General features: G+C 70.9%; 58 protein-coding genes and 1 riboswitch (2 of these 59 only partly in view). Of the genes, 30 read left to right on the top strand and 28 right to left on the bottom strand.

Annotation, left to right across the window (positions count from 1 at the left end):
* The 4 genes from ACGFYY_RS01780 to def all read left to right on the top strand — a co-directional run.
* A protein-coding gene (locus tag ACGFYY_RS01780; protein ID WP_393706575.1) for an HD-GYP domain-containing protein crosses the window boundary here: on the top strand, positions 1 to 476 show its 3' end. Its footprint begins 1,066 nt before the window's first position; 476 of the gene's 1,542 nt are visible here — the last part of the coding sequence; its start codon lies off the left edge, out of view; the stop codon is at positions 474 to 476.
* A complete protein-coding gene (locus ACGFYY_RS01775) occupies positions 473 to 1,723 on the top strand; it encodes an HD domain-containing protein (RefSeq protein WP_365266690.1) in 1,251 nt (416 codons plus the stop codon). The genes ACGFYY_RS01780 and ACGFYY_RS01775 overlap by 4 nt, the downstream gene beginning before the upstream one ends.
* Positions 1,724 to 1,854: 131 nt before the next feature.
* Positions 1,855 to 2,844, top strand: coding sequence for a hypothetical protein (locus ACGFYY_RS01770; protein ID WP_030011692.1), 990 nt, complete (start codon positions 1,855 to 1,857; stop codon positions 2,842 to 2,844).
* 82 nt (positions 2,845 to 2,926) lie between these two features.
* On the top strand, positions 2,927 to 3,562 hold the full coding sequence (gene def, locus ACGFYY_RS01765; RefSeq protein ID WP_030764526.1) for a peptide deformylase: 636 nt from the start codon (positions 2,927 to 2,929) through the stop codon (positions 3,560 to 3,562).
* A 4-nt stretch (positions 3,563 to 3,566) separates the two neighbouring features.
* On the opposite strand, the gene ACGFYY_RS01760 is transcribed toward def, so the two are convergent.
* Positions 3,567 to 4,532: a helix-turn-helix domain-containing protein gene (locus tag ACGFYY_RS01760; RefSeq protein ID WP_393706574.1), complete on the bottom strand. Its 966-nt coding sequence runs from the start codon at positions 4,530 to 4,532 to the stop codon at positions 3,567 to 3,569.
* 81 nt (positions 4,533 to 4,613) lie between these two features.
* On the opposite strand from ACGFYY_RS01760, the gene ACGFYY_RS01755 reads away from it, so the two are divergent.
* Positions 4,614 to 4,841: a hypothetical protein gene (locus tag ACGFYY_RS01755; RefSeq protein WP_365266686.1), complete on the top strand. Its 228-nt coding sequence runs from the start codon at positions 4,614 to 4,616 to the stop codon at positions 4,839 to 4,841.
* A gap of 92 nt (positions 4,842 to 4,933) precedes the next feature.
* Here the strand turns inward: ACGFYY_RS01755 and ACGFYY_RS01750 are convergent, their stop codons facing one another.
* The 3 genes from ACGFYY_RS01750 to ACGFYY_RS01740 form a co-directional block, all read right to left on the bottom strand.
* Entirely contained in the window at positions 4,934 to 5,953 is a 1,020-nt protein-coding gene (locus ACGFYY_RS01750; RefSeq protein WP_365266685.1) for a ribonucleotide-diphosphate reductase subunit beta, read from the bottom strand.
* Complete coding sequence (locus tag ACGFYY_RS01745) at positions 5,953 to 8,331, bottom strand: ribonucleoside-diphosphate reductase subunit alpha (RefSeq protein ID WP_365266683.1); 2,379 nt, start codon at positions 8,329 to 8,331, stop codon at positions 5,953 to 5,955. Before ACGFYY_RS01745 ends, ACGFYY_RS01750 begins: the two co-directional genes overlap by 1 nt.
* Before the next feature lie 142 nt (positions 8,332 to 8,473).
* Positions 8,474 to 8,603, bottom strand: a riboswitch (cobalamin riboswitch).
* A gap of 44 nt (positions 8,604 to 8,647) precedes the next feature.
* Positions 8,648 to 9,145, bottom strand: coding sequence for a GNAT family N-acetyltransferase (locus ACGFYY_RS01740; RefSeq protein ID WP_393706573.1), 498 nt, complete (start codon positions 9,143 to 9,145; stop codon positions 8,648 to 8,650).
* A 78-nt stretch (positions 9,146 to 9,223) separates the two neighbouring features.
* Here ACGFYY_RS01740 and ACGFYY_RS01735 point away from each other — a divergent pair, with 78 nt between their 5' ends.
* On the top strand, positions 9,224 to 9,808 hold the full coding sequence (locus ACGFYY_RS01735; RefSeq protein WP_393706572.1) for a Uma2 family endonuclease: 585 nt from the start codon (positions 9,224 to 9,226) through the stop codon (positions 9,806 to 9,808).
* A gap of 52 nt (positions 9,809 to 9,860) precedes the next feature.
* Here the strand turns inward: ACGFYY_RS01735 and ACGFYY_RS01730 are convergent, their stop codons facing one another.
* From ACGFYY_RS01730 to ACGFYY_RS01720, 3 genes are all read right to left on the bottom strand, one after another.
* On the bottom strand, positions 9,861 to 10,058 hold the full coding sequence (locus ACGFYY_RS01730) for a CstA-like transporter-associated (seleno)protein (protein WP_393706571.1): 198 nt from the start codon (positions 10,056 to 10,058) through the stop codon (positions 9,861 to 9,863).
* Positions 10,055 to 12,274, bottom strand: coding sequence for a carbon starvation CstA family protein (locus ACGFYY_RS01725; RefSeq protein ID WP_393706570.1), 2,220 nt, complete (start codon positions 12,272 to 12,274; stop codon positions 10,055 to 10,057). The genes ACGFYY_RS01730 and ACGFYY_RS01725 overlap by 4 nt, the downstream gene beginning before the upstream one ends.
* 152 nt (positions 12,275 to 12,426) lie before the next feature.
* Entirely contained in the window at positions 12,427 to 13,191 is a 765-nt protein-coding gene (locus tag ACGFYY_RS01720) for a GntR family transcriptional regulator (RefSeq protein ID WP_030709888.1), read from the bottom strand.
* Between the two features lie 289 nt (positions 13,192 to 13,480).
* Between ACGFYY_RS01720 and ACGFYY_RS01715 the strand changes: the two genes are divergently transcribed.
* From ACGFYY_RS01715 to ACGFYY_RS01700, 4 genes are all read left to right on the top strand, one after another.
* Positions 13,481 to 14,764, top strand: coding sequence for an extracellular solute-binding protein (locus ACGFYY_RS01715; protein WP_393706569.1), 1,284 nt, complete (start codon positions 13,481 to 13,483; stop codon positions 14,762 to 14,764).
* A 126-nt stretch (positions 14,765 to 14,890) separates the two neighbouring features.
* Complete coding sequence (locus ACGFYY_RS01710; protein WP_393706568.1) at positions 14,891 to 15,910, top strand: carbohydrate ABC transporter permease; 1,020 nt, start codon at positions 14,891 to 14,893, stop codon at positions 15,908 to 15,910.
* Positions 15,907 to 16,785, top strand: coding sequence for a carbohydrate ABC transporter permease (locus tag ACGFYY_RS01705; protein ID WP_266934342.1), 879 nt, complete (start codon positions 15,907 to 15,909; stop codon positions 16,783 to 16,785). Before ACGFYY_RS01710 ends, ACGFYY_RS01705 begins: the two co-directional genes overlap by 4 nt.
* Positions 16,786 to 16,793: 8 nt before the next feature.
* Complete coding sequence (locus ACGFYY_RS01700) at positions 16,794 to 18,275, top strand: glycoside hydrolase family 3 protein (RefSeq protein ID WP_393706567.1); 1,482 nt, start codon at positions 16,794 to 16,796, stop codon at positions 18,273 to 18,275.
* A gap of 166 nt (positions 18,276 to 18,441) precedes the next feature.
* On the opposite strand, the gene nagB is transcribed toward ACGFYY_RS01700, so the two are convergent.
* Together nagB and ACGFYY_RS01690 are read right to left on the bottom strand one after the other, a co-directional pair.
* Complete coding sequence (gene nagB, locus ACGFYY_RS01695; protein WP_109781301.1) at positions 18,442 to 19,227, bottom strand: glucosamine-6-phosphate deaminase; 786 nt, start codon at positions 19,225 to 19,227, stop codon at positions 18,442 to 18,444.
* A gap of 214 nt (positions 19,228 to 19,441) precedes the next feature.
* A complete protein-coding gene (locus ACGFYY_RS01690) occupies positions 19,442 to 20,203 on the bottom strand; it encodes an SDR family oxidoreductase (protein WP_393706566.1) in 762 nt (253 codons plus the stop codon).
* A gap of 83 nt (positions 20,204 to 20,286) precedes the next feature.
* Here ACGFYY_RS01690 and ACGFYY_RS01685 point away from each other — a divergent pair, with 83 nt between their 5' ends.
* Both ACGFYY_RS01685 and ACGFYY_RS01680 read left to right on the top strand, forming a co-directional pair.
* Entirely contained in the window at positions 20,287 to 20,883 is a 597-nt protein-coding gene (locus ACGFYY_RS01685; RefSeq protein WP_393706565.1) for a TetR/AcrR family transcriptional regulator, read from the top strand.
* A gap of 382 nt (positions 20,884 to 21,265) precedes the next feature.
* Positions 21,266 to 22,735, top strand: coding sequence for a PAS domain-containing sensor histidine kinase (locus ACGFYY_RS01680; protein WP_365266666.1), 1,470 nt, complete (start codon positions 21,266 to 21,268; stop codon positions 22,733 to 22,735).
* A 235-nt stretch (positions 22,736 to 22,970) separates the two neighbouring features.
* Here ACGFYY_RS01680 and ACGFYY_RS01675 read toward each other — a convergent pair whose 3' ends face one another.
* On the bottom strand, positions 22,971 to 23,228 hold the full coding sequence (locus ACGFYY_RS01675) for a WhiB family transcriptional regulator (protein WP_003953983.1): 258 nt from the start codon (positions 23,226 to 23,228) through the stop codon (positions 22,971 to 22,973).
* Positions 23,229 to 23,552: 324 nt separating this feature from the next.
* Positions 23,553 to 24,518, bottom strand: coding sequence for a diacylglycerol kinase family protein (locus ACGFYY_RS01670; RefSeq protein ID WP_365266664.1), 966 nt, complete (start codon positions 24,516 to 24,518; stop codon positions 23,553 to 23,555).
* Positions 24,519 to 24,602: 84 nt separating this feature from the next.
* Here ACGFYY_RS01670 and ACGFYY_RS01665 point away from each other — a divergent pair, with 84 nt between their 5' ends.
* Positions 24,603 to 25,061: a hypothetical protein gene (locus ACGFYY_RS01665; RefSeq protein WP_393706564.1), complete on the top strand. Its 459-nt coding sequence runs from the start codon at positions 24,603 to 24,605 to the stop codon at positions 25,059 to 25,061.
* Between the two features lie 28 nt (positions 25,062 to 25,089).
* On the opposite strand, the gene ACGFYY_RS01660 is transcribed toward ACGFYY_RS01665, so the two are convergent.
* From ACGFYY_RS01660 to ACGFYY_RS01650, 3 genes are all read right to left on the bottom strand, one after another.
* Positions 25,090 to 26,130, bottom strand: a complete 1,041-nt coding sequence (locus ACGFYY_RS01660; RefSeq protein ID WP_365266663.1) for an RNA polymerase sigma factor SigF — start codon at positions 26,128 to 26,130, stop codon at positions 25,090 to 25,092.
* Positions 26,127 to 26,540: an anti-sigma regulatory factor gene (locus ACGFYY_RS01655; RefSeq protein WP_033218654.1), complete on the bottom strand. Its 414-nt coding sequence runs from the start codon at positions 26,538 to 26,540 to the stop codon at positions 26,127 to 26,129. Before ACGFYY_RS01655 ends, ACGFYY_RS01660 begins: the two co-directional genes overlap by 4 nt.
* 205 nt (positions 26,541 to 26,745) lie before the next feature.
* A complete protein-coding gene (locus ACGFYY_RS01650) occupies positions 26,746 to 27,006 on the bottom strand; it encodes a UBP-type zinc finger domain-containing protein (RefSeq protein WP_030764468.1) in 261 nt (86 codons plus the stop codon).
* Between the two features lie 211 nt (positions 27,007 to 27,217).
* On the opposite strand from ACGFYY_RS01650, the gene ACGFYY_RS01645 reads away from it, so the two are divergent.
* The gene (locus ACGFYY_RS01645; protein WP_393706563.1) at positions 27,218 to 28,798 is read left to right on the top strand and encodes a Na+/H+ antiporter; all 1,581 of its coding nucleotides are present in this window, start codon (positions 27,218 to 27,220) and stop codon (positions 28,796 to 28,798) included.
* Between the two features lie 13 nt (positions 28,799 to 28,811).
* Here the strand turns inward: ACGFYY_RS01645 and ACGFYY_RS01640 are convergent, their stop codons facing one another.
* Positions 28,812 to 29,720: a 1-aminocyclopropane-1-carboxylate deaminase/D-cysteine desulfhydrase gene (locus ACGFYY_RS01640; protein ID WP_393706562.1), complete on the bottom strand. Its 909-nt coding sequence runs from the start codon at positions 29,718 to 29,720 to the stop codon at positions 28,812 to 28,814.
* Positions 29,721 to 29,878: 158 nt separating this feature from the next.
* On the opposite strand from ACGFYY_RS01640, the gene ACGFYY_RS01635 reads away from it, so the two are divergent.
* Positions 29,879 to 30,076 carry a superinfection immunity protein gene (locus tag ACGFYY_RS01635; RefSeq protein ID WP_365266653.1) on the top strand — a complete coding sequence of 66 codons (198 nt, stop codon included), beginning with the start codon at positions 29,879 to 29,881 and terminating at the stop codon, positions 30,074 to 30,076.
* 81 nt (positions 30,077 to 30,157) lie between these two features.
* On the opposite strand, the gene ACGFYY_RS01630 is transcribed toward ACGFYY_RS01635, so the two are convergent.
* The 3 genes from ACGFYY_RS01630 to ACGFYY_RS01620 form a co-directional block, all read right to left on the bottom strand.
* Positions 30,158 to 30,748, bottom strand: a complete 591-nt coding sequence (locus tag ACGFYY_RS01630) for an N-acetylmuramoyl-L-alanine amidase (RefSeq protein ID WP_393706561.1) — start codon at positions 30,746 to 30,748, stop codon at positions 30,158 to 30,160.
* 133 nt (positions 30,749 to 30,881) lie between these two features.
* Entirely contained in the window at positions 30,882 to 32,078 is a 1,197-nt protein-coding gene (locus tag ACGFYY_RS01625) for a globin domain-containing protein (protein ID WP_393706560.1), read from the bottom strand.
* A gap of 150 nt (positions 32,079 to 32,228) precedes the next feature.
* Entirely contained in the window at positions 32,229 to 32,699 is a 471-nt protein-coding gene (locus tag ACGFYY_RS01620) for an Rrf2 family transcriptional regulator (protein WP_365266647.1), read from the bottom strand.
* A gap of 242 nt (positions 32,700 to 32,941) precedes the next feature.
* Here ACGFYY_RS01620 and ACGFYY_RS01615 point away from each other — a divergent pair, with 242 nt between their 5' ends.
* The 5 genes from ACGFYY_RS01615 to ACGFYY_RS01595 all read left to right on the top strand — a co-directional run bounded on the left by ACGFYY_RS01615 (position 32,942) and on the right by ACGFYY_RS01595 (position 37,059).
* The gene (locus ACGFYY_RS01615) at positions 32,942 to 34,348 is read left to right on the top strand and encodes a family 2B encapsulin nanocompartment shell protein (RefSeq protein WP_365266645.1); all 1,407 of its coding nucleotides are present in this window, start codon (positions 32,942 to 32,944) and stop codon (positions 34,346 to 34,348) included.
* On the top strand, positions 34,345 to 35,397 hold the full coding sequence (locus tag ACGFYY_RS01610) for a family 2 encapsulin nanocompartment cargo protein polyprenyl transferase (protein WP_393706829.1): 1,053 nt from the start codon (positions 34,345 to 34,347) through the stop codon (positions 35,395 to 35,397). The genes ACGFYY_RS01615 and ACGFYY_RS01610 overlap by 4 nt, the downstream gene beginning before the upstream one ends.
* A 139-nt stretch (positions 35,398 to 35,536) precedes the next feature.
* Positions 35,537 to 36,139: a GNAT family N-acetyltransferase gene (locus tag ACGFYY_RS01605; protein WP_393706559.1), complete on the top strand. Its 603-nt coding sequence runs from the start codon at positions 35,537 to 35,539 to the stop codon at positions 36,137 to 36,139.
* 97 nt (positions 36,140 to 36,236) lie between these two features.
* Complete coding sequence (locus ACGFYY_RS01600; protein WP_393706558.1) at positions 36,237 to 36,818, top strand: dihydrofolate reductase family protein; 582 nt, start codon at positions 36,237 to 36,239, stop codon at positions 36,816 to 36,818.
* A gap of 37 nt (positions 36,819 to 36,855) precedes the next feature.
* Positions 36,856 to 37,059: a hypothetical protein gene (locus ACGFYY_RS01595; protein WP_352042968.1), complete on the top strand. Its 204-nt coding sequence runs from the start codon at positions 36,856 to 36,858 to the stop codon at positions 37,057 to 37,059.
* Position 37,060: 1 nt separating this feature from the next.
* Here ACGFYY_RS01595 and snpA read toward each other — a convergent pair whose 3' ends face one another.
* Positions 37,061 to 37,729, bottom strand: coding sequence for a snapalysin (gene snpA, locus ACGFYY_RS01590; protein ID WP_393706557.1), 669 nt, complete (start codon positions 37,727 to 37,729; stop codon positions 37,061 to 37,063).
* A gap of 209 nt (positions 37,730 to 37,938) precedes the next feature.
* Here snpA and ACGFYY_RS01585 point away from each other — a divergent pair, with 209 nt between their 5' ends.
* From ACGFYY_RS01585 to ACGFYY_RS01575, 3 genes are all read left to right on the top strand, one after another.
* Positions 37,939 to 38,874: a LysR family transcriptional regulator gene (locus ACGFYY_RS01585; protein ID WP_030711543.1), complete on the top strand. Its 936-nt coding sequence runs from the start codon at positions 37,939 to 37,941 to the stop codon at positions 38,872 to 38,874.
* A 103-nt stretch (positions 38,875 to 38,977) separates the two neighbouring features.
* Positions 38,978 to 39,619: an RNA polymerase sigma factor gene (locus ACGFYY_RS01580; RefSeq protein WP_393706556.1), complete on the top strand. Its 642-nt coding sequence runs from the start codon at positions 38,978 to 38,980 to the stop codon at positions 39,617 to 39,619.
* Positions 39,616 to 40,755 (top strand): CU044_5270 family protein, encoded by a 1,140-nt coding sequence (locus tag ACGFYY_RS01575; protein WP_393706555.1) that lies wholly within the window; start codon positions 39,616 to 39,618, stop codon positions 40,753 to 40,755. The genes ACGFYY_RS01580 and ACGFYY_RS01575 overlap by 4 nt, the downstream gene beginning before the upstream one ends.
* A gap of 16 nt (positions 40,756 to 40,771) precedes the next feature.
* On the opposite strand, the gene ACGFYY_RS01570 is transcribed toward ACGFYY_RS01575, so the two are convergent.
* Positions 40,772 to 41,545, bottom strand: a complete 774-nt coding sequence (locus ACGFYY_RS01570) for a nucleotidyltransferase domain-containing protein (protein ID WP_393706554.1) — start codon at positions 41,543 to 41,545, stop codon at positions 40,772 to 40,774.
* 316 nt (positions 41,546 to 41,861) lie between these two features.
* On the opposite strand from ACGFYY_RS01570, the gene ACGFYY_RS01565 reads away from it, so the two are divergent.
* Both ACGFYY_RS01565 and ACGFYY_RS01560 read left to right on the top strand, forming a co-directional pair.
* A complete protein-coding gene (locus ACGFYY_RS01565; protein ID WP_393706553.1) occupies positions 41,862 to 42,809 on the top strand; it encodes a DUF4097 domain-containing protein in 948 nt (315 codons plus the stop codon).
* Position 42,810: 1 nt separating this feature from the next.
* Complete coding sequence (locus ACGFYY_RS01560; RefSeq protein ID WP_393706552.1) at positions 42,811 to 43,728, top strand: helix-turn-helix transcriptional regulator; 918 nt, start codon at positions 42,811 to 42,813, stop codon at positions 43,726 to 43,728.
* Positions 43,729 to 43,827: 99 nt separating this feature from the next.
* Here the strand turns inward: ACGFYY_RS01560 and ACGFYY_RS01555 are convergent, their stop codons facing one another.
* The 4 genes from ACGFYY_RS01555 to ACGFYY_RS01540 all read right to left on the bottom strand — a co-directional run bounded on the left by ACGFYY_RS01555 (position 43,828) and on the right by ACGFYY_RS01540 (position 46,976).
* Complete coding sequence (locus ACGFYY_RS01555; protein ID WP_393706551.1) at positions 43,828 to 44,400, bottom strand: Clp protease N-terminal domain-containing protein; 573 nt, start codon at positions 44,398 to 44,400, stop codon at positions 43,828 to 43,830.
* Entirely contained in the window at positions 44,400 to 44,609 is a 210-nt protein-coding gene (locus tag ACGFYY_RS01550) for a helix-turn-helix domain-containing protein (RefSeq protein ID WP_030013034.1), read from the bottom strand. The genes ACGFYY_RS01555 and ACGFYY_RS01550 overlap by 1 nt, the downstream gene beginning before the upstream one ends.
* A gap of 48 nt (positions 44,610 to 44,657) precedes the next feature.
* Entirely contained in the window at positions 44,658 to 45,620 is a 963-nt protein-coding gene (locus ACGFYY_RS01545) for a zinc-binding dehydrogenase (protein ID WP_393706550.1), read from the bottom strand.
* Positions 45,621 to 45,773: 153 nt separating this feature from the next.
* Positions 45,774 to 46,976, bottom strand: coding sequence for an NADP-dependent malic enzyme (locus tag ACGFYY_RS01540; protein ID WP_030764414.1), 1,203 nt, complete (start codon positions 46,974 to 46,976; stop codon positions 45,774 to 45,776).
* A gap of 526 nt (positions 46,977 to 47,502) precedes the next feature.
* Here ACGFYY_RS01540 and ACGFYY_RS01535 point away from each other — a divergent pair.
* Genes ACGFYY_RS01535 through ACGFYY_RS01525 form a run of 3 tightly spaced genes read left to right on the top strand, consistent with a single transcriptional unit; the run spans position 47,503 to position 50,210 of the window.
* Complete coding sequence (locus ACGFYY_RS01535; protein WP_365266623.1) at positions 47,503 to 48,465, top strand: ABC transporter substrate-binding protein; 963 nt, start codon at positions 47,503 to 47,505, stop codon at positions 48,463 to 48,465.
* Positions 48,466 to 48,504: 39 nt separating this feature from the next.
* Positions 48,505 to 49,446, top strand: coding sequence for an amino acid ABC transporter permease (locus ACGFYY_RS01530; RefSeq protein ID WP_030764408.1), 942 nt, complete (start codon positions 48,505 to 48,507; stop codon positions 49,444 to 49,446).
* The gene (locus ACGFYY_RS01525) at positions 49,446 to 50,210 is read left to right on the top strand and encodes an amino acid ABC transporter ATP-binding protein (protein ID WP_030764406.1); all 765 of its coding nucleotides are present in this window, start codon (positions 49,446 to 49,448) and stop codon (positions 50,208 to 50,210) included. Before ACGFYY_RS01530 ends, ACGFYY_RS01525 begins: the two co-directional genes overlap by 1 nt.
* A 104-nt stretch (positions 50,211 to 50,314) precedes the next feature.
* On the opposite strand, the gene ACGFYY_RS01520 is transcribed toward ACGFYY_RS01525, so the two are convergent.
* The gene (locus tag ACGFYY_RS01520; protein ID WP_365266621.1) at positions 50,315 to 51,103 is read right to left on the bottom strand and encodes a class I SAM-dependent methyltransferase; all 789 of its coding nucleotides are present in this window, start codon (positions 51,101 to 51,103) and stop codon (positions 50,315 to 50,317) included.
* An 82-nt stretch (positions 51,104 to 51,185) separates the two neighbouring features.
* On the opposite strand from ACGFYY_RS01520, the gene ACGFYY_RS01515 reads away from it, so the two are divergent.
* Positions 51,186 to 51,815: an ABATE domain-containing protein gene (locus ACGFYY_RS01515; protein ID WP_033218713.1), complete on the top strand. Its 630-nt coding sequence runs from the start codon at positions 51,186 to 51,188 to the stop codon at positions 51,813 to 51,815.
* On the opposite strand, the gene sodX is transcribed toward ACGFYY_RS01515, so the two are convergent.
* A complete protein-coding gene (sodX, locus tag ACGFYY_RS01510; protein WP_365266618.1) occupies positions 51,719 to 52,141 on the bottom strand; it encodes a nickel-type superoxide dismutase maturation protease in 423 nt (140 codons plus the stop codon). The genes ACGFYY_RS01515 and sodX overlap by 97 nt on opposite strands.
* A 171-nt stretch (positions 52,142 to 52,312) precedes the next feature.
* On the opposite strand from sodX, the gene sodN reads away from it, so the two are divergent.
* Complete coding sequence (gene sodN / locus ACGFYY_RS01505; protein ID WP_030009413.1) at positions 52,313 to 52,708, top strand: superoxide dismutase, Ni; 396 nt, start codon at positions 52,313 to 52,315, stop codon at positions 52,706 to 52,708.
* Between the two features lie 98 nt (positions 52,709 to 52,806).
* On the opposite strand, the gene ACGFYY_RS01500 is transcribed toward sodN, so the two are convergent.
* Both ACGFYY_RS01500 and ACGFYY_RS01495 read right to left on the bottom strand, forming a co-directional pair.
* Positions 52,807 to 53,364, bottom strand: coding sequence for a flavoprotein (locus ACGFYY_RS01500; protein WP_393706549.1), 558 nt, complete (start codon positions 53,362 to 53,364; stop codon positions 52,807 to 52,809).
* A gap of 16 nt (positions 53,365 to 53,380) precedes the next feature.
* A protein-coding gene (locus ACGFYY_RS01495) for an HD family hydrolase (RefSeq protein ID WP_393706548.1) crosses the window boundary here: on the bottom strand, positions 53,381 to 53,554 show its 3' end. It continues 405 nt past the right edge of the window; 174 of the gene's 579 nt are visible here — the last part of the coding sequence; its start codon lies beyond the right edge, outside the window — the gene reads right to left on this strand; it ends in the stop codon at positions 53,381 to 53,383.

The raw sequence follows: 53,554 nt of genomic DNA, 5'->3' as shown, positions 1-53,554 counted from the left end.
ACGGCTCCGGCTATCCCTACGGACTCACCGGCGAGCAGATCCCGGTACTGGCCCGGGTGGTGGCGGTGGCCGACGCCTTCGACGCCATGACCTCGACCCGCTCGTACAGCCGGGCCCGGCCGGTGCCCGTCGCCCTCGCGGAGCTGGAACGGTGCGCGGGGGCGCAGTTCGACCCGTCGATGGTGCGGGCGCTGGTCGACGCGATCGGCCGGACCGGCTGGCACCCGGTGGTGACCTCGGACGAGGACCTCCAGGTGATCCCGGCCGGTGCCGCCACCCCGGGGATGCCGGGGCCCGCCGCGCGGCCGTCGGCCCTGGCCGGGATGCCGGAGCAGGGCTCCCGTCCGGCCGCACCGGCTCCGCCGCCCGGCAGGGTCCCCGCGGTTCCCGGGCCGGCCGGCGGGTCCGGTGGGTCCGGCGGGTCCGGCCCGGACGCGGACGGCACCGGGGCCGGCGGTATCGGGGCGGACGGATGAGGGCCCCGGCAGCCTGGACCGTGCGCGGGGCCGCCGGAGTGCTCACCGGCGCCGCGCTCGGCCACACCCTGTGGCACGGCGTCGCCGAGCCCGGCGCCGCCCTGGCCTTCGCCACCCTGATCACCGTCGGGGAGCTCGCCCGCAGGGACCTCCTCGGCCGTCACCCCGCACCGCTCGGCTCCGCCGGAGCCCTCGCCTACGCCCTGCTCGGCCAGAAGGCCGGCCTGCCCACCCACCACGGGGTGCTGCAGACCGTCGCGGTGGTCGTCGCCGCCGTCCTCGCCGGGATCGTCCCGCACATCGCCCGCGGCCGGGGTCCCGCCCTCGACCACCTGTCCCGTCGGGTGCTCACCGTCGCCTTCGCCGCCGCCTGTTTCCAGCCGCTCTACAACTCGGGCCGGCTGGAGCAGTGGGTGGGCCAGGGCCCGTACCTCGTCGGCTTCCTGCTCTTCCTGCTCGGCCTCACCGCCCTGTGCGACGCCGTGCTCGCCGCCGCGCTCACCGGAGCCCGGACCGGCCGGCCGTACGGGCCGGTGCTGCGCGACGAACTGCGCGCCCAGCTCGGCGTCGGCTCGGCGATCTGCGCCACCGGGGTCGTGATGGCGCTCGGCACGGCCGTCGCGGGCCTGTGGGCCCTACCCGTCTTCAGCGTGCCCCTGCTGCTGACCCAGCTGTCCTTCCACCGGATCACCGCGATCCGCACCACCTACCGCCAGACCATCACCTCCCTGGCCCGCGCCACCGAGATCGCCGGCTGCACCCGCCCGGGCCACTCCCGCCGGGTGGCCGCCCTGAGCTGCGCCGTCGGCCGGGAGCTGGGCCTGTCGGAGCGGGAGCTCACGGTGCTGGAGTACGCCGCCCTGATGCACGACATCGGGCAGCTCTCCCTCGTCGACCCGGTCCCGGACGGGGCCACGGCCGGGCTGCCGGGCGCCGAGGCCCGGCGCATCGCCGAGCTGGGCGGGGAGGTGGCCCGGCAGACCGGAGTGCCCGCCGAGGTCGCCGTGGTGGTGGAGCGGCAGGCGGATCCGTACCGGGATCAGCCCACGGCGGCCCGGATCGTGCGTACGGTGAATGCGTACGACGATCTGGTCGGCGGGAGCCGTCACCCGGGTGGCTCACTGGCCGCCCTGGAGCGGCTCCGCCTGGGCACCGGGCATGATTACCAGCCGGAGGTCGTGGAGTGCCTGGCAAGGGTTCTGGCCAGGGGCGGGCGTGGCAGAGTGGTGCCCGTCCCACCGGGGTAACCCATGGGTAATGAGCGGCCGTCCGAGTGGGCATGGTTGGATGCCAGTAAGAGGGACCGTAGGAGTGTCCGCAAGGCTGCACCGTTGTTCCCCAGCGACCGCTGGGAGGTGCCCCCAGGCAGGCGGGAATCGTGAGGATCTTCGGGAAGGTACGGCATCGGCCCTCCGCCTCGTGGCGGCAGGCCACCGACCGCGCGTTCACGCTGATCGGCGACGGGCGGTACGAGGACGCGGGCGCGCTCCTGACGAGAGCGGCGGACCTGGAGCCCTGGCTGTCCGAGTCCTGGTTCAACCTGGCCCTGCTGCACAAGTTCCGGCACGACTGGGAGCAGGCGCGGGCCGCCGGGTTGCGCGCCGTGGCCCTGCTGGACCGTGAGACCGGCGCCCCGGACTGGTGGAACGTCGGGATCGCCGCCACCGCGTTGCAGGACTGGCCGCTGGCCCGGCGGGCCTGGCAGGCGTACGGGCTGAAGGTGCCCGGGGACGCCGCCGGGGCGGGCGAGCCGGTCGGGATGGAGCTGGGCAGCGCCGCCGTGCGGCTGTCGCCCGAGGGCGAGGCCGAGGTGGTCTGGGGCCGTCGGCTGGACCCGGCCCGGCTGGAGGTCCTGTCGATCCCGCTGCCGTCCTCGGGGCGGCGCTGGGGCGAGGTCGTGCTCCACGACGGGGTCCCGCACGGAGAGCGGGTGACCGCGGCCGGCCCCTCGTACCCCGTGTTCGACGAGATCGAGCTGTGGGCGCCGTCCCCGGTGCCGACCTGGGTGGTGCTGCTGGAGGCGGCCACCGAGGCGGACCGCGACGCGCTGGAGCAGCTGGCCTCGGACGCCGGATTCGCCGCCGAGGACTGGTCCTCGTCGGTGCGGCTGCTGTGCCGGACCTGCTCGGAGAGCGAGATGCCGAGCGACGAGGGCGACGGCGAGCAGCACCTCGATCCGCACGACCACAGCGAGCCCGGACACCCCGGACCGCTCGGGCACCGTACGGCCGGCTCGGGCTCCCTGTGGGTCCCCGAGCGCGAGTGCGGGATCGCCGCGCCGGCCGGTCTGGTGCGCGGACTGCTCGACGGCTGGGTCGCGGACAGTCCGGGCACCCGCGAGTGGCGGGATCTCGAAGAAGTCTGCTGACCCGGGGCCGTAGGCTGTACGGGCACATCGGTGGCCACCACGACCATCGGTGACCGGGACTTACGGAAGGCGTACGGCGGACATGGCGCAGCAGGAGAACGAGGTTGTCGAGAGCGTGAACGACGGGTACGTCGTGGACACCGAGGACTGTGAGGCGCGCGAGCTCGCCCACCGTCAGCGCGGCACGGCCCGTCCGATCACCGTGGTCGGCAACCCGGTCCTGCACCGGGAGTGCAAGGACGTCACCGAGTTCGGCGACGAGCTGGCGCAGCTGATCGACGACATGTTCGCCAGCCAGAAGGCCGCCGAGGGCGTGGGCCTGGCCGCGAACCAGATCGGCGTGGACGCCAAGGTCTTCGTCTACGACTGCCCGGACGACGACGGCAAGCGCCACACCGGTGTCGTCGTCAACCCGAAGCTGGTGGAGCTGCCGGCCGCCGGGCGCGTGCTCGACGACTCCAACGAAGGCTGCCTGTCGGTCCCGACCGCGTACGCGTCGCTGGCCCGCCCGGACTACGCCGAGGTCACCGGCCAGGACGCGCAGGGCAACCCGATCAAGGTGCGCGGCACCGGTTACTTCGCCCGCTGCCTGCAGCACGAGACCGACCACCTGTACGGCTACCTGTACATCGACCGCCTCTCGAAGCGGGACCGCAAGGACGCCCTGCGTCAGATGGACGAGGGCACCCCGCGCTACGAGACCGTCCCGAACGCCTGATGGTCTAGGCGGCCTGTGGGCCCCGGAAGGCGCGCCGGAACGAGTTCGGCGTGGTGCCCAGGGTCCGCAGGAAGTGGTGGCGCAGGGCGGCCGCGTTGCCGAAGCCGCAGCGGCCGGCGATCGCGTCCACCGTCTCACCGGTCGACTCCAGCAGTTCCTGCGCCAGCAGCACCCGCTGGCGCAGCACCCACTTGTACGGGGTGGTGCCGGTCTCCTGGAGGAAGCGGCGGGCGAAGGTCCGCGGGGACATGTGCGCCCGCTCCGCGAGCTGCTCGACGGTGATCTCCTCGTCCAGGTGGCGGGCCATCCACTCGATCACCTCGCCCACCGTGTCGCAGGCCGTGCGCGGCAGCGGCCGCTGGATGAACTGGGCCTGGCCGCCGTCCCGGTGCGGGGGTACGACCATCCGGCGCGCGATGATGTTGGCCACCTCGGCCCCGTGCTCCTGGCGGACCACGTGCAGGCAGGCGTCGATGCCCGAGGCCGTGCCGGCGGCGGTGATCACCGGGCCCTCGTCCACGTAGAGCACGTCCGGGTCGACGACCGCCCGCGGGAAGCGCCGGGTCAGGGCCGCGGCGTGCATCCAGTGCGTGGTGCACCGGCGGCCGTCCAGCAGTCCGGCGGCGCCGAGGATGTAGGCCCCGCTGCACACGCTGAGGACACGCGCACCCCGTTCCACACCCCGGCGCAGGGCCGCGAGCAAGGGCTCGGGGTAGATGCGTACGCCCGCGTCGCCGGCGGCGGGCAGGCAGATCAGATCGGCCTCCTCCAGCCGCTCCAGCCCGTGCGCCGGGGTGATCCCGAAGGCGCCCCCGCCCACGGTCAGCGGCCCGTCCTCCGCCGCGCACACGGCGAAGTCGTACACCGGTACGCCCATGTCACTGCGATCGATTCCGAACACCTCGCAGAAGATCCCCAGCTCGAAGGGGGCGACTTTGTCGACGAGGGCCACGGCCACGTTGGTCAGCATGACCCCAGTGTGGCAGTAATTCGGTCTTCCATGACAGTACTGCCACTGTCGATCATGGGCGATCAGGCGGACAGTAGAGCTATGACCACCTTCGTGAGTTACCTCGTCGTCCTCGCCTTCGTCGCCCTCGTGCTCGGGCCCAGCCTCTACGGGATCCTCCGCGACCGGCGGATCGACCGGCAGATCCGGGCCGTCGCGACCCGGCTGGTGTGGCTGCCCCGCCAGCGTGCGGGCGGCCTCCCGCCCACCCCGCGCCGCCGCGGCTTCCGGCCCGCCGCCCGGCGGTACTGGGGCCCCATCGCCCACTGAACACCGGGGAACGCGAGAAGCCGGGACACGGAAACCTCCGCATCCCGGCTCCCCGGTACCTCACTCGCCCGGCATCACCGGACCTGGAACTCCTAGAAGTCCTCGTCCAGGTCGACCGTGCCCTCGACAGCGACCTGGTAGGCCGACGGACGACGCTCGAAGAAGTTCGTCAGCTCCTGCACACCCTGCAGCTCCATGAAGGAGAACGGGTTCTGCGAGCCGTACACCGGCGGGAACCCGAGGCGGACCAGACGCTGGTCCGCGACGCACTCCAGGTACTCGCGCATCGACTCGGTGTTCATGCCCGGCAGGCCGTCACCGCACAGGTCGCGGCCGAACTGCAGCTCCGCGTCCACGGCCTCCTTGAGCATGTCGGTGACCTGCTGCTGGAGCGCGTCGTCGAAGAGCTCGGGCTCTTCCTTGCGGACGGTGTCCACGACCTCGAACGCGAAGTTCATGTGCATGGTCTCGTCGCGGAACACCCAGTTGGTGCCGGTGGCCAGACCGTGCAGCAGACCGCGCGAGCGGAACCAGTACACGTAGGCGAAGGCGCCGTAGAAGAACAGGCCCTCGATGCACGCCGCGAAGCAGATCAGGTTCAGCAGGAAGCGGCGGCGGTCGGCCTGCGTCTCCAGCCGCTCCAGCTTCTCGACCTCGTTGATCCACTTGAAGCAGAACTGCGCCTTCTCGCGGATGGAGGGGATCTCCTCGACCGCGTCGAACGCGGCCGCGCGGTCGTCCGGGTCGGGCAGATAGGTGTCGAGCAGCGTCAGATAGAACTGGACGTGCACGGCCTCCTCGAACAGCTGGCGCGACAGGTACAGGCGCGCCTCCGGGGAGTTGATGTGCTTGTAGAGGGTCAGCACCAGGTTGTTCGAGACGATCGAGTCGCCCGTCGCGAAGAACGCGACCAGCCGGCCGATCATGTGCTGCTCACCGGGCGTCAGCTTCGCGAGGTCCGCGACGTCCGAGTGGAGGTCGACCTCCTCCACGGTCCAGGTGTTCTTGATCGCGTCCCGGTAGCGCTCGTAGAAGTCCGGGTAACGCATCGGGCGGAGCGTGAGTTCGAAGCCCGGGTCGAGCAGGTTCTTCTTCTTGTCGTCGGAGCTCATCACTGGCAGGCCTCGCAGGACTCGGGGTTCTCAAGGGAGCAGGCCAGCGCCTCGGCGTCGGCGACCGCCTGCGGCAGCTCGACGGGCGTGGCCGCCTGCGCGGCGCGGGCGATCTTCGTCGCCGGGCGCGAGCGCAGGTAGTAGGTGGTCTTCAGGCCCTGCTTCCAGGCGTACGCGTACATCGAGCTGAGCTTGCCGATGGTGGGCGTCTCCAGGAACAGGTTCAGCGACTGCGACTGGTCCAGGAACGGCGTACGGGCCGCCGCCATGTCGATCAGACCGCGCTGCGGGATCTCCCACGCCGTGCGGTACAGCTCGCGGACCTCGGCCGGGATCCAGCCGAATCCCTGGACCGAGCCGGAGGAGTCGCGCAGCGCCTCGCGGGTCTGGGCGTCCCACACGCCGAGCTGCTTCAGCTCCTCCACCAGGTAGCCGTTCACCTGGAGGAACTCACCGCTGAGCGTCTCGCGCTTGAACAGGTTGGAGACCTGCGGCTCGATGCACTCGTACACACCGGCGATCGAGGCGATCGTCGCCGTCGGCGCGATGGCCAGCAGCAGCGAGTTGCGCATGCCGGTCTCGGCGACGCGGGCGCGCAGGGCGTCCCAGCGCTCGGGCCAGTTCAGCTCGACGTCGTAGTGGTCCGGGTGCAGGACACCACGGGCGGTACGGGTCTGCTCCCAGGCCGGCAGCGGGCCGCTGCGCTCGGCGAGGTCGCACGAGGCCTCGTAGGCGGCCAGCATGATGCGCTCGGAGAGCTTGGTGGACAGGGCCTTCGCCTCGGGGGAGTCGAAGGGGAGCTTCAGCTTGAAGAAGACGTCCTGGAGGCCCATCGCGCCCAGACCCACCGGACGCCAGCGGGCGTTGGAGCGGCCGGCCTGCTCGGTCGGGTAGAAGTTGATGTCCACCACGCGGTCGAGGAAGGTCACGGCGGTGCGGACGGTCTCGTCGATCCGCTCCCAGTCGATCTCGCCGTCCACGACGAAGGCGCCCAGGTTGACCGAGCCGAGGTTGCAGACGGCCGTCTCGCCGTCGTTCGTGACCTCGATGATCTCGGTGCAGAGGTTCGAGGAGTGCACGACCGTGCCCGGCTCGGCGGTCTGGTTCGCCGTGCGGTTGGAGGCGTCCTTGAAGGTCATCCAGCCCTGGCCGGTCTGCGCGAGGGTACGCATCATCCGGCCGTACAGGTCGCGGGCGGGCATGGTCTTGCGGGCCAGGCCGTCCGCCTCGGCCTTGCGGTAGGCGGCGTCGAAGTCGTCGCCCCACAGGTCGACCAGCTCGGGCACGTCGGCCGGGGAGAACAGCGACCAGTCGGCGTCGGCGTTCACACGGCGCATGAACTCGTCCGGCACCCAGTGGGCCAGGTTCAGGTTGTGCGTACGGCGCTGGTCCTCACCGGTGTTGTCGCGGAGCTCCAGGAACTCCTCGATGTCCGCGTGCCAGGTCTCCAGGTAGACGGCGGCGGCGCCCTTGCGGCGGCCACCCTGGTTCACGGCGGCGACGGAGGCGTCGAGGGTCTTCAGGAACGGCACGATGCCGTTGGAGTGGCCGTTGGTGCCGCGGATCAGGGAACCGCGGGCACGGATACGGGAGTACGAGAGGCCGATGCCACCGGCGTGCTTGGAGAGCCGGGCCACCTGGTGGTAGCGGTCGTAGATCGAGTCGAGCTCGTCCAGCGGGGAGTCCAGCAGGTAGCAGGAGGACATCTGCGGGTGCCGGGTGCCGGAGTTGAAGAGCGTCGGGGAGGACGGCAGGTAGTCCAGACGGCTCATCAGCCGGTACAGCGAGGCCACTTCCTCGACGGCCTGGACGCTCTCGTCGGCGGCCAGACCGCAGGCCACGCGCAGCATGAAGTACTGCGGGGTCTCGATGACCTGACGGGTGATCGGGTGGCGCAGCAGGTAGCGGCTGTGCAGGGTGCGCAGGCCGAAGAAGCCGAAGCGGTCGTCGGCGCCCTCGGCGAGGGTCAGTTCGACGAGCGAGTCGAGCCGGCTCGCGTGCGTACGGACGAACTCGGCGGTGCGGTCGGCGATGAGGCCCTCGCGGTGGCCGACCTCGACGGAGGCCGAGAAGGAGGTGGAGCCCTGGCTCGCGGCCTCGTCGCGGACGGCCAGCGTCAGCAGGCGGGCGGCCAGCCGGGAGTAGGCCGGGTCCTCGGAGATCAGGCCGGCGGCGGCCTCGGTGGCCAGCCCGCGCAGTTCGGCGTCGTCGGCGGCGGCGCTACGGCCGCGCAGCGCGGAGGCCGCGACCCGGCCGGGGTCGGTGTCGGGGAGGTCCGCCGTCAGTTCGGTGAGGGTACGCAGCAGCGTGGCCCCCGGGCCCTCGGTGTTGTCGCCAGAAGTGGACTCGGCGCGCGGTGCGGAAGGCGCGATGGTCACGGCGGGAGCTCTCCCTCGCTCGGCCCGGTCATCGGCGGGGCGGGGCGCGAGCGGGCGCATGCGGGCGCGACGAGAACGCTTACCCCGCATGGCGTCCACCGGCCCAACCGCGAGGCCCGGACGAATCGGCACCCGGTTCGGTCGAGCCGGGCGCGCTGTCGGCAGGTCATCGGACTTGGCGTCCGGTAGCCGGACACTTCATACCGTTGCGGGACAGTTCCGGATTCGCACCGGATTCCCCTGCGGCGACAGCAGGCATGAGCATACATGTGGGGGCGGCCCTCTGCGGTAACCCCCACATGTAGTGTCGGCGCGGCTACAGCTTGAGCCGGTAAGTGAGGAGTGTCAGGCCTTCGATCGGCGCCCAGTCCCGCTCCGGAGTGCGTACGAAACCCAGTCGCGCGTAGATCCGATGGGCCTCGGCCATGCCGCCCTGGGTGGAGAGGACCAGGCCGGTCACGCCCTCCAGAGCCCTCGCCCGCTCGACGCAGGCACGCACCAGAGCCTCGCCCGCGCCCTGGCCGCGCGCCGCGCGGGCCACCGCGAGCATCCGGAACTCGGCCTCGTCCGGGGCCGCGATGTCGGCGAGCGCACTGCCCGGGGCGGCGAAGGTCACACCGCCCAGCAGCCGTTCGTCCCGTACGGCGACGAGCACCTCGCCCTGGACGGCCCGGCCGGCCACGTCGCGCAGCACGTTCAGGTAGCCGTCGTCCTCGTTGAAGTCCAGATGCCCGTCGGCGAGGTAGGCCCCCGCCGTGATCTCACCCAGCTCCGCGTACTCGGCGGGCAGCGCCGTTCTGATCACCATGTCCATGCGGTCGAGTGTGCAGGACGGGTGTCGGGGTGCGGCGCTATCGTCGAGGACAGCACCGTCGAGGAAGGTGAGCGAGGCATGACCGTGATGGCCGACCGCCCCCACATGCTGACCGAGGAGTTCGAGACCCTCGCGCGTATAGGCGCCAGAGAGGTCGAAGGGCTGCGGTTGGAATTCATCGACGGGGTCATCAGGAGCAAGGCAGTGCCGGACGGGGATCACGGGCGGATCATTGTGTGGCTGAGCCGGATCTGCATGCAGCATCACCCGGACCTATGGCTGCATGCCGGGCAGGGGATCAAGGTGGAGCAGTACCGGGAGGGCCGTGCCATCCCGGACGGCGTCCTGGCGCATGAGGACGCCTTCGTCGGCCAGGGCGACTGGGCGAATCCCGGGCCCGTCCTGATGGCTGTCGAGGTGACCTCGTGGGACTCCGACACCGAGCGGCGCGACCGGATCGAGAAGCCACGCGCGTACGCGTCGACGGGTATCCCTGTCTATCTGCTCGTCGACCGGCTCGAATGCCAGGTCCTCGTCCACAGCGACCCGGACGGCCACCGTTACGAGACCGTCCGCACCGTTCCCTTCGGCAAGGAGGTCCGCCTCCCCGATCCCGTCGGCATCACCCTCCCGACCGAGCCCCTCAAGGACTGGGTGCGCTGAGGAACGCCGAAGGGGCCCCACCGCGTCGTGCGGTGGGGCCCCTTCGCGAGGTTCAGCAGCAGCGGAAGCCCTCGCGGGGATCCGCCTCGCGGGCGTCCGTACGGGCGCGTTCGAAGGCGCGGCGGGTGAGGACCTCCGCGTGCGGGTCGTGGGAGCGGGCGTGGGCCACGTACCGGTCGTACGCGGCCTCCCCGGAGAACTCCCGTACGTAGAACCGAGCCCTGGCCAGCACGCTCCGTACGGTGCTCACGCCACCGGCTCCTTGACGTGTCCGCCGGTCGCGTCCGGCCCCGCCGCCGCGAGCTCCGCACGCTCCTCGGCGGTCGCGATCAGCCCGGCCGGGGCGACGATCTTCGACTCGGTCCACGGGGTCTCGGAGAGGGTCGCCGACCCCGGGTCGCGGACGGCCTTGAGGCAGGTCCGGGCCGCGTCCGCCAGGACCACGATGATCAGGAGGGCGAAGAGGGCGCACAGGACGCCGTCGACCGTGGCGTTGGTGACCACGGTGTGCATGTCGCCCATGTTCTTGGCGGGCGGCAGGACCTTGTCGGCGTCGATTCCGGCCTGGTACTTGTCGCGCTGGGCGAAGAAGCCGACCTTCACGTCCTCGGAGAAGATCTTCTGGTAGCTCGCGGTGAGGGTCACCGTGGCGTCCCAGACCAGCGGAACGCCCGTCACCCAGGCCCACTTGAGTCGACCGGACTTGATCAGCAGCGTGGTGCAGACGGCCAGCGCGACCGCCGCGAGCAACTGGTTGGCGATGCCGAAGAGCGGGAAGAGCTGGTTGATGCCGCCGAGCGGGTCCTTGATGCCGACCCACAGGAAGTAGCCCCAGCCGGCGACGACGATCGCGCTCGCGAACCATACGCCGGGCTTCCAGCTGACGTCCTTGAAGGACTTGTGCACGTTGCCGAGGGTGTCCTGGAGCATGAACCGGCCCACGCGGGTGCCCGCGTCGAGCGTCGTCAGGATGAAGAGCGCCTCGAACATGATGGCGAAGTGATACCAGAACGCCTTCATGCCGGCGCCGCCGGCCACGGCGGAGAAGATCTCCGACATTCCGAGTGCGAAGGTCGGAGCACCGCCGGTGCGGGAGAGCAACGTGGCTTCCTCGACGTCCTTGGCGGCTTGGGCGAGCGCCTCCGGGGGGATGGCGAAACCGAAGTTGCCCACCGCCTGGGAGGCGGATTCGACCGTGGTGCCGATGACCCCGCCGGGGGAGTTGACGGCGAAGAAGAGGCCGGGCTCGATGATGCAGGCCGCGATGATCGCCATGACGGCGACGAAGGACTCGGTCAGCATGGCGCCGTAGCCGATCATGCGGACCTGGGTCTCCTTCTGGATCATCTTCGGGGTGGTTCCCGAGGAGACCAGGGCGTGGAAGCCGGAGAGCGCGCCACAGGCGATGGTGATGAAGACGAAGGGGAACATCGACCCGGCGAAGACCGGTCCGTCCCCGCGGGCCGCGAATTCGGTGACCGAGGGCATCTTCAGGGTGGGCATCGCGACGACCACACCGATGGCGAGGAGCGCGATGGTGCCGACCTTCATGAAGGTGGAGAGGTAGTCGCGGGGTGCGAGCAGCATCCACACCGGCAGCACCGATGCCAGGAAGCCGTACACCACCATCCAGATGACCAGCGTCTCCTTCTCCAGGGTGAAGGTGTCCGCGAAGGAGGACTCGGCGACCCAGCCGCCCGCGACGATGGCGAGCAGCAGCAGCGCGACGCCGATGACGGAGACCTCGGTGACCCGGCCTGGCCGCAGGACGCGCAGGTAGAAGCCCATGAAGACGGCGATCGGGATGGTCATGCCGATGGAGAAGACGCCCCAGGGCGAGTGCGCCAGGGCGTTGACGATGACGAGGGCCAGCACCGCCAGCAGGATGATCATGATGGCGAACACGGCGATCAGGGCGGCGGCCCCGCCGACGGGCCCGATCTCGTCCCGGGCCATCTGGCCGAGCGAACGCCCGTCGCGGCGGGTGGAGAAGAACAGCGTGACCATGTCCTGGACGGCCCCGGCGAAGATGACGCCGGCGACGATCCAGATGGTGCCCGGCAGATAGCCCATCTGCGCGGCGAGTACGGGCCCGACGAGCGGGCCGGCGCCGGCGACGGCCGCGAAGTGGTGGCCGAAGAGCACCCGACGGTCGGTGGGGTGGAAGTCGACACCGTTGTCAAGGCGTTCGGCGGGGGTGGCCCGGGTGGCGTCCACCTTCAGTACGCGGTCCGCGATGAAGCGCGCGTAGAAGCGGTAGGCGATCGCGTACGAGCCCAGCGCCGCGGCGAGCAGCCAGGCGGCGGAGATCTCCTCGCCGCGCGAGAGCGCCAGCACGCCCCAGCCGATGGCGCCGACGAGTCCGACGAGCACCCACGCGGCGATGGACCGGGGAGAAGGCGAGCCCGACGTACTGCCCGGACTCGCCGCGTCCCGTTCTGTCCCTGTTGCTTCCGGTTCAGGCATGACCTCGTCCCCTCGTCGATCATCTGCGTAAGCGCAGGGAATCTACGGGGGATTGCCCGCTGAACGTAAGACCCCGTCCGCATTCCGGTATGTGAAGGAATTACGGATACGGGGTCCGGCGGACCGGGTCGGGCGGGGTCGGACGGTCCAGGTCAGACGGCGGGGCGCTTGAGCCTGGCGACGAACTTGTACCGGTCGCCGCGGTACACCGACCGCACCCACTCCACCGGTTCGCCGTCGGCGTCCAGGGAGTGCCGGGAGAGCATCAGCATCGGCAGGCCGACGTCGGTGCCGAGCAGGCCGGCCTCGCGCGGGGTGGCCAGCGAGGTCTCGATGGTCTCCTCGGCCTCGGCCAGGTGCACGTCGTAGACCTCGGCGAGGGCGGTGTAGAGGGAGGTGTACTTGGCGAGCGAACGGCGCAGCGCGGGGAAGCGCTTGGCCGACAGGTGCGTGGTCTCGATGGCCATCGGCTCACCGCTGGCCAGGCGCAGCCGCTCGATGCGCAGCACCCGTCCGCCGGTGGTGATCTTGAGCAGTCCGGCGAGGGTGTCGTCGGCCGTCACGTAGCCGATGTCGAGGAGCTGGGAGGTCGGTTCCAGTCCCTGGGCCCGCATGTCCTCCGTGTACGAGGTCAGTTGCAGTGCCTGGGAGACCTTGGGCTTGGCGACGAAGGTGCCTTTGCCCTGGATTCGCTCCAGTCGCCCCTCGACGACCAGTTCCTGGAGGGCCTGCCGGACGGTGGTCCGCGAGGTGTCGAATTCGGCCGCGAGCGTGCGCTCCGGCGGCACCGGCGTGCCGGGCGGCAGCGTTTCGGTCATGTCGAGCAAGTGCCGCTTGAGTCGGTAGTACTTGGGAACACGCGCCGTGCGGGTGGCTGCCCCGCCGTCCGGCTCCGTGGTCGCCCCTTCGGTGGCCATCGCCGCCCGCCTTCCCGACTCCAGTTTCGCTGCCGTCACCGGCTCCTCCGATATGTGCGGTCACATCGTGACACGAGTGGGGGGACAGGCCTTCTCTCTCCCCAGGTGTCGGTCCGATAACGGACCGAGCACCCGCTCATTAGACCCTTGACACCCCTAAAGGTCTAGGCCAAGCTCCAGCTACTGGTCTAAACCAATATGGATCAGATCCCGGCCCCACGGCAGTACTTCGCGTATGTCACCGCGGCGGGCGAGGGAAGTGCAGGCAGGCATCCCTGAGGAGGGTGGCGTGAAGCGCAAGCTCATCGCGGCGGTCAGTGTCGCGGGCATGATGGTCGGAGTCGCGGCGTGCGGCAACGGCAGCGACGACAAGGCCAAGACCGACGCGGGTGGCGCCAAGGAGATCACCGTCTGGGTGATGGACGGCTCCGCTCCCAAGGCCTGGATCGACGAGGTCAACAAGGAGTTCTCGGCCAAGCACCCCGGTGTCACGGTCAAGGTCGAAGAGCAGAAGTGGACCGGCATCCAGGAGAAGGTCACCACGGCCCTCTCCGAGAACAACCCGCCGGACGTCCTGGAGCTCGGCAACACGCAGACCGCCGGCTACGCGGTCACCGGCGGTCTCGCCGACCTGACCAAGGACAAGGCCACGCTCGGCGCCGACGCCTGGCAGAAGAGCATGCTCGCCTCGGCCGAGATCGACGGCAAGCTCTACTCCGCCCCGTGGTACGCCGCCAACCGCGTCGTCGTCTACGACAAGAAGGCCTACGAGAAGGCCGGCGTCACCCCGCCGAAGACCCGCGACGAGTGGATCGCCGGTCTGGAGAAGCTGAAGGCGGCCGACCCGGCCTCGCAGCCGATCTACCTGCCCGGCCAGAGCTGGTACGTCCTCGCCGGCTTCATCTGGGACGAGGGCGGCGACCTCGCCGTCAAGGACGGCGCCAAGTGGAAGGGCGGACTGGCCACCCCGCAGGCCGCCTCCGCCGTGGAGTTCTACAAGAAGCTCCAGTCCTTCTCCACCGCCCCCAAGGACAAGGACGAGGCCACCCCGCAGCAGTCCACCGACATCGTCCCCAAGGGCGGCGTCGCCTCCTGGATCGGTCTCGGCTGGGAGGCCGGCGGCGCGGAGAAGGCGCTGAAGGAGGCGGGCAAGGAGGCCGACTTCGGCTACTTCCCGATCCCGGGCAAGACCGCGGACAAGACCGGCACCGTCTTCCTCGGTGGCTCGAACCTCGCCGTCGCCGAGCGCTCCAAGAACAAGGAGCTCGCCAAGGAGTGGCTGGCCCTCGCCGCCGGCAAGGACCAGATGACCAAGTACGCCGCCGAGACCAAGGGCGCCCTGCTGCCCAACCAGGTCGGCGCCAACTTCACCCCGGCGGCCGGCTCCTTCGCCGAGGCCATGGGCAAGGCCGGCCTCAACGGCAAGATCACCCCGGTCACCGCGGGCTGGGCGAACGTCGAGACCGAGCCGAACCCCATCAAGGAGTTCATGACCAAGGTCCTGAACGGTGAGGACGCCGCCAAGGCGGGCGCGGACGCGGACAAGGAAATCGCGAACCGCATCAACAAGTAGTCCCACCCCGTAGTTCCCGCACCACCCAGCAGTGTGATCGCACCGGGGGCACGGCAGGCGCCATGCCGCACGCCGTGCCCCCGGTCGCGTCTTTGACTCCACAGTCAACCGCGAGGAAGCCACGCCATGACCGTGCACTCCCAGGGAGCGACGACCACCGCTCCACAGGACGCACCACACCAGCCCGCCGGACGGCCCGAGAAGACCGCGTCCCCGACCGGTCCCGGCCCCACGTCTCCTCGCGGGGGCAGAAAGTCGCTCCCCTCGGGGTGGCTGCCCTATCTGCTGGTCGCGCCGGCGGTGCTCGCCCTCGCGACACTGCTGCTGTACCCGCTGCTCAAGAACGTGATCCTGTCCTTCCAGGACATCAACAAGATCGAGTTCATCCAGCGGAAGTACCCCTTCGCGGGGTTCTCCAACTACACCGACCTGATCGGTGACGCGGACTTCTGGACCGTGGTCGCCCGCAGCTTCGCCTTCACCGCGGCCAACGTCGTGCTGATCATGGTGCTCGGCAGCCTCATCGGCATCCTGCTGAACCGGCTCGGCAAGAAGATGCGACTGGTCCTGTCGATGGCGCTGGTGATGGCCTGGGCCATGCCGATCGTCGCCTCCGTACAGGTCTTCAAGTGGCTGTTCGACGAGCAGTTCGGCGTCATGAACTGGGTGATGCGCAGCGCCGGCTTCGCCGGATACGAACAGCACAACTGGATGCAGACGGGCCTGTCCACCCTGACGATCGTCACCGTCCTCGTGGTCTGGGGCTCCATCCCCTTCGTCGCCCTCAACATGTACGCCGGACTGACCACGGTCGGCGCCGAGCTGTACGAGGCCGCCCGGATGGACGGCGCCAACGGCTGGCAGACGTTCTGGAAGATCGTCTTCCCGAACCTCCGACCGTTCTTCCTCATCACCACGTTTCTCGAGGTGATCTGGGTGTTCAAGGCCTTCACCCAGGTCTACGCGATGAACAAGGGCGGCCCCGACCGCGCCTCCGAGATCCTCCCGGTCTTCGCCTACGTCGAAGGCCAGAGCCAGGCCCACTACGGCCTCGCCGCCGCGATCTCCGTCCTGACGATCCTGATCCTCGTGGTCGTCATGTCCTTCTACTTCCGCCTGATCCTGAAGCAGGAGGAGGAGCAGTGAGCAGCACCACCACCACCGCGCCGAAGCCCGCGCAGCAACTCCGCAAGCGACGGCCGGTCCGCCCCGCCGCCGTGGCCAAGAACCTCGGCGCGCTCCTCCTCGCCCTGGTCTTCGTCTTCCCCGTGTACTGGATGTTCTCCTCGGCCCTCAAGCCGTCGAGCCAGATGCTCACCAAGGACCCGGTCTTCGTCTTCACCCCGACGCTCGACAACTTCACCAAGGCCACCGGGGTCTCCAACTTCTGGACCTACGTCACCAACAGCGTCCTGGTCACCGTCGGCGCCGTCGCGCTGGCCCTGCTCGTCGCCCTCGCCGCGAGCTTCGCCATCGCCCGGATGAGGTTCAAGGGCCGCAAGGGCCTCGTCCTCACCGTGATGATGGCCCAGATGGCCCCCTGGGAGGTCATGGTCATCGCGATGTACATGATCGCCCGCGACGGCGAGATGCTGAACAGCCTCCCGCTGCTCACCGCGATCTACTTCGTGATGATCCTCCCCTTCACCATCTGGACCCTGCGCGGCTTCATCGCCGCCGTCCCGGTGACCCTGGAGGAGGCGGCCCAGATCGACGGCTGCACCCGCGGCCAGGCCTTCCGCAAGGTGATCTTCCCGCTGCTGGCCCCCGGCCTGATGTCCACCTCGCTCTTCGGCTTCATCACGGCCTGGAACGAGTTCGCCATGGTCCTGATCCTGAACAAGGACAAGAGCGCGCAGACCCTGCCGCTGTGGCTGACCGAGTTCATGTCGGCCTTCGGCAACGACTGGGGCGCCACCATGGCCGCGTCCTCGCTCTTCGCGGTCCCGGTCCTGCTCATCTTCATCTTCCTCCAGCGCAAGGCCGTCGGCGGGATGACCGCCGGCGCCGTGAAGGGATAACGGCCGCCATGACTGTCCTTGCGCACCGCACCGATACGGTCACCCGCGACGCCCTCGCCGTCCTCCAGCCCGGCTTCGAGGGCACCACCGCCCCCGACTGGCTGCTCCGCCAGGTCGGCGAAGGCCTCACCGCCGTCGGCCTGTTCGGCCGCAACATCACCTCGCCCGCGCAGCTCGCCGCGCTGACCGCGCAGCTCCGTACCGAGCGCGACGACGTCCTGGTCGCCATCGACGAGGAAGGCGGCGACGTCACCCGCCTGGAGGTCCGGGGCGGTTCCTCCTTCCCCGGCAACCTGGCCCTCGGCGCCGTCGACGACACCGACCTCACCCGGAGCGTCGCCCGCGAGCTGGGCCGCCGACTCGCCGAGTGCGGGGTCAATCTCAACTGGGCCCCGTCCGCCGACGTCAACTCCAACCCGGACAACCCGGTGATCGGCGTACGGTCCTTCGGCGCCGACACCCACCTCGCCGCCCGGCACACCGCCGCCTACGTCCAGGGCCTCCAGGCCGCCGGCGTGGCCGCCTGCACCAAGCACTTCCCCGGCCACGGCGACACCAACGTCGACTCGCACCACGCCCTGCCGCGCATCGACGTGGACCTGGACACCCTCCAGGCCCGCGAACTCATCCCCTTCAAGGCGGCGATCGAGGCCGGCACCAAGGCCGTGATGAGCGCGCACATCCTGGTGCCCGCCCTCGACCCCACCCGCCCGGCCACCCTCAGCCCGCAGATCCTGACCGGCCTGCTGCGGGGGGAGCTCGGCTACGAGGGCCTCATCGTCACCGACGGCATGGAGATGCACGCCATCGCCGGGACCTACGGGATCGAGCGCGGTTCGGTCCTGGCCATCGCGGCCGGCGCCGACGCCATCTGCGTCGGCGGCGGACTCGCCGACGAAGCCACCGTCCTGCGGCTGCGCGACGCGCTGGTCACGGCCGTCCGCGAGGGGGCACTGCCCGAGGAGCGCCTCGCCGACGCCGCCGCCCGCGTCCGCGCGCTCGCCGCATGGACCCGCGGAGCCCGGCCGGACGCGCGGCCGGAGGGGAGCCGCGCGTCCGGCATCGGGCAGACGGCCGCCCGCCGCGCCGTACTCGTCACCGGCTCGGCGAAGCCACTCACCGCCCCCTACGTCGCCACGCTCGCGCCCGTCGCGAACATCGCGGTGGGGGACGAGACCCCGTGGGGCGTGGCGGCGGAACTCGCCGAACTGCTCCCGGGCACCGAGGCGGGCGTCTTCCCCGAGGGTTCGCGCGCCGAGGACGTGCTGGCGGCCGCGGGGGACCGTACCGTCGTCGCCGTGGTCCGTGACGCGCACCGGCACCCCTGGATGACCGAGGCCCTCGACGCGCTGGTCGAGGCCCGGCCGGACACGGTCGTGGTCGAGATGGGCCTGCCGCGCGCCCGGCCGCGCGGGGCCCTGTACATCGCCACGCACGGCGCCTCGCGCGTCTGCGGCCGCGCCGCCGCCGAGGTGATCGCGGGAGTCTGACCCCGCCACGAACCCCTGACCAGGGCGACAGCCCCCGCTCCGGCCACCTCCGGGGCGGGGGCTGTCGGATGTCGGCCGCCGGACCGGGGGCGGCTGCCGACGCCGAAGGGCCGGACTCCCCGTCAGGGGGCGGTCCGGCCCTTCGGCGTGCGCGCCTGCGTGCGGCCTACAGCCCCTGCCAGGAGGGCTTTTCGGCGTAGGTGTGGCGGAAGTAGTCGGCCAGCTTCAACTTCGAGGCGGCGGCCTCGTCCACGATCACGGTGGCGTGCCGGTGCAGTTGCAGCGCGGAGGCCGGGACCAGCGCGGACAGCGGGCCCTCGACGGTCTGCGCGACGGCCTCGGCCTTGCCCTCGCCGGTGGCCAGGAGCACCAGGTGGCGGGCATCGAGGATGGTGCCGATGCCCTGGGTGATGACGTGGTGCGGCACCTGCTCCAGGTCGTCGTCGAAGAAGCGCGCGTTGTCCACGCGGGTCTGCTCCGTCAGCGTCTTGATCCGGGTGCGGGAGGCGAGGGAGGAGCAGGGCTCGTTGAAGCCGATGTGGCCGTCCGTGCCGATGCCCAGCAGCTGGAGGTCGACGCCGCCGGCCTCGGCCAGGGCGCGGTCGTAGGCCTCGCACGCGCCGACGATGTCCTCGGCCGAACCGTCGGGGCCCATGAAGGAGGCCTCGGACAGGCCCAGGGGCTCGACGACCTCCCGGAGCACGACCGCGCGGTAGGACTCGGGGTGCCCGGCCGGGAGGCCGACGTACTCGTCGAGCTGGCAGATCCGGGCCCGGGAGGCGTCGACCTGCCCGGCCTTGACCTTGGCGGCGAGGGCCTCGTAGACGGGCAGCGGGGTAGAGCCGGTCGCCACGCCGAGCAGGGCGTCGGGCTTGCGCCGCACCAGGGCGGCCATGGCCTCCGCGATGAGCTCGCCGCCTGCCTTGGCGTCCGGGACGATGACAACTTCCACGCGGGGCCTGCCGATCTGGAGTGGGTCGGGTGGTATAGACCAATCTAGCAGAGGCCGCCGCCCAGGACAGGGTCTCGCCTCCTTCCATGGTGTTCCGGATCCGGAGGCCCGGCCTCCTGTGCCGGCGGGAGAACCTTCGACGAGCGGCGAGGTGTCCGAGGCTCCCAGGGGCGTCGTACCTCCGACCGTCCCCGGCCGGATCCGAAAGACGGCCTTAGATCAGCGCCAGCTGCAGGCCGCCCGTCGCGTCCATGTGTTGGCCCGTCACCCATCGGGAGTCGGGCGACGCAAGGAAGGCCACCACGTCGGCGACCTCCTGTGCCGTGCCCACCCGGTGGAAGACGGAGCGGGCGGCCAGGTGGGCCCGGGTGCCCGCGTCCGCCAGCAGGCCGGCGTTGAGGTCGGTGTCGGTGATGCCGGGACCGACCGAGTTCACGGTGATCCCGCGCGGAGCCAGTTCGGCGGCCAGCGACCGCGTCAGCGCGTTCGCCGCGCCCTTGGCCATGACCGTGGCCAGGATGGCCGGCAGGGCGATGTCCGGGGTGCCGGTCACGTTCACGATCCGACCCCCGTCCCGCAGCCGCTCCAACCCGTACCTGATCACGAAGAACGGCGCCTTGGCGTTGAGCGCGTGCGCCCGGTCGTACAGCTCCTCGTCGGTGTCGGCGATCCCCGCGAAGGCCGCCGCCCCGGCGTTGTTCACCAGGATGTCCACCCCCTCGGTGTGGTCGGGGTGGGCCGCGTACGCCGCCCAGAGGGCCTGTGCGTCGCCCGGGACGCCGAGTTCGGCGCCGATCGCGAAGGCCCGTCCCCCCGCCGCGTCGATCGCCGCGACCGTCTCCTCGGCCGCCGCCTCGTCGCGCCCGTAGTGCACCGCGACGAGTGCCCCGTCCCGCGCCAGCCGCTCGGCCACGGCCCGTCCGATGCCGCGGCTGCCACCGGTGACCAGTGCCGTCTTCCCCTTGAGCACGCCCACGACGCGCCCCCCTTCGCAATCAATAGTGGTCGCTACAGAAAGGACCGTATCAGATTCCCTAGCGCCCGCTATAGAATGCGGGCATGGTGACCGGACAGCGCGGCAGACCCCGCTCCTTCGACCGTGACGCCGCCCTGGACAAGGCCATGACCGCCTTCTGGGAGCGCGGTTACGAGGCGACCTCCATCGCGGATCTGACCGCCTCGATCGGGATCGGCGCGCCCAGTCTCTACGCGGCCTTCGGCGACAAGCGCAAGCTCTTCGGCGAGGTCGTGGCGGTGTACGGAAGCCGGTACGCGGACTTCGTGGGCGTGGCGTTCGCCGAGGAGCCCACCGCCCGGGCGGCTCTCGGCCGGATCCTGCGCGAGGCGGCCGAGATCTACACCGACCCGGCCCACCCCCCGGGCTGCATGGTGATCAGCGCTGCCGTGAACACCACCTCGGACGAGGTGGCGGAGGCGCTGCGGGAAAGGCGCAACGCGAACCTGGAGCTGTTCGAGAGCCGGATCCGGGCCGATGTGGCCACCGGCGCGCTGCCCGCGGACACGGACGCGCGAGCACTGGCCCGGTACGTCGGAGCCGTGCTGCAGGGGATGTCCCAGCAGTCGCGCGACGGCGCGAGCCGGGAAGAGCTGGCGGCGGTGGCGGAGCGGGCCCTGCTGGCCTGGCCCGCCTCGTAGGGGGCCGGCGCGTCGCGCTCGGTGGCCGCGCGGAGGAGTTCCTCTGGGCCACGGTGCAGGACGGGACCCTCGACCCGCCCGGCACCGTAGCCCGGAGTACTTACGGCCGACAGGTGTGCGGTTCCCGACGGCCGGTGGAGGTGCCAGCGCGGTCAGGGCAGAGCGCGCGGCTTACCTCGATCCGTCCTCCTGTGCGGGGAGGGCGGAGGTTCTGAAATCAATTGTGGACTAGACCATTCTGTTCTGTCCATCCAATGACAGGGCCTGGAAACCCGTCACTTCCTCCAACAGTACGCGGCCCGCGCCCCGCTTGGATACTCCTGAGTACCGCCGTGGGGAAAGTCATGGCACGTACCCGGGGTACGCTCGCAAGGTGCCCTCCATGAACGACCTCGTACGCCAGCACACCGCTCTCGGTGAAACCGACCTGGAGTGGCTCCACCTGCTGGTCTCGGAGTGGCAGCTGCTCTCCGACCTGTCCTTCGCCGACCTCGTCCTGTGGGTGCCCACCCTCGACGGGACGCGGTACGTCTCGGTCGCCCAGATGCGGCCGAACACCGGTCCCACCTCGTACCAGGACGACATGGTCGGTCACCTGGTGCCGCGCGGCCGCCGCCCGCTGCTGGACGCCGCGCTCGACGAGGGCCGGATCGTGCGCGAGGGCGACCCCGAGTGGCGCGAGGAGGTACCGGTCCGCGTCGAGTCGATCCCCGTCCGCCGCGAGGGCCGCGTACTGGGAGTGATCGCGCGCAATACCAACCTGCTCACTGTGCGTACACCGAGCCGGCTGGAGCTGACCTACCTCCAGTCCGCCTCCGACCTCGCCCAGATGATCGCGGCGGGCTCCTTCCCGTTCCCCGGCCAGCAGGTCGACATGGACGCCTCCCCGCGGGTCGGGGACGGTCTGATCCGCCTCGACGCCGACGGCGTGGTCACCTACGCCTCCCCGAACGCGCTCTCCGCCTACCACCGGCTCGGCCTCGCCTCCGACCTCGTCGGCCAGCACCTGGGCACCACCACGGCCGAACTCGCCCCCTCCCGCGGACCGGTGGACGAGGCCCTGGTCAAGCTGGCCAGTGGCTGGGCCCCCCGGGAGACCGAGGTCGACGGCAACGGCGGGGTCATCCAGCTCCGCGCCATCCCGCTCAAGCCGAAGGGCACCCGGATCGGGTCCCTGGTGCTGTGTCGCGACGTCACGGAACTGCGCCGTCGCGAACGTGAATTGATCACCAAGGACGCGACCATCCGGGAGATCCACCACCGGGTGAAGAACAACCTCCAGACCGTGGCCGCGCTCTTGCGGCTCCAGTCCCGCCGGATGGATTCACCGCAGGGCCGCGAGGCGCTGAACGAGGCCGTGCGTCGCGTCGGATCGATCGCGATCGTGCACGAGACGCTGTCTCAGAACCTCGACGAGCGGGTCGAGTTCGACGAGATCGCCGACCGCGTCATCGCGATGGTCTCGGAGATCTCCCCGGGCAAGGTCGACTGCCGACGCACCGGCAGGTTCGGGATCCTGGACGCGGAGGTCGCCACTCCGCTGTCGATGGTGCTCACGGAGATCCTGCAGAACGCCCTGGAGCACGCCTTCACCCAGGGGGAGGGGGGCACCGTGGAGGTGGCCGCGATCCGCACCGGAACCGGTCGTACCGACGGCCGGCTGCTGATCACCGTGCTCGACGACGGCAGCGGTCTGCCCGAGGGATTCGACCCCCAGCGGGCCGGCAACCTCGGGCTGCAGATCGTACGGACCCTCGTGGAGGGGGAGCTCGGCGGCACGTTCGACATGCTCCGGGCCGAGCCGCGCGGCACCAAGGTCGTTCTCGACATCCCGTCCAGCCCGCAGAAGTAGCGCGACAGCAGCAGCCGTGGCGTCACTCGGTGTGATGGCCGGGTCGGCACCCGGCCGCCGCTGTCGTCACCGGCCGTCACTCGACCGCCGTCAGCTGTTCGATCGCCGACCGAGGAATCGGACCCCGAACAGCACTGAGCCCCGGACCGAATGATTCGGTCCGGGGCCCAAGAGCACGGTGCTGAGCGCTTGTTCGGTTACTACGCGCTGCGCGTCGAGGCTCGAAAGTCGTTTGTCAGGCGCTGGCGTTGCGCGCCCGGTTGCGAGCGGCGCGGCGCTTCATGGCGCGGCGCTCGTCCTCGCTGAGACCGCCCCAGACGCCGGAGTCCTGACCGGACTCGAGCGCCCACTGCAGGCACTGCTCCATGACGGGGCAGCGGCGGCAGACGGCCTTGGCTTCCTCGATCTGCAGCAGCGCAGGACCGGTGTTGCCGATGGGGAAGAAGAGTTCCGGGTCTTCCTCACGACAAACGGCGTTGTGACGCCAGTCCATGGCTGCTCCATCTCCTTGTATTGCGAACAGGTTGCTTGTGAATGTGAACGCTTTCACGAATCCCCCCGTGAGGGAAGCGCGACCGCCCGGTTTCACGCGGGTGATCAGTCAGAGATTCGTGGAGGGGTTCTGGCGGTCTGTGTGGGTGCCGGGTGTTGCGGGCTGTCCCGATCGCCATGAAGAGATTCGCAAACCTCGGACGGGGATACAACCCCTTCCGGAAAGTTTTTTTTGATTCGTCGGTGTCTACTAGGTCACAGCCCTACATCGTGAGGGTGGACCGGCGTGTAAACGTTCGAGTGAAAGGCCTTCGGGCCCTTCTACTCACACAATCACACGCAGTGCCCGGCGTACGCCTGTGAACCGAACGCTGGTCCGCAGTCCGAGGTGATCGCCGTCCATCTGGAAGGGAAGCGGAACCTTCGAATGCAAGGTGAAGTCGGTCAGATCGTGCAGAGACACCGCGTGCTTGCCGTGCGGACCCCGCTCAGGAGTGGAGGTCAGGAGCTGTGTCGCGTACCGCGCGACCGCCGGAGTTGACAAACGGTCCAGTGCCAATACGTCAAGCGCAGTATCGAACGAGGCTTCGGGCGAGGCGTAAAGGGGGCGATTCCCCAGATATGTCCACGGTGACGTATTGCACACTATGGACAGCACCAGATCGGTCACCGGGTCCGCGCCGGGGCGCTCCAGCGTGACCGTGCCGTGATGCCGGTTCGGCTCCTCCCAGAACTGGCGCATGAGCTGTCGCACGTACAGGGCGTGCGTCGAACGCTTGCCGCGTTCGCGCTGCTGCTCCACCCGGCCCACGACACCCGCGTCGAAGCCGAAGCCCGCGCAGAAGGTGAACCAGCGGGCCGGGACCGACTCGTCCTCCGTACCCGGGGTGCCGGCGGCCAGGCCCAGGCCCACCGTCCGCTCGCGCTGCTCCCGCAGCGCGTCCAGCAGGGCGCCGGTCGCCTCGACCGCGTCGTTGGGCAGTCCCAGGGCGCGCGCGAACACATTGGTGGAGCCACCGGGGACCACCGCCAGCCGCGGCAGCCGATCCGGATCGGGCCCGTTGTGCAGGAGTCCGTTGACCACTTCGTTGACCGTGCCGTCGCCGCCGAGGGCGACGACGAGGTCGAGGCCCTCGTGCGCGGCCTTGCGCCCCAGGTCCCGGGCGTGCCCGCGGTACTCGGTGGTGACCGCCTCCAGCTTCATCTCGCTGGCCAGGGCGTGGGTCAGGACGTCGCGCGTGCGCGCACTGGTGGTGGTCGCTGCTGGGTTGGCCACGAGAAGTGCACGCATGAGCGCCAGACTACCCACCCCTTCACGAGCCGACCCTACTGCCCGTCCCCTCCGGGGCCCGGGGCGCGCCGCTACCCTGCTGGAGTGAGTAAGAAGCAGCCCGCGAACGCCCCCGCCCCCGCTCCCGCCGCCGACGTCCCGACCGCCGCGCTGCCCGGCCGGCTGACCGCGGCCGCCGCGCTCACCGCCCTGGAGGGCCTGGCCCTGGCCGGCCTCGGGTTCTACATGTTGTTCGTCGGGATCGCCGGTGACCCCGACTCCGCGCAGCAGGCCGAGACGGGCGGGATCACCCTGCTCGCGCTCGCCGCGCTGCCGCTGGTCGCGGCCCGCGGGCTGCGCCTGGGGCGCCGCTGGAGCCGCGGCCCGGCCCTGATCACCCAGCTGATGGCGCTGCCGGTGGCCTGGACCCTCTACAGCGCCGGCGGTGCGATGATCGCCGCCGCCGTGGCGCTGGCCGTGGCCGCGGTGGCCGTCGTGGCGCTCCTGGTGAATCCGACGGCGACCGAGGCTCTGGGTATCGGGCCCGGGGAACAGGCCCGATAACCGGTCGTCCGTTTCCTCCCGCGCTCGCCTACTCCTCGACGAGGAGCTTCTCGCGGAGCTGGGCCAGGGTGCGGGCCAGCAGCCGGGAGACGTGCATCTGGGAGATGCCGACCTCCTGGGCGATCTGCGACTGGGTCATGTTGCCGAAGAAGCGAAGCAGCAGGATCCGCTTCTCCCGCGGTGGTAGTCCCTCCAGCAGCGGCTTGAGGGACTCGCGGTACTCGACGCCCTCCAGGGCCTCGTCCTCCGAGCCCAGGGTGTCCGCGACCGCCGGCGACTCGTCGTCGGTGTCCGGGACGTCCAGGGAGAGCGTGCTGTAGGCATTGGCCGATTCCAGCCCCTCCAGCACCTCCTCCTCGGAGATCCCCAGCCGCTCGGCCAGTTCGTGCACCGTCGGCGAGCGGCCGTGCTGCTGGGACAGTTCGGCCGTGGCGGTCGTCAGCGAGAGCCGCAGCTCCTGCAGACGGCGCGGCACCCGCACCGCCCAGCCCTTGTCGCGGAAGTGGCGCTTGATCTCGCCGACCACCGTGGGCGTGGCGTACGTGGAGAACTCGACCCCGCGGTCCGGGTCGAAGCGGTCCACCGACTTGATGAGGCCGATCGTCGCGACCTGGGTCAGGTCGTCGAGCGGCTCACCGCGGTTGCGGAAGCGCCGCGCCAGGTGTTCCACCAGGGGCAGGTGCATCCGTACCAGCCGGTTGCGCAGCTCGGCCTTCTCCACCGAACCGTCGGGCAGCGCCCGCAGTTCGATGAACAGGGCCCGTGCGCCGCTGCGGTCGCGCGGATCCGGCAGGGCCGGGGTCGCGGTGAACACCGGCGCCGGTGGCACCACGGGGGCCGCGGCCTCGGCCTCGGCTCCCGTCCCGGTCGACCGGTCCGGTTGTGGTTGTTCCTGCTGGTTCTCGCTCATAGGGCCCGCCCGTCGCTCCGCCGAGTCCAAAAAGCCGTCTTCCGCATCCGCGTCAGCCGGGTGCGGTCGGGCGTGCTGTTGCTCCGGGATGCCGCCGTCGACCTCGTGCCGTACCCGGGGCCGATCCCCGCCCCGCACCGGGATCTCCCCGCCGCTCACGCCGGGCCTGGTCCCGCGCCGCGCTGTTTGTAGAGGCTGATGCTCACCGTCTTGTTCTCCTCGACCGTGGCCTCGACCTTGCCGGCCAGCGCCGACAGGACCGTCCACGCGAACGTGTCACGCTCCGGTGCGCGCCCGTCGGTGGTCGGCGCCGAGACGGTCACCTCCAGCGAATCGTCGATCAGCCGGAACACGCAACTGAGGACGGAGCCCGGCACGGCCTGCTGGAGCAGGATCGCGCAGGCCTCGTCCACCGCGATGCGGAGGTCCTCGATCTCGTCGAGGGTGAAGTCCAAACGTGCCGCGAGGCCGGCCGTGGCCGTCCGCAGCACCGACAGGTAGGCACCCGCAGCGGGCAGCCGGACTTCCACGAAGTCCTGAGTCCCGGGCTCGCCTGCGATCTGGGACACCCTCACCTCCAAGGTGGTACGAGCTCTGTTCGCCGGTGACGCTATCGCGATCCGGGCGATCGTGTCGCGGCACCCCTCTTGGTACCCGCTCAGAGCACCCCGCCGGCGAGCCAGTGACTGATGGTAAGCCCATGGGTACGCACAGTGGCTAGGGGTCTGCGGGGCCCAAATCAGGGGAACCGGCGGAGGGTTGAACTACCCCGCTTCAGACGATCGAACCGTCGACAAAACACCAGCGCCAGGTCTCACCCGGTTCGAAGCTCCGCATCACCGGATGGCCGGTCTCCTCGTGGTGCGCGGTGGCGTGCCGGTGGGGCGAGGAATCACAGCAGGCCACGTGCCCGCACCCCAGGCACATCCGCAGCTGCACGGGGTGGCTGCCGAGGGCCAGGCATTCGGGGCAGGTGTGGTGCGAGGGCACCGGTTCGGGGCGCGGCAGTTCGGCAACGTGGGTGCACTCGCTCATCGCATTCTCCTTGTACCGGACCCCGACTTCCAGTCTCGGGGCGAACCGCGCGCACGGGCCGGAACCGTGATGCGGCGGAGTGTCGTTGCGTCACGCTTTGACCGGAGCTTGATCTCGTACAGAATACGTTCCCGCCGTGCGAGTCCTGGGGATCTCCTCGGCCAAGCCCGCGCGTTCGGGGCGAGCGGCCGATGATTGAGGTGGATCTTCGATGGAGGTATTGCCGCTGGTGGCGCTGATCGCCGGTAGTGCGGCGGTCGCCGGGCTGGCGCGCCGGACCCCGGTGCCCGCGCCCCTGCTGCTGGTCGCCGCCGGTCTGCTGGCCGGGTACGTGCCGGGGGTGCCCGCGTACGCCCTCGACCCGCACATCGTGCTGCCGTTGCTGCTCCCGCCGTTGCTGTACACCGCGGCCGTGGACAGCTCGTACCTGGACCTGCGCGCGAACGTCCGGCCCATCGCGATGCTCTCGGTGGGCTACGTGCTCTTCGCGACGCTCGTCGTCGGGTACGCGGCGTACGCGCTGGTGCCGGGGCTCTCCGTGCCGGTGGCGCTGGTGCTGGGCGCGGTGATCGCCCCGCCGGACGCGGTCGCCGCCACCGCGATCGCCCGCAAGCTCAAGCTGCCGAACCGGATCACGACCATCCTGCAGGGTGAGTCCTTGGTCAACGACGCGACCGCGATCACCGCGTACAAGGTGGCGCTGGCCGCGGCGGTCGGGGTGAGCGCCGGCTGGGCGGGCGGGATCGCGGAGTTCCTGCTGGCCTCGGTGGGCGGCATCGGCGTGGGCCTGCTGCTGATGGTGCCGATCCACCATCTGCGCACCCGGTTGAAGGAGCCCCTGCTCCAGAACACCCTCTCGCTGTTGATCCCCTTCGTGGCGTACGCGTCCGCCGAGCGGGTGCACGCCTCCGGGGTGCTCGCGGTGGTCGTGGTCGCGCTCTACCTCGGGCACCGGAACTGGCAGGTCGATTTCGCCACCCGACTCCAGGAGGAGGCGGTGTGGAAGGTGGTCGCCTTCGTGCTGGAGTCGGTGGTCTTCGCGCTGATCGGGCTCCAGCTGCCGGTGGTCCTCAGGGGTCTCGGCGAGTACAACGGCCTGCACGCGGCCTGGTACGCGATCGCCGTGTTCCTCGCGGTGGTGGTGGCCCGGTTCCTGTGGGTCTTCCCGGCGACCTTCGTGCCCCGCTGGATCTCGCCGCGGATCCGCGACCGGGAGCCGGAGACCGACTGGAAGGCCCCGGTGATCGTGGGGTGGGCGGGGATGCGCGGCGTGGTCTCGCTGGCCATCGCCTTCTCCGTGCCGATGTCGGTGCCGCACCGCAACCTGATCCTCTTCCTGACGTTCACCACGGTCATCGGGACGCTGGTGGTGCAGGGGCTGACGCTGCCGCCGCTGATCCGGGCGCTGAGGCTGCCGCCGAGGGACGTGCGGGCCGAGACCCTGGCGGAGGCGCAGGCGCAGAGCGAGGCCTCGCGGGCGGCCGAGGACCGGCTGGTCGAGTTGCTGGAGGAGTCGGAGAACAGCACGCTGCCGCCGCCGCTGGCGGACCGGCTGCGGACGGTCATGGAGCGTCGGCGCAACGCGGTGTGGGAGCGGCTGGGCGAGGTCAATCCGGAGACGGGGGAGTCGGCGGACGACATCTACCGGCGGCTCGCGCGGGAGATGATCGCGGCCGAGCGGGAGGTCTTCGTGGCGCTGCGGGACCAGCGGCGGATCGACGACGAGATGCTGCGGGCGCTGCTGCGCCGGCTGGACCTGGAGGAGGCCGCGGCCTACCGCGAGGAGGGCTGAGCGCGCGGCGCGGTCACGGCCGGCCGGTGACGACGGCGGCGAGGGTCGTGCCGCGCGGGAAGGTGCCGGACGCGGTGAGTTCGGCCAGGGCCCAGAGCAGCTTGGCCACGTAGATCCGCTCCACCGGGACGCCGTGGCGGGACCCGAAGTCGGCGGCGAAGGCCTCCAACTCGGCCGGGACCCGGGCGTAGCCGCCGTGGTGGAAGTCCTCGGCCAGGGTCCACTCGCCGGCCGGGCCCCCGAAGGCGGCCGCCTGGAGGGAACGTATCTCCGCGGCGAGGAAGCCGCCCGCCAGGACGGGGACCCCGAGCGCCCGCTGCCCGGGGGCCAGTCCGGCCGCGAGGCCCGCCAGCGTCCCGCCGGTGCCGCAGGCCACGGCCACCACGTCGGCGGCGCCGCGCAGCTCCCGGCCGAGCTCGGCGCAGCCGCCCAGGGCCAGGGCGTTGCTGCCGCCCTCGGGGACGACGTACGCGCCCTCCGCGCCGGCCGCGTCCACCAGCCGGGCCAGCTCCCGCGGCTCGGCCTTGCGGCGGTACTCCGACCGGGACACGAAGTGCAGCCGCATCCCGTCGGCGGCGCACCGGGCGAGGGAGTCGTTCAGGGGCCGTCCGGCGAGCTCGTCGCCGCGGACGATGCCGACCGTCGGCAGCCCGAGCAGCCGCCCGGCGGCGGCGGTGGCCCGCAGGTGGTTCGAGTAGGCCCCGCCGAAGGTGACGAGCCGCTCGTGGCCGCCCGCCAGGGCGGCCCGAAGATTGGGCGCGAGCTTGCGCCACTTGTTGCCGGGCAGCTCCGGATGGACGAGGTCGTCCCGCTTCAGCAGGAGCCGTACGCCGTGCCGCTCGAACCGCTCGTCAAGCGTCTCCTGCAACGGGGAGGGCGGGCGCGGCTCCAGCAGCGCGTCAAGGTTCGAGGGCCGGTTCACCCGTCCATTGTGTATCCGGATGGCATCCGCGCCGCCACGCGACCCGGACGGCACGTTCCTGACCGGAAGGCCCGGACCGGTGCCGCGGAGGTGCTTCACGTGCCCGGGGTGCATCAGTGATGATGGAGCGTCAAATCCATTGACCATGGGGGGAATTCATGGGCGCCAGCAGTGATGCGATTCCGTTCGGCGTGGTGGGACTGTTGGTGATCGTCCTGGCCTATTTCATTCCCACTGCGGTCGCCTTCGGGCGAGGGGTGCCCAACAAGGGCTCCGTTCTGGTGGTCAACCTGTTCCTGGGCTGGTCCGTCGTGGGATGGGTGATCGCGCTCGCCATGGCCGCGCGCAGTCGGTAGTGGTGCTCCGTCGTCGTCCCCGGCGTGGTGCCGGGGACGACGGCCCGGGAGGGTGGCCCGGAGCCGCCGGCCGGGGGCCGGCTACTTCAGGCGCTCGCCGATGCGGGCGCGCATGGCGTCCATCGTGAAGCCCCTGGGGTCGACCTTGCCCGGCTGCCACTCGCGGTGGCCGATCACTGAGCGTTCCGTCCACCGGTGGTACCGGCAGATGGCCGCCGAGGCGCGGGCGATGGCGTCGAGCTGGACCGCCGGCCAGGGGTCCGCGCCGTCGCCGAGGTTCTCGCACTCGAAGCCGTAGAAGTAGCGGTTGCCGTCGGTGTCCGTCTCGTTGTCCGGGGGCAGTCGCTTCTCGGCGATCACCGCCGCCAGGACGTCGGAGTCACCGGCCCCCGCATGGTTGGCGCGGCCGTAGCCCACGAGGTGGACCCGCCCGTCCTTGGCGATCACGCCGTGGCAGAGCGGGCCGGGCAGGGCGCTGTGGCCCTCCCGGCAGAGCTCGACGGTGTACGCGGTGCCACGGGTGACGGTGTGGTGGATCATCACCCCGTGCACGGGGCCCCAGGGCCCCTTGTGGTTGCGGTTGTGGGTGCGCCAGGCGCCGACCTCGACGACGGTCAGTCCTTCGTTGCGCAGTGCGTTGATGAAACGGTCCGCGGACATGGGTGCGGCCATGGCCGCCTCCTTCGTGCGGGCGCGACGGGCACCCTGTGTGCCCGTGTCGTCACCCTCCGGTTTAGTGGAGGCGACCCTTCCGCGGCTAGTGCATTCGTACAACGAGCGAGCCGATCCGGCCAAGGGTCGGAGATCAGGCCGATGCGAGCCACAGGTCGGGGCCGAAGACCTCGTAGTGGATGTCGGCGGCCGGCACCCCCTTGGCGATCAGCTGCTCGCGCACGGCCCGCATGAAGGGGAGCGGCCCGCACAGGTAGGCCTGGGTGCCCGGGGCGAGCGGGACGGTCGAGAGGTCCATGCGGCCCTCGCCGTCGCCCGGCTCCGCCTCCTCCTCGTACCAGAACCGGGCCGAGGCGTCCGCCAGCTTGTGGGTCAGTGCCCGGTGGTCGCCCCGCAGCGGGTGGTCGGCGGGGGAGCGGTCGGCGTGCAGCACGGTCACCGGAGCGGGGTGTCCGATGTCGGACAGGTGCTCCAGCATCGAGAGCATCGGGGTGCAGCCGATCCCGGCCGAGGCGAGCAGGACCGGGGCGTCCGGGTCGGCCAGGACCAGGTCGCCGTACGGGGCCGAGACCCGCAGGGTGTCGCCGGGGCGGATCCGGGCGTGCAGGTGGTGGGAGACCTCTCCGTCGGGGCCCGCGGCGGCCGGTCCGTGGACCCGCTTGACGGTGATCGCGCGCACCGCGGAACCGGGGGAGCTGATGAGGCTGTACTGGCGGATCTGGCGGGCCCCGTCCGGGAGCTCGACCTGGACCGAGACGTACTGGCCGGGCCGGTGGCCGGGTGCCGGGGCGCCGTCGGCGGGGGCGATCCGGAAGGTGGTGCAGTCGGCCGTCTCCTCCGTCCGGTCGGTGACGGTCCATTCGCGCCACACGTCGCCGGCGACCACCCGCTGCTCGGCGTAGAGCCGTTCCTCCAGGGTGATCAGGGCGTTCGCCATCAGCCAGTAGACCTCGTCCCAGGCCTGGGCGACCTCGGGCGTGACCGCCTCGCCGAGGACCTCGGCGATCGCCGCGAAGAGGTGCTCGTGGACGACCGCGTACTGCTCGCGGGTGACGCCGAGGCTGGCGTGCTTGTGGGCGATGCGGCCGAGCATCACGTCGGGGCGGGTGTCCGGGTGGGCGAGCAGATGGGTCGCGAAGGCGGCGACGGAGCCCGCGAGGGCCTGCTGCTGGAGGCCGGAGCGCTGATTGCCCCGGTTGAAGAGGTCGCGGATCAGTGCCGGGTGGGCCGCGAAGAGCTTCGTGTAGAAGAGCTCCGCTATCTCGCCGATCGCCGCGCCGACGGCGGGCAGGGTGGCTCGTACGGTCGCGCTCGACTTCTCGGACAGCATGCGGAACTCCTCGCGTGATGGATGTGACTGTGTGAACTTGCATCTAAGATGCGTATTTTTGATCGCAGAGGACCGCGGGAGGGTGGGCCTCTGTTCGAACTCCCGCCGAGGTCGGCGGGCGGCGGTGATCGGTCGGCCGACCCCGAGGGGTCAGGGGCCCCCGGGCCCGCCGGGCCCGGTCGGTGTGGGTGCCCTGCTCGAAATGCCCAGCAGGAGCGGTCCCGTGGGGGATGCCACCAGGTCGTTCACCGTGAGCGGGTCCAGTGCGGCGAAGAACGCCTCCTGGGCCCGGCGCAGCGCGCCGCGCAGTACGCAGGCGCCGCGCAGGGGGCACGGGGTGGTGCCCTCGCACTCCACGACGTCGCCCTCGCCCTCCAGTTCGCGCACCACCGCGCCGACCGGCGCGGCGCGTCCGGCGGCGGTCAGGGCGAGCCCACCACCACGGCCGCGCCGGGCCTCGACCAGGCCGAGATGCTGCAGCCTGGCGACCACCTTGGCGGTGTGCGTGTAGGGGACCTCCATGGTCGCCGCCACGTCACGGGTGGTCGGGAGGTCCGTCTCCTCGACGGCCAGGCGCATGAGGACGCGCAGGGCCAGGTCGGTGAATCGGGTCAGCCGCATGGGGACACCGTAGGGAAACTTGCATATCCGATGCAAGTTAGGGCCCAGGTCCCGGATGTCTCGCGCGTGGCCGAAACCAGTGGGGTGTGTGGGGTTGAAGTGGCTCATGGGGGAGGTGGGTGACCCCAAAGAGTGCCCCACACCCACAAGGAGTAGTCCCACCCTTTTGTGTAATGGTCCCACCACGTTCCGTACTGAAAGGCTGCATCCGCAGATCCATGGAGTGATCGAAAGGGAAAGACATGTCGGTCCAGGCAGGTTCCGAGTCCGAGGCCCAGACACCGCAGCGCAGTCTTGGGACGACGGCCGCACGGAACTTGGCAACCACGACCAAGTCCGCGCCGCAGATGCAGGAGATCACCTCGCGGTGGCTCCTGAAGATGCTGCCGTGGGTGTCGGTGCAGGGCGGCACGTACCGCGTCAACCGCCGGCTGAGCTACTCGGTCGGCAACGGCGTCGTGGAGTTCATCAAGACCGGCACCCAGGTCCAGGTGATCCCGGCCGAACTCGGCGAGCTCCCGTTGCTGCGCGACTACGAGGACCTCGACGTCCTCGGCGAACTCGCCCAGCGGTGCCGGCAGATCGACTTCGAACCCGGCCAGGAGCTGACTTCCTTCGGCAGCCCCGCCGACCAGGTCTTCCTGCTCGCCCACGGCCGCATCGACCAGATCGGCCCCGGCCCCTACGGGGAGGACGCCGTCCTGGCGACCGTCGCCGACGGCGCGTACTTCGGCGACGACTCCCTCGTCGATGAAGAATCGATTTGGGAGTACACCGCCCGCGCCGCCACCTCCGGCACCGCGCTCACCCTGTCCCGCCAGGACTTCCAGCTCCTCGCCGACCGTGTCGAGTCCCTGCGCGAGCACGTGGAGGACGTACGGACCCGGCCCGACCGGGAGACCAACAAGTACGGCGAGGCCGCGATCGAGCTCTCCGCCGGCCACCGGGGCGAGGCCGTCCTCCCCGGCACCTTCGTGGACTACGAGGCCCGGCCGCGCGAGTACGAACTCTCCATCGCACAAACGGTCCTGCGGGTGCACAGCCGCGTCGCCGACCTCTACAACCACCCGATGAACCAGACCGAGCAGCAGTTGCGGCTCACGGTCGAGGCGCTGCGCGAGCGCCAGGAGCACGAGATGCTCAACAACCGCGACTTCGGCCTGCTCCACAACGCCGACTACGACCAACGCATCCAGCCGCACGACGGCGCGCCCAGCCCCGACGACATGGACCAGCTGCTCAGCATGCGGCGCGGCTCCAAGCTGTTCCTGGCGCACCCCAAGGCGATCGCCGCCTTCGGCCGCGAGTGCAACAAGCGCGGGATCTACCCGGAGTCCGTGGACATCGGCGGCAACCGGGTGCCGGCCTGGCGCGGGGTGCCGATCTTCCCCAGCAACAAGATCCCGATCAGTGACGCCCGCACCACCTCCATCCTGTGCATGCGCACCGGCGAGGACGAGCAGGGCGTGATCGGTCTGCACCAGCCGGGCATCCCGGACGAGATCGAGCCGAGCCTGTCGGTCCGCTTCATGGGCATCAGCGAGCAGGCGATCATCTCCTACCTGGTCACCGCCTACTTCTCGGCCGCGGTGCTGGTTCCGGACGCGCTCGGCGTGCTGGAGAACGTCGAGATCGGGCGCTGGCGCTGACCGCCGTGAACGCCATCGCGACCGGTGAGGGCCAGGACGCCGCGGCCCTGCTGGAACGGACGAGAGAAGCGGTCGACCCGCAGCTGCGCCGCATGGTCGAGAGCCTGCCGGGTCAGATGCGGCGCGTGGCGATGTACCACTTCGGCTGGGAGCGCGAGGACGGCGGCCCCGCCGCGGGCGGGGCCGGGAAGGCCATCCGGCCCGCCCTGGTGCTGGCCGCCGCCCAGGCCCTGCGCGGCCTGGGGTCCGGCCCGGTCGACGAGGCCGTACGGGCGGCGGCGGCCGTGGAGCTGGCGCACAACTTCACGCTGCTGCACGACGACATCATCGACAAGGACGTCCGGCGGCGCGGCAGGCCCACGGCCTGGACCGTCTTCGGGACGCCGGACGCCATCATCACGGGCGACGCGATGATGGCCCTCGCGCTCAAGGTGCTGGCGGAGGATCCGCATCCGGCCGCCGCGGCGGCCTCGGCCCGACTCGCGGCCTGTGTCATCGAGCTGTGCGCGGGCCAACAGGCGGACTGCGCCTTCGAGCAGCGTCCCCAGGTCTCGCTCGACGAGTGCCTGGCCATGGCCACGGCCAAGACCGGGGCGCTCCTGGGCTGCGCGTGCGCGCTGGGCGCCCTGTACGCGGGGGCCGGCCCGGACGAGGTCGACGCCATGGACGCCTTCGGGCGGGAGGCCGGGCTGGCCTTCCAGCTGATCGACGACCTGATCGGCATCTGGGGGGACCCGGGGCACACCGGCAAGCCCGCCGGGGCCGACCTGATCGCCCGCAAGAAGTCCCTCCCGGTCGTGGCCGCCCTCACCTCGGGCACCGCGGCGGGCAAGGAGCTGGGCGAGCTGTACGCCGGCCCCATGACCGGGGACGACGTGCGCCGGGCCGCCGACGCCGTGGACCGGGCCGGCGGCCGCGACTGGGCGCAGGAGCAGGCCGCGGACCGGATGGGGCGGGCGGTCCAGCAGCTGTCCCGGGCCGTACCGGACCTCGGGGCGGCGGGCGGGTTGCTGGCACTCGCGGAGTTCGTGACGCGCCGTACGAGGTGAGCCCGAGGGGGGCGTAGGAGGCGAACGGGGTCCGAGGCCCGTTCCGGTACCGCGCGGTGCCGGAACGGGCCTTACCGCATGTCGGCGCCAACTCTAGGATCACTCGCGGTTGTTGATACGCGAGCGAAGGGTGTGGCCAGTGGCACTGGAGATACGTCAGGCGGATCGGTCGGACCGGGACGCGGTGGCGCGGCTGCTCGACGAGGCCTTCCGCACCGACCCGGTGAGCAGCTGGGTCTTCCCGGACCCGGAGCACCGGGCCGCGGTGCACGGGAAGTTCCTGGGCGTCTTCGTGGACGTGGCGCTGGAGGAGGGCCGGATCGACTACGCCGTCGACGGCTCGGCGGCCGCGCTGTGGCTGCGGATCCCGGCGGTCGACCCGGAGGCGGAGGCCGTCGAGGACGAGGTCCCGGCGCGCATGCGGGCCGTGGCCGACCCGGACAACGAACGGTGCGAGCTGGTCGGGCGCCTCACGGGGGCGGTGCACCCGACGGCCGAGGAGCACGAGTACCTGCTGATGATCGCGGTGGCCCCGGGCCGGCAGGGGCAGGGCCTCGGCGGCGAGCTGATCGCGCCGGTGCTGGAGCGCTGCGACCGCGAGGGCGTGCCGGCGTACCTGGAGGCGAGCAGCGAGCGCAGCAAGGGGCTGTACGAACGGCTCGGCTGGGAGCTCACGGGGGAGCCGGTGCGGCTTCCGGACGGGCCGCTGATGTGGCCGATGTGGCGCAAGCCGCGTAGCTGAGCGGCGAGGTCCACGGGGGCTTGCGTAACCACTACAGGCGAAGTACTTTATGCGACGTGCTCCGGTGCGGTGGCACTCCCTGGTGAAAGAGAATCGCTTGCGCAAGCTCACGTACCTCATCGCCACCTCGATCGACGGGTTCATGGCGGACCCGGACGGCGACGGCGACTTCTTCAACGACTACCTGGACCCCGAATACCTCGGCCACCTCACGACCGAGTACCCGGAGACCCTGCCGACCCACGCCCACGAGATGCTGGGCGTCGACATCTCGACGGCCCGGCACTTCGACGCGATCGTCATGGGGCGGCGCACCTACGACCCGGCTCTCAAGATGGGCATCGCGAGCCCGTACGCCCACCTGAAGCAGTACGTGGTGACGCGCTCGATCACGATCCCGCCCGACCCGTCGGTCGAGCTCATCAGCGGGGACGTGGCGGCCCGGGTGCGGGAGCTGAAGGCGCAGGACGGGCTCGGCATCTACCTCTGCGGAGGCGCGGACCTGGCCGGCCGGTTGGTCGAGGAGATCGACGAGTTCGTGATCAAGACCTACCCGGTCCTGACCGGGGGCGGCATCCCCCTCACGCGGGCCGGCTTCGCCCGCCGCGAGCTGGAGCTGACCGGAGTCAAGACCTTCGGCGGTGGGCAGGTCGTCACCACCTACGCGCGCAGGCGCTGACCCGTCGAACGCGGAGAAACCGGCCTACCGTGGAGGTATGGCCGGTGAACAGCAGCACCACACGCACGAGACGGTGGCCCCGCAGGCCGGGCACGAACAGCAGACGTGCCCGGCGTGCGGGCGCCGCGTCGACACAGTGGTCAGGCGGCGCAAGTCCCTCGGGATCTTCATCCCGGTATGGGGTCGGGGTCCCTGCCGGAACCCCGACTGCCATGACTACGCGGACCCCGGGGAGCGGTGACTCAGCCCTTGGTCGCGAGGTCCTTCGCGCCCAGGCCCGAGGCGAAGCCGTTGGCCCAGAGCTGGTTGACGCGCGAGCGCTCGGCGGAGTTCGGGTTGGCGTTCGTGCACGACGTGCCCGGGCCGCCACCCGACATCAGCTCGCTGCACGGGCCCGAGTAGTGGTCCGGCAGACCCAGCACGTGGCCGGTCTCGTGCGCCGTCACCCGGGTGGAGTTGTACTGCTGGTTCTGCCGGTAGTCCAGGAAGATGTAACCCCGGCCGTGCCCGTCCGTGCTCGCGTACGAGCCACGTGAGTCGTTGCCCTCGCGGTACGAGAAGTTCCCGCCCGAGGACACCTCCTGCAGCTTGACGTTGGACACCGAGCTGTTCCAGATCTGCGTGGAGCGGGCTATCTGGCTGCGGAAGCTGGGGGCGCTGCGGGTGTTGTACGTGACGGTCACGGCCAGGATGCCGGGGTTCGCGGCACGCTGTTCGGCGACCGAGCGCTGCACGGCCTCGAAGAAGGCGGCGTTCGCGGCCTCGTTCTCCGGCGAACGCTCGTAGGCGGCGTAGCTCACGGCGTTTCCGACGGGGGCGGGCGCGGCGGTGGCGGTGGGGACGACACCCAGGGTGGCGGCGAGGCCGAGGCCGACGGTCGTGGCCAGCATGGCCTTACGGGAGTGGCGCATGTGGGGGAGCTCCTACTCGTCCGGTGCGGTGGGGGGTGGTCTTTCGAACCGGAGTCTGCGGGAGCACAAGTGCCCGGCGGATGATGTCACTCCCCGATAACGCGGACCTATCGGCGAGATTTCGGCTGCCCAACTCACATGAGAATGGCGGGATTCGGGGGGCTATCGGTGGCTGGTGCGGTCCACCGGGACCGGCCTACCCTCAGGTCATGGAGCTTGAGGTCAGGCATTTGCGCGCCCTGTGCGCCATCGCCGACGCCGGAAGCCTGCACAAGGCCGCCCGGCAACTCGGCGTGAGCCAGCCCTCCCTGACGACCCAACTGCGCCGCATCGAACGGGCCCTCGACGGCGAGCTGTTCCTGCGCGAGCGGACCGGCTGCCGCCCCACCCCCTTCGGCCGGACCGTGCTGGGCCGGGCCCGCCCCCTGCTCGCCGAGATGGCCGCGCTCGTCGCGGAGGCCCGGGAACTCGCCCACGCCTCGCGGCTGCGCATCGGCTCGACCGCCAGCAGCGCGCTGCCGGGCTGGCTGCGGCGGATCCACCGGCGGCTTCCGGACACCGAGACCTCGCTGGTGGTGGACGTCTCCGCCAACGCGCTGCTCCGGATGGTCGCCGCGGGACAACTGGACGTGGCGTTCGTGCACGAGGTGGAGGGCAGCCCGCTGCGGGTGCCGCCGGGGCTGCAGGTGCGCGTACTCATGGAACGCGAACCGCAGTTCGTGTCGATGTCCCGGGACCATCCGGCCGCCGGCCAGGCGGTGGTCTCCTTACGGGACCTGGCCGCCGACCGCTGGATGGTCGACCCCTCGGTCGACGGCGAGTGGGACGGCCTGCGTCGGGTCTTCGCCGGGGCCGGACTCGACCCGCCGGTGCTGCACGCCGACTACCACACGGCGGCCTCGCTGATCATCTCCGGCGAGGCGGTCGCCCCCTGCCAGCCGACCTCCGGGCCGCGCGAGGACATGGCGATCCGGCCGCTCTGCGGGGACCCGCTCGCCGTGCGCCTGCTGCTGGCCACCCGACCGGGCGCGCACGCGGAGGTCTACGAGGACCTGCGCGCCGCCTATCGCGAGGCCGCCCTGCGGACGCCCCCGTACCGGGCCTGGCTGCACCACCACGCGAGCCCCCTGCTGGAGGTGGCGTAGCCCCCACTCCGGGGCTCCTCGGGCTGCGCCTTCCGGCCCGGACCGACGTGGATGTGACGCGGGTCACGGGAACTCGATCCCGGGTGGCGGACAGTCGACAGAAGTGACGACAGAGATGCGAACCCGGGTGCGGTCCGGGGATCCGGACGCCTACGCGGAGCTGTTCGACAGCTACGCGCGCACCCTCTACAACCATGCCTTCCGGATGACCGGGGACTGGGCCGCGGCGGAGGACGTCATGTCGGCCGCCTTCCTGGAGGCATGGCGGCTGCGCGGCACGATCGACCCCGAGGGCGGATCGCTGCGGCCCTGGCTGCTGGGCATCGCCACCAACCTCGCCCGCAACCACTGCCGGAGCAACCGGCGCTACCGGGCCGCCGCTGCCGCCGCCACGGCGGCCGCCGGCGCCGCGTCCGTACCCGACCACGCCGAGGAGGTGGCCGACCGCCTCGACGACCGGCGGCAGATCGCGGCCACCCTCGGGCAGCTGAGCGCGCTGCGCGGACCCGAACGCGAGGTCCTGCTGCTGTGCCTGGGGGAGGGCCTGGAGTACACGGAGGTCGCCCGTGTCCTCGGCATCCCGGTCGGCACCGTCCGTTCCCGGCTGTCCCGGGCCCGTACGAAGCTACGCAAACTCGCCGAAGCGCAACTGAAGTCGAAAAAGCGGGAACTCGCGGCTCGCCCCCGACAGGCATACGGCGACCGCACGAACACGGTCCGGTCCGCACAGGAAGGAACCCGATGAACGCCGACCTCTCCCGCCCCCACCCGGCCGGCCAGGAGGAGAACTCCCCCCTCCTGCCGTTCGCCGAACGGGACCTGCCCGCGGGCCGCCACCAGTTCCACAAGGAGCGCCTGATGGCCCAGATCCACGAAGACCTCCGCGCCGCCGACATCGCCGACATCGCCGCCCCCGCCGCGGCCCCGTCCGCCCCCGCCCGTGCCGCCGGGGCGCGCAACCCGTTCCTGCGTCGCTCGTTCCTCGTACCCGTCGCCGGCTTCGCCCTGGCCGGAGCCCTCGCCATCGGCTTCTTCTCCTCCGTGGACCGGGGCGCCGCCGACGGACCCGGTTCCACCCTCGCCACGGGGCCGGCGTTGACCACCCGGATCGGCACCGCCGACCCCAAGGGGACGCCGCAGCTCCTGGACCGCATCTCCCTGGCCTCCTCGTCCACCGGCGCCGGCCCGCTGTCGGTGCGCGCGGACCAGTTCGTCTACATCGGCAGCAAGTCGGCCAACACCTACGTGAAGACCGTCGGCGACAAGAGCACCGTGGTCAGCGAGCAGCTGCACACGCGCCACCAATGGAACTCGCCGGACGGCACCGAGGGCTGGCTGATCGAGCCCGGGAACACCGGGCCGAAGGGCGTGACCCTGGCGGGCCGTGACGAGCGGGGCAAGGCCCGGACGCCGTACCTCAACGCGCCCACCTACAACTACCTCACCACTCTGCCCACCGACCCCGACGTGCTGCTCCGGCGGATCTACGAGGAGACCAAGGGCATGGGCCGCGGCCCCGACCAGGAGGCCTTCACCACGATCGGCGACCTGCTGCGCGGCAGCTACCCGCCGGCCGAGCTCACGGCCGCGCTCTACAAGGCCGCGGCGAAGATCCCCGGCGTGGTGACGGTCGACGAGGCCGTCGACGCCGCGGGCCGCAGCGGGATCGCGGTCGCCCGGCTCGACGAGCACTCCGGTCTGCGCGAGGAATGGATCTTCGACCGCCAGACCCTCACGTTCCTCGGCGAGCGCAGCGTCCAGGTACAGGGCGAGTCCGGCGAACAGGGCCTGATCAAGCCCGGCACGGTCGTGTACACGAGCGCCGTCATGACCCGGACGGTCGTCGACCGGATCAAGGAGATCCCGCCCTCGGCCCGCTGACCGCCGCCTCCGGCCCTCAGGTCGGCTCTGTCCGATCATGCCGGGAGGCGGGCTCGGCGGCGCAGCCCCAGGTCCGCGCGTAGCCCTCGCGGAGGGGGCCGCCCACCAGGGCGAGGACGTCCGCGGCGGCGTCGACGAGGCCCTGGGGCCCGCCGCCGCGGCAGAGGCGGCGGTAGCCGTCGAGGAGGGCCCGGCCGTGCACGGCGTCGGCCTGCAACAGGCGTCGGGGGAACCACTTGCCGCCGCCGGTCCAGGCACGGCGGTGGTCGAGGAGGAGGTCGGCCGCGGTGCTGAGCACGACATGGGCCACGGCGAGGCGCTCGCAGGCGTCCACGGTGTCGGCGAGGTCGTCGAGGGCGTCGGTGAGCCCGTAGCGCCGGGTCTCGACCTCAGCGGGGGCGAGGGCGCCCGGACCTTCGCGGAGCGCCTCCTCGGCGTGTTGCTTGACGCGGGTGGCCGCTCCGTCCCGCTCGCTCAGGACCAGGCCGTCGGCGTACATGCGCTGCATGACGCCGCGACGGGAGGCCGCGTCGGCCGCGAAGAGCTCCCGCAGGCCGGCGCGGGTGTGAGAGAACAGCTCGACCAGCCGTCCCTCGAAGCGCAGGGTCTCCCGCCGGGTCTCGCCCCCGTCCTCGATCAGGACCGCGATGTCCAGATCGCTGGTGGCGGTGGCGCGGCCGGACGCGACGGACCCCGCGAGGACCACGCTCAGGGCGTCGGGAAAACGCTCGGCGGCGAGCCGCCGTGCTTGGTGGACGGGATGATCCGGGTCATCGGCAGCACGGTTCATGATCACCAGACTGGCACGCCCGACGGCGCCGGAGCCAGGGGTTTCGTCGTGGGCCGCGGGCCTTCGGCCCGGGCCCGGTCGTACGCGAGGGTCGCCGTCCCGTGCGCGAGCAGGGCCGCGCCGGCCGTCGCCCCCCGGGCTGCGGCGGTGGATCGCCCAGGCTGACATGCCCACGCAGTAGTGCACAACACCCCGAACCGTGGGGTTCCGGAAGGGCGCTTGACTTCGCCCAACCGCGATATATCGTGTTAACAGAAGACGCGATATGTTGCGTGCGTCGAGCCCGGTCCGTGTACGCACGAGGAGGATCAGCACCATGGCAGAGCAGTCGCCCGAGTCGTCGCCGTCGCCGACGACGTGGCACTTCGCCGAACCGCAGAAGCTCACCCTCGGGGAGCCGGTGACCGAGCTCCGCGTCCGCGTCGTGAGCGGCACGGTGAACGTGGTCGCCGCCGAGGAGGGCCCGGCCCGCCTGGAGGTGACCGAGGTCGACGGACCGCCCCTGTACGTCGTACAGGACGGCGGCACGCTGACCGTCTCCTACGAGGACCTGCCCTGGAACGGCTCCCAGGGCCTCAAGCAGTGGTTCGAGACCAAGCCCTGGAAGGCCTGGGCCGGTTCCGCCTCGGGCCGCAAGGCCTGGGAGCGCAGTGTCTCGATCACCCTCACCGTGCCCGCCGCCACCCAGGTCCACGTGGCAGCGGTCGGCGCCGCCGTCTTCGTCTCCGGCATCTCCGGCGGCACGGACGTCAACGGGGTCTCCGGCGACGCCACGCTGGTCGGACTGTCCGGCCGGATCAAGGCGCACACCGTCTCCGGCAGCGTCGAGGCGCAGTCCGTCTCCGGCGAGTTCGGCTTCCACTCCGTCTCCGGCGGCCTGACGGTGGTCGACGGCTCGGGCGGCAACGTACGGGCCGACTCGGTCAGCGGTGACATGCTCATCGACCTCGCCGCGGACCCCGCCGCCCCCGAGCCGGTGGACATCTTCCTCAACTCCGTCTCCGGGCAGGTCGCGATCCGCCTCCCGCACCCCGCCGACGCCAAGGTCGAGGCCAACACCGCCACCGGCCGCGTCTCCAACGCCTTCGAGGACCTGCGGGTCTCCGGGCAGATGGGCGCCAAGCGGATCACCGGAACCCTCGGCTCCGGCGCGGGCACCCTGCGGGCGACCACGGTCTCCGGTTCGATCGCGTTGCTGCGCCGCCCGCCGGCCGACGCGGAGAGCCCCGCCGCCCCCCTCACGCTCGACAAGAAGGTGCTCTGACATGCCGCCCGTCTTCGCCCACGGCCGACTCCGCCTGTACCTCCTCAAGTTGCTGGACGAGGCCCCGCGCCACGGGTACGAGGTGATCCGTCTGCTGGAGGAGCGGTTCCAGGGCCTGTACGCACCCTCCGCGGGCACCGTGTACCCGCGACTGGCGAAGCTGGAGGCCGAAGGCCTGGTCACCCATGCCACCGAGGGCGGGCGCAAGGTGTACTCGATCACCGACGCCGGCCGGGCCGAACTGGCCGACCGTGGCGGTGAGCTGGCCGACCTGGAACTGGAGATCCGCGACTCGGTCACCGAGCTCGCCGCCGAGATCCGTGACGACGTCCGGGGCGCGGCGGGTGACCTGCGCCGCGAGATGCGGGCCGCGGCCTCGGCCTCGGCGACCCAGGTCGAGGACGAGTCCTGGAAGGCCGCCAAGGAGGACCTGCGCAAGGCGCGGCAGGAGTGGAAGGAGCAGGCGCGCCGGGCGAAGGACGAGAGCCGCCGCGCCCGCGAGGAGGCGCAACAGGCCCGCCGCCAGGCCAAGGAGGCCCAGGAGCGGGCCCGCGAGGAGGTCCAGCGCATCGCGGGCCAGCTCCAGGAGCAGTTCGCCAAGTCCGGCGGCGTTTTGGGAAGCCTGGCCGGGGCCTGGCTCGGGAGCGGTACGCCGGGCTCGGGTTCGGCCGCGGGCCCGGGCGCGGGCTCGGCGGGCCGCGCGGCGGCGGATCCGGTGGTGGACGGGGACTGGGCCGCCGACCTGGCGCCCACCGGTGACCCGGCGCGTGACCTGGACCGGCTGCTGGACCGCTTCCGCGACGAGGTGCGTGACGCGGCGCGGGACCGCGGGGTGACCGCGGCTCAGGTGGCCGAGGCGCGCGGCCACCTCAAGGCGGCCTCCGGCCGGCTGGGAACCACGTTCGGGGCCAGGCCGTAGGTCGCCCGCGGCGCCGCAGCCGGGGCGTCGCCCCGGACCCCGCGCCTCGAACGCGGGCGGGTCCGGAAATGCGGGCTCCGGCCAGGGTGAGGATCGGGGTCAGGCCGCCAGGGTCGATTCCGTCGTGCTGTAGCTGACGCCGTGGTCCGAGAGGACCTCGGAGACGGTGCCGGGGCGGGAGAGCAGGGCCAGCAGGAGGTGCAGGGTGCCGATGTGCTTGTCCTTGCGGCCCAGGGCGATGCGCAGGGACTGCTCCAGCACCTTCTTCGCACCCGCGGTGAAGGGGACGTGGTGACCGCCGCCGCGGTCGTCCGTGCCCGCGCGGCCGAGGGCGGAGCGGAGCGACCCGCCCAGGGTCCGCCTGCGGGGCGCCGGGGTCGCGAGGACGCCCTCGCCGTGGGTCTCCTCGACACGGGAGACGATCTCGGTGAGATCGATGCCGAGTCCGGCCAGTGCCTCCTCGTCCGCCCGGGACATGCCGCCCCGGCGGCGGGCGGCCGTGAGGTCGGCGGTCACCGCCGCGCGATCCACGCCCAGCGGGTCCAGGGCGCCGAGGGCCAGCAGGGAGAGCAGCAGGTGCTCCTCGGTGACGGTGGCGGCCCCGCTCCGCCGGGCCTCGGTCACCGCCCCGGTCACGGTCGACCGGGCGTCGCGGGTGAAGCGTTCGAACATCAGAGCCTCCCGTATTTCTTGTGCACGGCCTGCCGGCTGACGCCCAGCTCGGCCGCGATCTCCTGCCAGGACCATCCCTGCGCGCGGGCGCTGCGTACCTGTACGGCCTCCAGCTGCTCCAGCAGCCTGCGGAGGGCGGCCACGGCACGCAGGCCCACGCGCGGGTCACGGTCACCGGCCCGTTCGGCGAGATCGGTGGCTTCGGTCATGGGTGTCAATGTAGGTTGACGCGAGAGGTTCGTCAACCCCGGTTGACATCAGGGGGTGAGGACGATCTTTCCGAAGAGGTCGCCCGACGCGAGCTTCTCGAACCCCTCCCGCGCCCGGTCCAGCGGCAGCACCTCGTCGATGACCGGCCGCAGCCCGGTGGTCGCGCAGAAGGCGAGGAGGTCCTCCAGCTCGTCCTTCGAGCCCATCGTCGAGCCGACCACCTTCAGCTCCAGGAAGAAGATCCGGGTCAGCTCGGCGTGCGCGGGGCGGTCGCCGCTCGTGGCGCCGGAGATCACCAGGGTGCCGCCGGGGCGCAGGGACTTCACGGAGTGCGACCAGGTGGCCGCACCCACCGTCTCGATCACCGCGTCCACCCGCTGCGGCAGCCGCGCGCCCGGCTCGAAGGCTTCCACCGCGCCCAGCTCCACGGCCCGCTTGCGCTTGGCCTCGTCCCGGCTCGTGGCGAACACCCGCAGGCCGGCCGCCTTGCCGAGGGCGATCGCGGCGGTCGCGACACCGCCACCGGCGCCCTGTACCAGGACGGAGTCCCCGGGGCGGACGCCCGCGTTGGTGAACAGCATCCGGTAGGCCGTCAGCCAGGCCGTCGGCAGGCAGGCGGCCTCCTCGAAGGTCAGCTCCGCGGGCTTGCGCAGCACGTTCCACGCGGGGACGGTCACCTGCTCGGCGAAGGTCCCCTGGTAGCGCTCGGTCAGGATCGAGCGCGGCTCGTCCGGGCCGACCCCGTGGCCGCTCTGGCCGATCACGGAGTGCAGGACGACCTCGTTGCCGTCCTGGTCGATCCCGGCGGCGTCGCAGCCGAGGATCATCGGGAGTCTTTCCTCGCCGAGGCCGACTCCGCGCAACGACCACAGGTCGTGGTGGTTGAGGGAGGTGGCCTTGACGTTCACGGTCACCCAGCCGGGCCGGGCCTCGGGGGCCGGGCGGTCGCCCAGCTCAAGGCCGTTCAGCGGCTGGTCACGGTCGATTCGGGCGGCGTAGGCAGCGAACATGCGGCGACGCTACCGCTCGGTAGGGGCCGGGTTCCAGACCTCCCGAGACCGCACGGGTGAGGCTTTCGTCGCACCCGTGCGGTCGCGGGGAAACGCAGAGGCCCGACCGGAGGGATCCGGTCGGGCCTCTGCGCGTACAGCTCGGCTCCGGTCTCAGACGAGGCGGGCCACTCCGTCGGCCTTGGCCGCGGCGGCCACGGCCGTGGCGACGGCCTCGGCCACGCGCTCGTCGAACGGCGACGGGATCACATAGTCGGCGGCGAGCTCGTCACCCACGACGCCGGCGATGGCGTCGGCGGCGGCGATCTTCATGCCCTCGGTGATCCGGGTGGCGCGCACCTTGAGGGCACCCGCGAAGATGCCCGGGAACGCCAGCACGTTGTTGATCTGGTTCGGGAAGTCCGAACGGCCCGTGGCCACGACCGCCGCGTACTTGTGCGCGACGTCCGGGTGGACCTCCGGGTTCGGGTTGGCCATGGCGAAGACGAACGCGTCCTTCGCCATCGAGGCCACCGCCTCCTCGGGGACCGTACCGCCGGAGACGCCGATGAAGACGTCCGCGCCGTTCAGCGCGGTCTCCAGGGAGCCCGTCTGTCCGGTCTTGTTCGTCAGGCCCGCGATCTCCGCCTTGACGTCCGTCAGGTCGGAGCGGTCCGCGGAGACGACGCCCTTGCGGTCGGTGACGCAGACGTCGCCGATGCCCGCGTCCACGAGGATCTTGGCGATGGCGATACCGGCCGCGCCGGCGCCCGAGATCACGGCGCGCAGGTCACCGAGGGTGCGACCCGTGAGCTTCGCGGCGTTGCGCAGCGCGGCGAGCGTCACGATGGCCGTGCCGTGCTGGTCGTCGTGGAAGATCGGGATGTCCAGCGCCTCCTGGAGGCGGCGCTCGATCTCGAAGCAACGGGGCGCCGAGATGTCCTCGAGGTTCACGCCGCCGAAGGACGGGGCGAGACGGATGACCGTCTCGATGATCTCGTCCGTGTCCTTGGTGGCGAGCGCGATCGGGACCGCGTCCACGCCACCGAACTGCTTGAAGAGGATGGCCTTGCCCTCCATGACCGGGAGGGAGGCCTCGGGACCGATGTCGCCGAGTCCGAGCACGGCCGTACCGTCGGTGACGACGGCGACCACGTTGGACTTCCAGGTGTACTCGTTCACCAGCTCCGGCTGCTCGGCGATGGCGCTGCACACCTTCGCCACGCCGGGCGTGTAGGCGAGGGAGAGGTCATCCTTGTTGGTGACCGGCACTGTGGCCTGGATGGCCATCTTGCCGCCCCGGTGCAGCGCGAACACCGCGTCCGGGTTGTTGTCCGTGACGCTGTCACTGCGAGGGTTGAAGATTTCCGCTGCCACTTCGTGTGACCCCTTAAGTCCTTTGAATCGTTGAGGGTGGCCACTCCTGGTTAAGGGGTGGGCGGGCACCGCGTCCGTACTCCGCGTCAACGGTTGGCCCGTCTCCGCGAAGGGGAGGTTCGTACGCGCGGGCGCGCCGCACGCGCGCCCTGAGCCCCGGATGAGGGGTGTAAGGATCTGTTCTACCCGAAGAACGCTCGCCCAGACGAGTCGATTCCCGCTCAACTGTAGGTCCCCTGCCCGGCTTTTGGCGAAAAGTCCAAACCTTGCCGTCCGGTGGGCGAGACGCCCCGTAGAAACTGCGGCAAAACCAGCAGGTCACAGCAGTATCTGCGGCCCCGAACCCTGTTCTCCGCAGTCCTGTTGGGCTACCCAGGGCGCCCGTTATGCGATTTTGACCTGACGGGCACCCTGAATGTCTCAGTCCGAATGGCAAGATGCCGTAATCACACAAGGTCGCGACACTCGATGGTGCGTGTTCGACCGTTTTTCGTTGCTTTTCCACCAGCGCCGGAGGAACCAAGCCATGACCGCTAGCACCACCCGTCGTACGACCGCCGCACGGTCCCGGATCGCCGCGGTCGGCGCGATCGCGGTCGCGGGCGCCCTGATCCTCACCGGCTGTGGTGACCAGACCGACAAGGCCTCCAGCACCCCGTCCGGCGCGGCCGCCGACAGCAGCGCGCCGCTCTTCGCCAAGCTCCCGAAGAAGATCCAGGACGCCGGTGTCATCAAGGTCGGCACGGACGCCACCTACGCGCCGATGGAGTTCACCGAGGGCGGCAAGATCGTCGGTGTCGACCCCGACGTGGCGGCGGCCATGGCCAAGCAGCTCGGCGTGCAGTTCAAGTTCGAGTCCGGCACCTTCGACACGCTGATCGGCAGCATGCAGACCGGCCGTAGCGACCTGGTCATGTCCTCGCTCACCGACACCAAGGCCCGTCAGGAGGGCCTGGACGACAAGGGCGCCAAGACCGGTGCCGGTGTCGACTTCGTCGACTACTTCTCCGCCTCCACCGGCATCCTGGTCAAGAAGGGCAACCCGGACGGCATCAAGACCCTCGACGACCTGTGCGGCAAGACGGTCGCCGTGCAGCGTGGCACCACGTACGAGGAGTCGGCCAAGACCCAGGCCGAGAAGTGCAAGACGGACGGCAAGGGCGAGCTCAAGGTCGAGTCCTTCCCGACCGACGCCGAGGCCCAGACCCGAGTGAAGGCCGGCGGCGCCGCCGCGGACCTGAACGACTCCCCGGTCGCCGCGTACATCGCGCAGACCGCCGGTGGCGGCAACGAGTTCGAGGCCATCGCCAACCCGACCGACGCCGGTTTCTTCGGCATCGCGGTGGACAAGAAGAACACCCAGCTGCGCGACGCGCTCAAGGAAGCCCTTGACGCGGTCATCAAGGACGGCACCTACAAGGCCGCCCTGGACAAGTGGAACGCGGGCTCCGGCGCCGTGACCGAGGCCAAGATCAACGCCGGTTCCTGATCTCCGCGTACCACCGCAGCACACTGAAGGGCAGTCACTGTGACTGACAAGCTCGACAAGGTCCCGGGCCCGGCGGACACCCCGCCGGCCGGGGCCGTCCCCCCCGAGGCCATCCGCGCCATCCCGGTCCGCCACTACGGTCGCTGGATCAGCGCCGTGGTCGTCATCGGCCTGGTCGTGGCTCTCGTCGTCGCCTTCTCGCAGGGCAACGTGCGCTGGGCCACCGTGCCGGAGAAGCTGTTCGACCCGACGATCCTCCGCGGTGTCGTCAACACGGTCTGGATCAGCATCACCTCGATGGCCCTGGGCCTGGTCCTCGGTATCCTCTTCGCCGTCATGCGGCTCTCGAAGAACCCGGTGACCAGCACCATCGCCTGGTTCTACATCTGGCTGTTCCGCGGCACCCCGGTGTACGTGCAGCTGCTGATCTGGTTCAACCTCGCCCTGATCTTCCCGATCCTGAACCTCGGGTTCTACAAGGACGAGATGACCCAGGTCATGACGCCCTTCCTGGCCGCCCTGCTGGGTCTCGGCCTGAACGAGGGCGCGTACATGGCGGAGATCGTCCGCGCCGGCATCCAGTCGGTCGACGAGGGCCAGACCGAGGCCTCGCACGCGCTCGGCATGACCCGCACCCAGACGATGCGTCGCGTCGTGCTGCCGCAGGCCATGCGGGTGATCGTGCCGCCGTCGGGCAACGAGTTCATCAACATGCTCAAGACCTCGTCGCTCGTGGTCGCCGTGCAGTACTTCGACCTGCTGCGTGCCGCGCAGGACATCGCCTCGACCTCGTTCGCGGTGATGGAGATGTTCTTCGTCGCGTCGATCTGGTACCTCGCCCTGACCAGCGTGTTCAGCGTCGGCCAGTACTACCTGGAGCGCCGCTACGCCCGTGGCGCGCTCCGCTCGCTGCCGCCGACACCGCTGCAGAAGATCAAGGCGAAACTGTCCAGCTTCTCGAACCGCAAGGCGGTGGCCTGATGACGACTGCCATGGTGAAGGCCGAGGGCGTCCACAAGTCCTACGGTGCGGCGCACATCCTCAAGGGCATCGACCTGGAGGTCGCCCCGCGTGAGGTCTTCTGTCTGGTCGGCCCGTCCGGCTCCGGCAAGTCGACCTTCCTGCGGTGCATCAACCACCTGGAGCAGGTCAACGCGGGACGGCTGTACGTCGACGGGCAGCTCGTCGGCTACCGCCAGAAGGGCGACAAGCTCTACGAGCTGAAGGACAGCGAGGTCGCGGCCCAGCGCCGGGACATCGGCATGGTCTTCCAGCGCTTCAACCTCTTCCCGCACATGACGGCCATCGAGAACGTGATGGAAGCCCCGGTCATGGTCAAGGGCGAGTCCAAGGCGGTGGCGCGCGAGCGCGCCGTCAAGCTCCTGGACCGGGTGGGCCTCGGCGACAAGGGCGGGAACTACCCCACCCAGCTCTCCGGCGGCCAGCAGCAGCGCGTGGCCATCGCCCGCGCGCTCGCCATGGAGCCGAAGCTGATGCTCTTCGACGAGCCCACCTCGGCGCTCGACCCGGAGCTGGTCGGTGACGTCCTCGACGTCATGCGGGACCTCGCCGAATCGGGCATGACCATGATCGTGGTCACGCACGAGATGGGCTTCGCCCGCGAGGTCGGCGACAACCTCGTCTTCATGGACGGTGGCGTCGTCGTCGAGTCGGGCCACCCCCGCGAGGTCCTGGGCAACCCCCAGCACGACCGCACGAAGGCCTTCCTCTCCAAGGTGCTGTAGTCCGCACCCGCGGACGGACGAGGGGCGGTACGGATCCCCGTACCGCCCCTCTGTCGTGTCCCGCGAGCCCCCGGTCGTGGCCCCGGGAAGCGAACCCGGATTTCCTACTTCAGACCTAGGACCAGGGCGTCCGAGGGGGAGCGCCAGACCGTACGGGCCTCCGCGAAGCCCGCGGCGCGCAGGGTCTCGGTGTGCCAGGCCTCGGAAGGGGTGTCGCCGTCCGCGTGCTCCCCGTAGATCTCGAAGCGTCGCTTCACCTGTTCGGCCAGCGCCGGCTCGGCGCCCGCCAGCGCCCACCACTCGCGCCAGTCCACCGCCCCGGCCGTCCTGGCCCGGTCCATGCCGGCGTGCCGGTGGGCGTGCTCGGCGGCGTCGATGCGCGGGGTGGCCGGGTCGGGCATGTGGTCGGCGTTCATGAACACCCCGCCCGGGGCAAGGAGCGGGGCGAGCTGCCCGTACAGGACGGCCAGCTCCTCGCTCGGCAGCCAGTGCAGGGCGGTGGCCGTCAGGATCGCGTCGTAGGTGGTGCGGGGGAGGGCGGAGCGCCAGTTCGGGTCCTTGAGGTCGGCGGTCACGAACGTGACGCGCGCGTCCCCGGCGAAGTGCCCCTCGGCGATGGTCAACAAGGCTGGGTCGAGATCGACGCCCGTACTGGTGGCTTCCGGGAACCGCTTGAGGACGCGGTCCGTGATACTTCCCGTACCGCATGCGAGATCCAGCACCCGGGGGGCGGGTCCCACCAGTGCCTCGACCATGTCCAGCATCACGCGGAACCGCTCCTCGCGGTCGGGCATGTACCACTCCTGCTGCCGGTCCCAGCTGTCCTGCCAGGCCTGCCAGTCGGTCGTGCCCGTCGCTTCGGTCGTGTCCGTCGTACCCGCCGCATCCGTCATCCCGAACCCCTCCGCACGTAATACCCTCGAATACGTCTCAGCCGTTACCGGAGACACTAATCCGCAGCCGTAAGGACTACAAGTGGAACTGGCCCATTACTCGGACTTCGCCGTGCGCCTGGTCAACACCGAGGAGCCGGCCCGCAACAAGGACTCGCTCACCTCGGTGGACGCTGTCCGCGCCCTGTTCGGCGCCAGTCAGCAGATGGCGCGCCGCGTCACCGACGGTGACGTCACCCGCTTCCGCAACGTCCGCGGCCGGCTGCGCTCCGTCTTCGAGGCCGCCGACGGCGGCGACGAGGTCCTCGCCGTCGACCTGCTGAACTCGCTGCTCATGGAGTTCCCCGTCAGCCCCCAGGTGTCCGGCCACGAGACCCTCGCCGACGACGGCCGCCCCGACTGGCACATCCACCTCGCCGAACACCCCTCGAACGCCTCCGCGGGCTACGCCGCCATGGCCGCCATGGGCCTGGCCTTCGCCCTCACCGAGCACGGCCCCGACCGCCTCGGCCTGTGCCAGGCCGCGCCCTGCCGCAACGCCTACCTCGACACCTCCACCAACCGCTCCCGGCGCTACTGCTCCGACCGCTGCGCCACCCGGGCGAACGTGGCCGCCTACCGGGCCCGCAAGCGACTGGAGGCCGAGGCGTCCGCCCACAGCGGGCGCAGCGCCGAGGCCGCCCAGGACAGCCGGGCCCTCAGCGAACGCTGATCCTCCTCGCGCGGCCGGAACCGCAGCACCGCCGTCGCCAGCACCAGCTCGGCGGGCACCGGCCCGAAGTCGGTGCTGTCGCCGGTCTCGTTGTACGGGTTGTCGCCGAGCACCCACCAGCCGCCGCCCGGCCGCCGCTCCACCGCGCGCTTGACCACCAGCAGGTCCTGCTGGAGCGGATGCCGCAGCACCACCACGTCGCCCGGCCGTACGGTGGCCCCGTACCGGACCACGAGCCGGTCCCCGTTCAGCAGCGTGGGCACCATCGAGGGCCCCGACACCTCCACCACCTCGAACCGCTTGCGCGGGCGCCCGTTCTCCACCATGCGTGTCCTCCTCGTCACCCCCGCATGCTGCCCCACGGGTCCGTACATTCGCTCACCGGTCCGGCCGAGCCCCTGGACTTTTGTCCTAAGCCCATGGGGGCGCCCGCGAAATCCGGTTCTTCAGCGAGTAATCTCCCCCTTGAGAAGACGATCACGAGGAGGACAAACTCCATGCTTTCCCGCCTCTTCGCCCCCAAGGCGAAGGTCTCCGCCCACTGCGATCTTCCGTGCGGCGTGTACGACCCTGCCCAGGCCCGCATCGAGGCCGAGTCCGTCAAGGCCGTGCAGGAGAAGTACCAGGCCAACGAAGACGCCGACTTCCGCGCGCGCGCCATCACCATCAAGGAGCAGCGCGCCGAGCTCGCCAAGCACCACGTCTCGGTGCTGTGGAGCGACTACTTCAAGCCCCCGCACTTCGAGAAGTACCCGCAGCTCCACACCCTGGTCAACGACACCCTGAAGGCCCTGTCGGCCGCCAAGGCGTCGAACGACCCGGCGACCGGCGCGAAGGCTCTCGAGCTCATCGCCGAGATCGACCGCATCTTCTGGGAGACCAAGGCCGCCTGACCCTGGGCGCCCCGAGGCTCTTCCCGCGCCGCCTTCCGCGGCGCACACGACACCGGCCCGACCGCTCCGAGCGGCCGGGCCGGTGTCGTTCGCGGCCCCTACGGGGCGTCCTGCCGACCGGGCCGCCCCAGTCCGTCGACGGCGTCCAGCGCCACATCCCACGGGTACGCTGCCGCGCGCCCCTGCCCCGGCAGGTTGGGCACGAAGCCGCCCTCACCGTAGAGCACCCGCACGCCGGCGTTACGCAGCGTCGCGATGCTCTGCTCGAACTGCGGGTGCTGGACGTAGGCGGCGTTCACGCACGGCATGACGGCCAGCGGGATACCTTTGCCGATGGCTTCGGCGACCACGCCGACGACGAACCGGTCCGTGAGTCCTAGGGCCCAACCGTTGATCGTGTTGAACGTGGCCGGGGCAACGAGGATCGCGTCGGCCGTGGGCCATACGTCCGGCTCTCCCGGCCGCTTGTAGCTGCTGCGGACCGGGTGTCCGGTGAGCGCGGCCAGGCCGTCGAGCCCTTCCGTGAGCCAGTCGGCGGCCGTCGGCGTCAGGCCGAGGCACACGTCCCACCCCCGAGACTGCGCGTCCTCGATCACGCGGGCGATGTCGAACACGGGCGGAGCGGCCGACCCGAAGAGGTACAAGGTGCGCGTCATGGCTCCTGGCCCGCCGTCAGTGCTTCTCGCCGAGGACGGTGCGCAGCCAGTCGAGCGGGTCCTGGCCCAGCAGCTCGTCGGCCAGCCGCTGCCCGGTCTCCGTGATGAGGCGGGCCCTGCTGTTGTCGATCCACCGCTGGGCATGGGCGTGCCCCTGGGCCTTGTACTCGATGCCCTGGAGCATGCACTC

Source organism: Streptomyces sp. NPDC048331, from assembly GCF_043201215.1.
In the GTDB taxonomy this organism is placed as follows: domain Bacteria; phylum Actinomycetota; class Actinomycetes; order Streptomycetales; family Streptomycetaceae; genus Streptomyces.
Note: the sequence above shows the minus strand (reverse complement) of the source record. Positions and strands in the feature narration are given on the sequence as shown.

Excerpts from the sequence above, each read along its gene's own strand:
- ACGFYY_RS01775 (WP_365266690.1), top strand. The coding sequence starts at position 473 with ATGAGGGCCCCGGCAGCCTGGACCGTGCGCGGGGCCGCCGGAGTGCTC.
- def (WP_030764526.1), top strand. The coding sequence starts at position 2,927 with ATGGCGCAGCAGGAGAACGAGGTTGTCGAGAGCGTGAACGACGGGTAC.
- ACGFYY_RS01760 (WP_393706574.1), bottom strand. The coding sequence starts at position 4,532 with ATGCTGACCAACGTGGCCGTGGCCCTCGTCGACAAAGTCGCCCCCTTC.
- ACGFYY_RS01755 (WP_365266686.1), top strand. The coding sequence starts at position 4,614 with ATGACCACCTTCGTGAGTTACCTCGTCGTCCTCGCCTTCGTCGCCCTC.
- ACGFYY_RS01750 (WP_365266685.1), bottom strand. The coding sequence starts at position 5,953 with ATGAGCTCCGACGACAAGAAGAAGAACCTGCTCGACCCGGGCTTCGAA.
- ACGFYY_RS01740 (WP_393706573.1), bottom strand. The coding sequence starts at position 9,145 with ATGGACATGGTGATCAGAACGGCGCTGCCCGCCGAGTACGCGGAGCTG.
- ACGFYY_RS01735 (WP_393706572.1), top strand. The coding sequence starts at position 9,224 with ATGACCGTGATGGCCGACCGCCCCCACATGCTGACCGAGGAGTTCGAG.
- ACGFYY_RS01725 (WP_393706570.1), bottom strand. The coding sequence starts at position 12,274 with ATGCCTGAACCGGAAGCAACAGGGACAGAACGGGACGCGGCGAGTCCG.
- ACGFYY_RS01720 (WP_030709888.1), bottom strand. The coding sequence starts at position 13,191 with ATGGCCACCGAAGGGGCGACCACGGAGCCGGACGGCGGGGCAGCCACC.
- ACGFYY_RS01710 (WP_393706568.1), top strand. The coding sequence starts at position 14,891 with ATGACCGTGCACTCCCAGGGAGCGACGACCACCGCTCCACAGGACGCA.
- ACGFYY_RS01700 (WP_393706567.1), top strand. The coding sequence starts at position 16,794 with ATGACTGTCCTTGCGCACCGCACCGATACGGTCACCCGCGACGCCCTC.
- ACGFYY_RS01685 (WP_393706565.1), top strand. The coding sequence starts at position 20,287 with ATGGTGACCGGACAGCGCGGCAGACCCCGCTCCTTCGACCGTGACGCC.
- ACGFYY_RS01680 (WP_365266666.1), top strand. The coding sequence starts at position 21,266 with ATGAACGACCTCGTACGCCAGCACACCGCTCTCGGTGAAACCGACCTG.
- ACGFYY_RS01675 (WP_003953983.1), bottom strand. The coding sequence starts at position 23,228 with ATGGACTGGCGTCACAACGCCGTTTGTCGTGAGGAAGACCCGGAACTC.
- ACGFYY_RS01670 (WP_365266664.1), bottom strand. The coding sequence starts at position 24,518 with ATGCGTGCACTTCTCGTGGCCAACCCAGCAGCGACCACCACCAGTGCG.
- ACGFYY_RS01650 (WP_030764468.1), bottom strand. The coding sequence starts at position 27,006 with ATGAGCGAGTGCACCCACGTTGCCGAACTGCCGCGCCCCGAACCGGTG.
- ACGFYY_RS01645 (WP_393706563.1), top strand. The coding sequence starts at position 27,218 with ATGGAGGTATTGCCGCTGGTGGCGCTGATCGCCGGTAGTGCGGCGGTC.
- ACGFYY_RS01635 (WP_365266653.1), top strand. The coding sequence starts at position 29,879 with ATGGGCGCCAGCAGTGATGCGATTCCGTTCGGCGTGGTGGGACTGTTG.
- ACGFYY_RS01630 (WP_393706561.1), bottom strand. The coding sequence starts at position 30,748 with ATGGCCGCACCCATGTCCGCGGACCGTTTCATCAACGCACTGCGCAAC.
- ACGFYY_RS01625 (WP_393706560.1), bottom strand. The coding sequence starts at position 32,078 with ATGCTGTCCGAGAAGTCGAGCGCGACCGTACGAGCCACCCTGCCCGCC.
- ACGFYY_RS01620 (WP_365266647.1), bottom strand. The coding sequence starts at position 32,699 with ATGCGGCTGACCCGATTCACCGACCTGGCCCTGCGCGTCCTCATGCGC.
- ACGFYY_RS01615 (WP_365266645.1), top strand. The coding sequence starts at position 32,942 with ATGTCGGTCCAGGCAGGTTCCGAGTCCGAGGCCCAGACACCGCAGCGC.
- ACGFYY_RS01595 (WP_352042968.1), top strand. The coding sequence starts at position 36,856 with ATGGCCGGTGAACAGCAGCACCACACGCACGAGACGGTGGCCCCGCAG.
- snpA (WP_393706557.1), bottom strand. The coding sequence starts at position 37,729 with ATGCGCCACTCCCGTAAGGCCATGCTGGCCACGACCGTCGGCCTCGGC.
- ACGFYY_RS01585 (WP_030711543.1), top strand. The coding sequence starts at position 37,939 with ATGGAGCTTGAGGTCAGGCATTTGCGCGCCCTGTGCGCCATCGCCGAC.
- ACGFYY_RS01575 (WP_393706555.1), top strand. The coding sequence starts at position 39,616 with ATGAACGCCGACCTCTCCCGCCCCCACCCGGCCGGCCAGGAGGAGAAC.
- ACGFYY_RS01570 (WP_393706554.1), bottom strand. The coding sequence starts at position 41,545 with ATGAACCGTGCTGCCGATGACCCGGATCATCCCGTCCACCAAGCACGG.
- ACGFYY_RS01565 (WP_393706553.1), top strand. The coding sequence starts at position 41,862 with ATGGCAGAGCAGTCGCCCGAGTCGTCGCCGTCGCCGACGACGTGGCAC.
- ACGFYY_RS01560 (WP_393706552.1), top strand. The coding sequence starts at position 42,811 with ATGCCGCCCGTCTTCGCCCACGGCCGACTCCGCCTGTACCTCCTCAAG.
- ACGFYY_RS01555 (WP_393706551.1), bottom strand. The coding sequence starts at position 44,400 with ATGTTCGAACGCTTCACCCGCGACGCCCGGTCGACCGTGACCGGGGCG.
- ACGFYY_RS01550 (WP_030013034.1), bottom strand. The coding sequence starts at position 44,609 with ATGACCGAAGCCACCGATCTCGCCGAACGGGCCGGTGACCGTGACCCG.
- ACGFYY_RS01545 (WP_393706550.1), bottom strand. The coding sequence starts at position 45,620 with ATGTTCGCTGCCTACGCCGCCCGAATCGACCGTGACCAGCCGCTGAAC.
- ACGFYY_RS01535 (WP_365266623.1), top strand. The coding sequence starts at position 47,503 with ATGACCGCTAGCACCACCCGTCGTACGACCGCCGCACGGTCCCGGATC.
- ACGFYY_RS01525 (WP_030764406.1), top strand. The coding sequence starts at position 49,446 with ATGACGACTGCCATGGTGAAGGCCGAGGGCGTCCACAAGTCCTACGGT.
- ACGFYY_RS01520 (WP_365266621.1), bottom strand. The coding sequence starts at position 51,103 with ATGACGGATGCGGCGGGTACGACGGACACGACCGAAGCGACGGGCACG.
- sodX (WP_365266618.1), bottom strand. The coding sequence starts at position 52,141 with ATGGTGGAGAACGGGCGCCCGCGCAAGCGGTTCGAGGTGGTGGAGGTG.
- sodN (WP_030009413.1), top strand. The coding sequence starts at position 52,313 with ATGCTTTCCCGCCTCTTCGCCCCCAAGGCGAAGGTCTCCGCCCACTGC.
- ACGFYY_RS01500 (WP_393706549.1), bottom strand. The coding sequence starts at position 53,364 with ATGACGCGCACCTTGTACCTCTTCGGGTCGGCCGCTCCGCCCGTGTTC.